The sequence below is a fragment of the Pseudoalteromonas sp. SG45-2 genome (assembly GCF_014164115.1).
Taxonomy (GTDB): Bacteria; Pseudomonadota; Gammaproteobacteria; order Enterobacterales; family Alteromonadaceae; genus Pseudoalteromonas; species Pseudoalteromonas distincta.
Window position 1 is genome coordinate 1 of sequence record NZ_JACJEO010000029.1, and the last position, 54,963, is coordinate 54,963.

The 54,963-nt window shown below is 39.6% G+C and carries 48 protein-coding genes and 4 tRNA genes; 26 read left to right on the forward strand and 26 right to left on the reverse strand.

Annotated features, from left to right (window positions below):
* Positions 1 to 2: 2 nt before the first annotated feature.
* Positions 3 to 701: a M48 family metallopeptidase gene (locus H5116_RS17775; RefSeq protein WP_182716748.1), complete on the reverse strand. Its 699-nt coding sequence runs from the start codon at positions 699 to 701 to the stop codon at positions 3 to 5.
* Positions 702 to 1,017: 316 nt separating this feature from the next.
* Here H5116_RS17775 and H5116_RS17780 point away from each other — a divergent pair, with 316 nt between their 5' ends.
* Together H5116_RS17780 and H5116_RS17785 are read left to right on the forward strand one after the other, a co-directional pair.
* Positions 1,018 to 4,350, forward strand: coding sequence for an MHYT domain-containing protein (locus H5116_RS17780; protein WP_182716749.1), 3,333 nt, complete (start codon positions 1,018 to 1,020; stop codon positions 4,348 to 4,350).
* A 3-nt stretch (positions 4,351 to 4,353) separates the two neighbouring features.
* Positions 4,354 to 5,346 (forward strand): two-component system response regulator, encoded by a 993-nt coding sequence (locus H5116_RS17785; RefSeq protein WP_002961438.1) that lies wholly within the window; start codon positions 4,354 to 4,356, stop codon positions 5,344 to 5,346.
* On the opposite strand, the gene H5116_RS17790 is transcribed toward H5116_RS17785, so the two are convergent.
* Both H5116_RS17790 and H5116_RS17795 read right to left on the reverse strand, forming a co-directional pair.
* Positions 5,343 to 5,783, reverse strand: coding sequence for a VOC family protein (locus tag H5116_RS17790; RefSeq protein WP_182716750.1), 441 nt, complete (start codon positions 5,781 to 5,783; stop codon positions 5,343 to 5,345). The two genes, H5116_RS17785 and H5116_RS17790, sit on opposite strands and share 4 nt — an antisense overlap.
* Position 5,784: 1 nt before the next feature.
* Complete coding sequence (locus H5116_RS17795) at positions 5,785 to 6,441, reverse strand: HD domain-containing protein (RefSeq protein WP_039487345.1); 657 nt, start codon at positions 6,439 to 6,441, stop codon at positions 5,785 to 5,787.
* Between the two features lie 140 nt (positions 6,442 to 6,581).
* On the opposite strand from H5116_RS17795, the gene H5116_RS17800 reads away from it, so the two are divergent.
* On the forward strand, positions 6,582 to 7,772 hold the full coding sequence (locus H5116_RS17800) for a class I SAM-dependent methyltransferase (protein WP_002961441.1): 1,191 nt from the start codon (positions 6,582 to 6,584) through the stop codon (positions 7,770 to 7,772).
* Positions 7,773 to 7,802: 30 nt separating this feature from the next.
* Here the strand turns inward: H5116_RS17800 and H5116_RS17805 are convergent, their stop codons facing one another.
* The 11 genes from H5116_RS17805 to H5116_RS17855 all read right to left on the reverse strand — a co-directional run bounded on the left by H5116_RS17805 (position 7,803) and on the right by H5116_RS17855 (position 23,027).
* Positions 7,803 to 8,099: a PilZ domain-containing protein gene (locus H5116_RS17805; protein WP_007581065.1), complete on the reverse strand. Its 297-nt coding sequence runs from the start codon at positions 8,097 to 8,099 to the stop codon at positions 7,803 to 7,805.
* Positions 8,100 to 8,108: 9 nt separating this feature from the next.
* Positions 8,109 to 8,489 carry a PleD family two-component system response regulator gene (locus H5116_RS17810; protein ID WP_024597850.1) on the reverse strand — a complete coding sequence of 127 codons (381 nt, stop codon included), beginning with the start codon at positions 8,487 to 8,489 and terminating at the stop codon, positions 8,109 to 8,111.
* A gap of 75 nt (positions 8,490 to 8,564) precedes the next feature.
* Positions 8,565 to 12,452, reverse strand: coding sequence for an ATP-dependent RNA helicase HrpA (gene hrpA, locus H5116_RS17815; protein WP_182716751.1), 3,888 nt, complete (start codon positions 12,450 to 12,452; stop codon positions 8,565 to 8,567).
* Between the two features lie 194 nt (positions 12,453 to 12,646).
* On the reverse strand, positions 12,647 to 13,678 hold the full coding sequence (locus tag H5116_RS17820; RefSeq protein WP_029752414.1) for an isoaspartyl peptidase/L-asparaginase family protein: 1,032 nt from the start codon (positions 13,676 to 13,678) through the stop codon (positions 12,647 to 12,649).
* A 127-nt stretch (positions 13,679 to 13,805) separates the two neighbouring features.
* Positions 13,806 to 14,510 carry a SapC family protein gene (locus H5116_RS17825; protein ID WP_024597622.1) on the reverse strand — a complete coding sequence of 235 codons (705 nt, stop codon included), beginning with the start codon at positions 14,508 to 14,510 and terminating at the stop codon, positions 13,806 to 13,808.
* A gap of 336 nt (positions 14,511 to 14,846) precedes the next feature.
* Entirely contained in the window at positions 14,847 to 15,557 is a 711-nt protein-coding gene (gene pgl, locus H5116_RS17830; protein WP_182716752.1) for a 6-phosphogluconolactonase, read from the reverse strand.
* Positions 15,558 to 15,559: 2 nt separating this feature from the next.
* Complete coding sequence (zwf, locus tag H5116_RS17835; RefSeq protein WP_024597624.1) at positions 15,560 to 17,032, reverse strand: glucose-6-phosphate dehydrogenase; 1,473 nt, start codon at positions 17,030 to 17,032, stop codon at positions 15,560 to 15,562.
* Positions 17,033 to 17,301: 269 nt separating this feature from the next.
* Complete coding sequence (gene pgi / locus H5116_RS17840) at positions 17,302 to 18,948, reverse strand: glucose-6-phosphate isomerase (RefSeq protein ID WP_182716753.1); 1,647 nt, start codon at positions 18,946 to 18,948, stop codon at positions 17,302 to 17,304.
* A 400-nt stretch (positions 18,949 to 19,348) separates the two neighbouring features.
* Complete coding sequence (locus tag H5116_RS17845; RefSeq protein WP_182716754.1) at positions 19,349 to 21,604, reverse strand: aminotransferase class V-fold PLP-dependent enzyme; 2,256 nt, start codon at positions 21,602 to 21,604, stop codon at positions 19,349 to 19,351.
* Between the two features lie 135 nt (positions 21,605 to 21,739).
* On the reverse strand, positions 21,740 to 22,816 hold the full coding sequence (locus H5116_RS17850; RefSeq protein ID WP_024606584.1) for an AI-2E family transporter: 1,077 nt from the start codon (positions 22,814 to 22,816) through the stop codon (positions 21,740 to 21,742).
* On the reverse strand, positions 22,809 to 23,027 hold the full coding sequence (locus H5116_RS17855) for a sulfurtransferase TusA family protein (protein ID WP_002961455.1): 219 nt from the start codon (positions 23,025 to 23,027) through the stop codon (positions 22,809 to 22,811). Before H5116_RS17855 ends, H5116_RS17850 begins: the two co-directional genes overlap by 8 nt.
* A 145-nt stretch (positions 23,028 to 23,172) precedes the next feature.
* Here H5116_RS17855 and H5116_RS17860 point away from each other — a divergent pair, with 145 nt between their 5' ends.
* The 5 genes from H5116_RS17860 to H5116_RS17880 are packed head-to-tail and all read left to right on the forward strand — an operon-like array spanning position 23,173 to position 26,692.
* Positions 23,173 to 23,838 carry a hypothetical protein gene (locus H5116_RS17860; RefSeq protein ID WP_024597628.1) on the forward strand — a complete coding sequence of 222 codons (666 nt, stop codon included), beginning with the start codon at positions 23,173 to 23,175 and terminating at the stop codon, positions 23,836 to 23,838.
* A gap of 1 nt (position 23,839) precedes the next feature.
* Positions 23,840 to 25,297: a M48 family metalloprotease gene (locus H5116_RS17865; protein WP_039487326.1), complete on the forward strand. Its 1,458-nt coding sequence runs from the start codon at positions 23,840 to 23,842 to the stop codon at positions 25,295 to 25,297.
* 53 nt (positions 25,298 to 25,350) lie between these two features.
* Positions 25,351 to 25,698, forward strand: coding sequence for an arsenate reductase (glutaredoxin) (arsC, locus tag H5116_RS17870; protein ID WP_024595681.1), 348 nt, complete (start codon positions 25,351 to 25,353; stop codon positions 25,696 to 25,698).
* Positions 25,698 to 26,252: an NAD(P)H:quinone oxidoreductase gene (gene wrbA, locus H5116_RS17875; RefSeq protein WP_002961459.1), complete on the forward strand. Its 555-nt coding sequence runs from the start codon at positions 25,698 to 25,700 to the stop codon at positions 26,250 to 26,252. The genes arsC and wrbA overlap by 1 nt, the downstream gene beginning before the upstream one ends.
* Positions 26,249 to 26,692: a DUF2069 domain-containing protein gene (locus H5116_RS17880; protein ID WP_024606586.1), complete on the forward strand. Its 444-nt coding sequence runs from the start codon at positions 26,249 to 26,251 to the stop codon at positions 26,690 to 26,692. Before wrbA ends, H5116_RS17880 begins: the two co-directional genes overlap by 4 nt.
* An 80-nt stretch (positions 26,693 to 26,772) precedes the next feature.
* Here H5116_RS17880 and H5116_RS17885 read toward each other — a convergent pair whose 3' ends face one another.
* Positions 26,773 to 28,110 (reverse strand): ankyrin repeat domain-containing protein, encoded by a 1,338-nt coding sequence (locus H5116_RS17885; RefSeq protein ID WP_182716755.1) that lies wholly within the window; start codon positions 28,108 to 28,110, stop codon positions 26,773 to 26,775.
* Between the two features lie 357 nt (positions 28,111 to 28,467).
* On the reverse strand, positions 28,468 to 29,061 hold the full coding sequence (locus tag H5116_RS17890) for a phospholipid-binding protein MlaC (RefSeq protein WP_024595677.1): 594 nt from the start codon (positions 29,059 to 29,061) through the stop codon (positions 28,468 to 28,470).
* Between the two features lie 245 nt (positions 29,062 to 29,306).
* On the opposite strand from H5116_RS17890, the gene H5116_RS17895 reads away from it, so the two are divergent.
* Entirely contained in the window at positions 29,307 to 29,843 is a 537-nt protein-coding gene (locus tag H5116_RS17895; protein WP_182672816.1) for an acyloxyacyl hydrolase, read from the forward strand.
* Positions 29,844 to 29,932: 89 nt separating this feature from the next.
* On the forward strand, positions 29,933 to 30,079 hold the full coding sequence (locus H5116_RS17900) for a DUF2897 family protein (protein WP_076914920.1): 147 nt from the start codon (positions 29,933 to 29,935) through the stop codon (positions 30,077 to 30,079).
* A 53-nt stretch (positions 30,080 to 30,132) separates the two neighbouring features.
* On the opposite strand, the gene H5116_RS17905 is transcribed toward H5116_RS17900, so the two are convergent.
* Entirely contained in the window at positions 30,133 to 31,503 is a 1,371-nt protein-coding gene (locus tag H5116_RS17905) for a YjiH family protein (RefSeq protein WP_182716756.1), read from the reverse strand.
* Positions 31,504 to 31,569: 66 nt separating this feature from the next.
* Complete coding sequence (bamC, locus tag H5116_RS17910; protein ID WP_039487313.1) at positions 31,570 to 32,631, reverse strand: outer membrane protein assembly factor BamC; 1,062 nt, start codon at positions 32,629 to 32,631, stop codon at positions 31,570 to 31,572.
* Positions 32,632 to 32,989: 358 nt separating this feature from the next.
* Here bamC and H5116_RS17915 point away from each other — a divergent pair, with 358 nt between their 5' ends.
* Together H5116_RS17915 and bcp are read left to right on the forward strand one after the other, a co-directional pair.
* A complete protein-coding gene (locus H5116_RS17915; protein WP_007583906.1) occupies positions 32,990 to 33,523 on the forward strand; it encodes a glycine cleavage system protein R in 534 nt (177 codons plus the stop codon).
* 11 nt (positions 33,524 to 33,534) lie between these two features.
* Positions 33,535 to 34,014, forward strand: a complete 480-nt coding sequence (gene bcp / locus H5116_RS17920; RefSeq protein ID WP_182716757.1) for a thioredoxin-dependent thiol peroxidase — start codon at positions 33,535 to 33,537, stop codon at positions 34,012 to 34,014.
* A 356-nt stretch (positions 34,015 to 34,370) separates the two neighbouring features.
* Here bcp and H5116_RS17925 read toward each other — a convergent pair whose 3' ends face one another.
* Complete coding sequence (locus H5116_RS17925) at positions 34,371 to 35,114, reverse strand: class I SAM-dependent methyltransferase (RefSeq protein ID WP_182716758.1); 744 nt, start codon at positions 35,112 to 35,114, stop codon at positions 34,371 to 34,373.
* 226 nt (positions 35,115 to 35,340) lie between these two features.
* On the reverse strand, positions 35,341 to 36,006 hold the full coding sequence (gene queE, locus H5116_RS17930; protein WP_024591014.1) for a 7-carboxy-7-deazaguanine synthase QueE: 666 nt from the start codon (positions 36,004 to 36,006) through the stop codon (positions 35,341 to 35,343).
* Between the two features lie 145 nt (positions 36,007 to 36,151).
* Here queE and queC point away from each other — a divergent pair, with 145 nt between their 5' ends.
* Positions 36,152 to 36,808 carry a 7-cyano-7-deazaguanine synthase QueC gene (gene queC / locus H5116_RS17935; protein ID WP_002960416.1) on the forward strand — a complete coding sequence of 219 codons (657 nt, stop codon included), beginning with the start codon at positions 36,152 to 36,154 and terminating at the stop codon, positions 36,806 to 36,808.
* 94 nt (positions 36,809 to 36,902) lie between these two features.
* On the opposite strand, the gene H5116_RS17940 is transcribed toward queC, so the two are convergent.
* Complete coding sequence (locus H5116_RS17940) at positions 36,903 to 37,352, reverse strand: isoprenylcysteine carboxylmethyltransferase family protein (RefSeq protein ID WP_007378935.1); 450 nt, start codon at positions 37,350 to 37,352, stop codon at positions 36,903 to 36,905.
* 207 nt (positions 37,353 to 37,559) lie between these two features.
* Here H5116_RS17940 and H5116_RS17945 point away from each other — a divergent pair, with 207 nt between their 5' ends.
* Positions 37,560 to 37,802: a hypothetical protein gene (locus H5116_RS17945; protein WP_010553668.1), complete on the forward strand. Its 243-nt coding sequence runs from the start codon at positions 37,560 to 37,562 to the stop codon at positions 37,800 to 37,802.
* 4 nt (positions 37,803 to 37,806) lie between these two features.
* On the opposite strand, the gene H5116_RS17950 is transcribed toward H5116_RS17945, so the two are convergent.
* The 5 genes from H5116_RS17950 to H5116_RS17970 all read right to left on the reverse strand — a co-directional run bounded on the left by H5116_RS17950 (position 37,807) and on the right by H5116_RS17970 (position 43,923).
* Positions 37,807 to 38,829, reverse strand: a complete 1,023-nt coding sequence (locus H5116_RS17950) for a hypothetical protein (RefSeq protein WP_182716759.1) — start codon at positions 38,827 to 38,829, stop codon at positions 37,807 to 37,809.
* Between the two features lie 101 nt (positions 38,830 to 38,930).
* Entirely contained in the window at positions 38,931 to 39,611 is a 681-nt protein-coding gene (locus H5116_RS17955; RefSeq protein ID WP_182716760.1) for a tRNA (adenine(22)-N(1))-methyltransferase TrmK, read from the reverse strand.
* Complete coding sequence (locus tag H5116_RS17960; protein ID WP_182716761.1) at positions 39,612 to 40,550, reverse strand: class I SAM-dependent methyltransferase; 939 nt, start codon at positions 40,548 to 40,550, stop codon at positions 39,612 to 39,614.
* Positions 40,551 to 40,552: 2 nt separating this feature from the next.
* The gene (gene uvrB, locus H5116_RS17965; RefSeq protein WP_039487290.1) at positions 40,553 to 42,547 is read right to left on the reverse strand and encodes an excinuclease ABC subunit UvrB; all 1,995 of its coding nucleotides are present in this window, start codon (positions 42,545 to 42,547) and stop codon (positions 40,553 to 40,555) included.
* Positions 42,544 to 43,923, reverse strand: coding sequence for an MATE family efflux transporter (locus tag H5116_RS17970; protein ID WP_138489356.1), 1,380 nt, complete (start codon positions 43,921 to 43,923; stop codon positions 42,544 to 42,546). The genes uvrB and H5116_RS17970 overlap by 4 nt, the downstream gene beginning before the upstream one ends.
* A 1,050-nt stretch (positions 43,924 to 44,973) precedes the next feature.
* Here H5116_RS17970 and H5116_RS17975 point away from each other — a divergent pair.
* From H5116_RS17975 to nth, 12 genes are all read left to right on the forward strand, one after another.
* Positions 44,974 to 45,050: transfer RNA gene (locus H5116_RS17975), tRNA-Asn, on the forward strand.
* Positions 45,051 to 45,071: 21 nt separating this feature from the next.
* A tRNA-Asn gene (locus H5116_RS17980) sits at positions 45,072 to 45,148 on the forward strand.
* 21 nt (positions 45,149 to 45,169) lie between these two features.
* A tRNA-Asn gene (locus H5116_RS17985) sits at positions 45,170 to 45,246 on the forward strand.
* A gap of 29 nt (positions 45,247 to 45,275) precedes the next feature.
* Positions 45,276 to 45,352 (forward strand) — tRNA-Asn (locus tag H5116_RS17990).
* Between the two features lie 148 nt (positions 45,353 to 45,500).
* Positions 45,501 to 47,444, forward strand: a complete 1,944-nt coding sequence (locus tag H5116_RS17995; protein WP_182696126.1) for an EAL domain-containing protein — start codon at positions 45,501 to 45,503, stop codon at positions 47,442 to 47,444.
* Positions 47,445 to 47,656: 212 nt separating this feature from the next.
* Positions 47,657 to 48,238: an electron transport complex subunit RsxA gene (gene rsxA / locus H5116_RS18000; protein WP_008172491.1), complete on the forward strand. Its 582-nt coding sequence runs from the start codon at positions 47,657 to 47,659 to the stop codon at positions 48,236 to 48,238.
* A gap of 1 nt (position 48,239) precedes the next feature.
* Positions 48,240 to 48,794 (forward strand): electron transport complex subunit RsxB, encoded by a 555-nt coding sequence (rsxB, locus tag H5116_RS18005; protein ID WP_007585357.1) that lies wholly within the window; start codon positions 48,240 to 48,242, stop codon positions 48,792 to 48,794.
* Between the two features lie 8 nt (positions 48,795 to 48,802).
* The gene (rsxC, locus tag H5116_RS18010) at positions 48,803 to 51,385 is read left to right on the forward strand and encodes an electron transport complex subunit RsxC (RefSeq protein ID WP_182716762.1); all 2,583 of its coding nucleotides are present in this window, start codon (positions 48,803 to 48,805) and stop codon (positions 51,383 to 51,385) included.
* Positions 51,382 to 52,440: an electron transport complex subunit RsxD gene (gene rsxD / locus H5116_RS18015; RefSeq protein WP_182716763.1), complete on the forward strand. Its 1,059-nt coding sequence runs from the start codon at positions 51,382 to 51,384 to the stop codon at positions 52,438 to 52,440. Before rsxC ends, rsxD begins: the two co-directional genes overlap by 4 nt.
* Positions 52,437 to 53,078, forward strand: coding sequence for an electron transport complex subunit RsxG (gene rsxG / locus H5116_RS18020; protein WP_149602385.1), 642 nt, complete (start codon positions 52,437 to 52,439; stop codon positions 53,076 to 53,078). Before rsxD ends, rsxG begins: the two co-directional genes overlap by 4 nt.
* Positions 53,075 to 53,773 carry an electron transport complex subunit E gene (locus H5116_RS18025; RefSeq protein ID WP_024595474.1) on the forward strand — a complete coding sequence of 233 codons (699 nt, stop codon included), beginning with the start codon at positions 53,075 to 53,077 and terminating at the stop codon, positions 53,771 to 53,773. Before rsxG ends, H5116_RS18025 begins: the two co-directional genes overlap by 4 nt.
* A gap of 49 nt (positions 53,774 to 53,822) precedes the next feature.
* Positions 53,823 to 54,485, forward strand: a complete 663-nt coding sequence (gene nth / locus H5116_RS18030; protein WP_039487264.1) for an endonuclease III — start codon at positions 53,823 to 53,825, stop codon at positions 54,483 to 54,485.
* The last annotated feature ends 478 nt before the right edge of the window (positions 54,486 to 54,963 follow it).

Genomic DNA, 54,963 nt, shown 5'->3' on the forward strand with positions numbered 1-54,963 from the left:
CTTCAAAACACCCATTGTAAACTCATACTGTTTTTCTTTAGCCATGTTGATGATGCTTTATAATTAGGAAAAAAATGCTCAACGTGTTGCCAAAAAGCTTTGCTGTGGTTTAAGTGACGTAAATGCGCTAACTCGTGAACAATCACATAATCAATAGCATGATAAGGGGCTCCGATTAAATGCAAATTAAATGTTAGCTCTCGCTTACTATTACAACTTCCCCACTTTCGCTTATAAATAGCTACTTTTAGACTCGTAGGTAATTCTTCACCCATTTGTGCGCAGAAGTACGCTAAACGCATTTCTATATATGCAGTTAGTTGCTCTTTTAAATATTCTTCAAGAAGTTGCTGATATTTTTGCGAAGTATTTTTAACGCGCGAAGAGTGTGTAATAAGCAAGCTGTCGTTACAGTTTAGTACTTCGGACTTAGTACCTTGCTTAAATTCTATGTTTATAATGCTATCAAAGATTAAAATTTGTTTGTCTTTGAGCGGGTTCTGTCTGCTATCAGCAATATTGTGCTGTTTAGTTAATTGAGCATTTACCCACACCTGCTTATCAAAAAGCCATTCTTGGATGTGTTTATTACTAACAAATTGAGGGGCATATACAGTCACCTTCTTGTTATGTACTTTAATGGCAACCGTTTTACGTTTTATACTTTTCTTTAACTGATATTCAAACACTTTCATACTCATTAATGATATTGCTACGAGAAAATTCACCAGCAATTAATAAAACCCAATAAAGTGTAATTTTCGCTTAGTTAAGCCAATTCATTAGTTTTATTAAGGTTACTCGATAGAAACTTAAATATGACCATATAAATCTAACTTAGTCCTGTGACAGGCAATACATTAGAATAAAAAACACCAACTAAAAAACTAATGCCTGATAAATAAAAGAAAACTAAAAGTAATAAATTCGTTATTTTAATCACTTCATTGAATTAACAGTTTATTTATTAATTAATTAGATTAAACTTGATAAATAAAGATTATATTTTGAGCCATTATGTTATCAGCTTTTTTTATCACAGACCAAGATCCTAGCTTAATCATTAATGGCGTTTACGATCCTCTATTAGTTTCAATGTCATTGCTAATTGCTATTTTTGCAGCCTTTTTCACCATTCGGCTTATAGAGCTCGCAAAAGAAACTCAATTTCCTAGCTACCAACGTTTAGCAAATGTGACCGCTGCTACTGTTTTTTCGGCTGGTATTTGGAGTATGCACTTTATTGGTATGCTTGCCTTTTCACTGTGTACTAATATTGATTATGATCCAACAATCACCCTCCTTTCTTTTATACCAGCATTTATAGCATGTCAGTACGCTGTATCAATGCTAGTAAATAGTAAAGGGAATCTAAAAGTATTGTCGATTTGCTCTGTGTTACTAGGAGCCGGCATTGGCACTATGCATTATAGCGGCATGGCTGCAATGGACCTTGCTCCTTTACTTAGATATGATCCATTGATTTTTGCGTTATCAATCATTGTTGCTGTAGCCCTCTCCTTTATAGCCCTTTACAGTCGCTTTAATCTTGAGCGTTTTTTACCCTCTTTATCACCTCTTCAAAATAACTCAATTAGCGCTGTTATTTTAGGGTGTGCTGTTGCTGGTATGCACTACATGGGTATGGCCGCTACACGTTTTGTAGCTACATCGCCACTAATCTATGATGATGCTAATGCAACCGCAGGACTAACTTTTATCGCCATTGCAGTCGCCACAGCAACTATCGCGATTACAAGCGTGGTTGGTGTAATAAATGGTATGGTTCGCTATCGCATGCTACTTGAGGAGAAGTCGGCAAAAGAATCCCGTCTAAATGCTATTTTAGGTACCGCTATAGATGGCATTGTTACCATTGACCATGCTGGTATTATTTTAAGTTTTAATGAAGCCGCTAGTAAAATTTTTGGCTGGCAAGAAAACCAAGTTCAAGGCAAAAACGTAAAAATGCTAATGGACGATAACATTGCCAAGCACCACGACGAATACCTCTTAAATGCTCACAATGTTGATCTAGGTAAAATAATAGGCATAAACCGTGATGTATATGCAAAACACATGAACGGACATGTTTTTCCTATTCGCTTAGGTATAGGCGAAGTAAATCAGCCGGGCCATAACCCTTTATATGTTGGCTTTATTACCGACTTGACCGAACAACGCGCTTTGCAACAAAGTTTAGAAGAGAAAGAACAAAAATACCGCTCTCTTATCGATAACATGCCCGGAGTAGCGTTTAGATGTAAGTTTGATGACAACTGGACTATGTTATTTATTAGTCCAAATATAATTGAGCTTACAGGGTATAACCCAAATGAGTTTACAGAGCATTGTATCGAGTTTAATGACTTGGTCTTGAAATCAGACCAAAAACAAATAGTTGATGAAGTCACTAAAGCTGTTGATGCAAAGTCTCAATATTCTATTGAATACCGAATTAGACATAGAAATGGTAAAATTTTGTGGTTGTTAGATAAAGGGAGTATCGACTTTGATGCTCAAGGCAACCCAAAGTGGATTGATGGTGTTTTAGTCGATATTACTGAACGCAAAGAATATGAAGAAAAACTTGAGCAAGCTAAATTTAAAGCTGAAGAAGCTGCTCATGCAAAGCAATCTTTTATGGCTAATATGAGTCATGAAATACGCACCCCAATGAATTCTATAATAGGTTTTAGCGATCTATTAATGGATACCCCACTTGATCAAGAACAACAAAAGCACTTGGTTACCGTAAATAATGCAGCGCGTTCATTGCTAAGATTGTTAAATGAAATTCTCGATTCTGCAAAACTAGAACGCGGTAAGCTCACCATTGAGCCAGCCCACTTTAGCTTAAAACCAGTGATAGACAGTATTATTTCTACTTTTTGGTTAGAGGCTAAAAAGAAAGATTTAGAACTTAAACTCCATATTAAAGAATCAGTAAGTTCTACGTACTACGGTGACCCAGATCGACTCAGACAAGTACTCACTAATCTAATTGGTAACGCGATTAAGTTCACCGAAGAAGGCTCTGTTACGGTCACCGTTGGCATGACACAAAATCAGCATCTGTTTTTTGAAGTGCAAGATACCGGAATTGGTATTGCAAAAGATCGTATTCAAGCTGTATTTCAACCTTTTGAACAAGCCGATGGCACTACTACCCGCCGCTTTGGTGGTACAGGCCTTGGTACAACTATAAGTAAACAACTTGTAGAGCTTATGGGCGGAACAATAAACTTAGTAAGTGAGCTAGGTAAAGGCACCTGTTTTTACTTTTCATTGCCGCTTACTTTAGGTGACGAATCTAAAATTGATTATTTTGATGGTCTACACACCCAACTGCCTGCACTTAGAGTGCTAGTAGTTGATGATATAGAGCAAAATACAGAACTACTGTCTTTGCTTCTGTCACGCGATCAGCATTCAGTTACCAAAGCGTCAAACGGACTTGAAGCGATTAAAGTATTTGAAGAGCAAGACTTTGATGTCATCTTAATGGATATACATATGCCATTGTGTGATGGCATACAAGCAGCACAAAAAATAAGAGCAATAGAAAACCAAAGGCAGCTTAAGTACACGCCAATTATCGCGCTCACAGCAAGCGTATTACAGCAAGATAAGCTTACGGCTAAAAAAGCAGGCATGAATGGCTTTGCCAATAAACCCGTCGATATAAATCAGCTTAACCAAGAAATAGCGCAAGTGCTGGGGCTTGGTATTGCAAAAGAAATGGTTATATCGCAAAGCGATCCTAAAGCGCAGCATATAGATTTTGAAAAAGGATTTGCACTTTGGGGTTCTAAGTGTAAGCAACTTACAGAGATTACTAAGTTTGTTAGTGATAGTGATAAGCGGTTTGAGAGATTATTTAATGATAAATTATCAAACATAAAAGATGTCGATAGCCTCATTCACACACTCAAAGGTGTTGCTGGTAACTTAGGGCTAACAACGTTAATGAAGTTATTAACCGATTTAGAGCACAAGCAAAGTGATGCTAAAGTTATTAGTCTTTTAGACGATATCAAAAACGAACTACTTATTATAACGCAACTGCTGTCATCAAATACTTGCGATGAGCCAAATAGCAAGCCTGAAGATAATAGCTCAGACACTCTAGCAATAGATGAGATTAAGCAATTGTGTGAAACACTTCATCAAGATGCGCAAAACGCAGAATTAAATGATGAACTACTCGCAAAGTTGCAACGCGGCGCACCTTCTACCTTTCAAAATGAAGTTGATGATATAGCCGAAGCCTTTGATGAATTTGATTTTGATAAAGCACACGTAATACTAGAAACCTTAATTGAAAAACTAACAAACAATGAGTATTAATTAATGGATTTTACGACAGATAGGCCACGGGTATTAATTGTTGACGATGAGCCTGCAAATCTAAAAGTAATGCGCGAAGTGTTAGGTAATCAATATCGTATGTCGTTTGCTAAATCGGGTGATGCCGCACTAGCACTACTTGAAAAAGAGCTACCTAAGCTAATTTTGCTCGACATAATGATGCCAGATATGAATGGCTTTGAAGTGTGCCAAATAGTTAAGAGAAATCCTAAAACATCACACATCCCAATTATTTTTGTAACTGCGCTTGGCGATGAAAGCGATGAATACAAAGGTTTTGAGTTAGGCGCAGTAGATTATATTACTAAACCAATAAGCCCTGCCATTGTAAGAGCAAGGGTTAATACTCACTTGTCGCTAGTACAAGCAGAGCAATTAAAGCAAGCTCATGTAGATTTAGTAGAACGTCTAGGCCGTGCAGCGGAATATAAAGACACCGACACGGGTGAACATATAGTGCGCATGAGCCAATACAGTAAAGTATTAGCGTTAGCACTAGGTATGGATGAACAACGAGCAGAACTTTTACGTCAAGCCGCCCCAATGCACGATGTAGGAAAAATAGGTATCCCTGACGCTATCCTACTCAAACCTGGAAAGTTAACCTCTGAAGAGTTTGATCATATGAAAGAACACGCCACCATTGGCGCGCAAATTTTAGCAAACTCATCATCTCCTTTACTACAACTTGCGCATACACTTGCAATTGAACACCACGAAAAATGGGATGGCTCAGGCTATCCTAACGGGATCAAAGGCGAAGAAATATCAGTTGAAGGTAGAATTGTTGCTATAGCTGACGTATTTGATGCACTTACCTCAAAACGCCCTTACAAAGAGGCTTGGAGCGTAGAGAAAACAGTTTTGCATATGCAAGAGCAAGCAGGAACTCATTTCGATCCCGCTCTAATCGAGCTATTAGTAAAAAACTTAGACGATATTATTGCTATAAAAAATGCAAATCAAGAAAGCTAATTCTTTTTAGCACTGTGAGAGCCAAGCTCAACATTTGGGTAACAAGATTTTATATAACGATAGTCATGTGACGTAATTTCATGGCTATTGCCACTTTCATCTTTAAAGTACATAGAAAACGTTACACCATGATCTGCTAAAACTACTTTTATATTTAAACTCTCAAGATGAATATGCCATTGAATAAATTGATCCCCTGAGGCCAAAAATGCAATCCCTTTACTGCGCCCCTCTCCTTCAAACAATGCTAAACGAGAGGTTGAACAAGCATCCTCAAGCGTTAAAGGGCCTCGCCCATGCTCATTCCAAAAGGTAAGCTCTGGCACTACGCTAAAACCTAAAACCCGTTCATACCACTTAACGGCATTAGCTAAGTTATCAACATTTAAATGGCAATGATCAATGCCAGATAATTTCGGTATGCTTGTATTATTCACATTACTCACCAATTTCTGACTTTAATTGCTCTAAAAACTCATGCATATACCTTGTTCGTCTATTCGCCTCTGCTTTAGCTGATGGGGTATTCATACTATCGGCAATATGTAATAACTTTATGAAAAAATGATCAAGCGTGTATGTTTTATCATCAGCCTCGCGTTCAACACAAAAAGGGTCATTTGGGTTATATAATAATCGAGAAATTGAGCCACCAACTTTCATGCATCGGCTAACGCCAATAGCGCCCAACGCATCCATTCTGTCGGCATCTTGTACTATTTGCGCTTCAACTGTTTTAATTTTTATATTTGCGCTGAAGCTATGCGCTGCAATTGCATGATGAATCTCATCAAAAAGTGACTCGTCATAATTAATCGATTTTAAAAACTCCAATGCCTTATCAGCTGCCATAGTAGAGGCTTTTGCACGATCAGGGTGGTTTTTAGCCACCGCCACACAGTCGTGCATCCACGCTGCAGGTAATACTACTGACATGTTTGCCTGCTCCGCATTACATAACTGTATTGCAACACGCACCACTCGCTCTATATGAGTAATGTCATGAGCAACATCAGCATGCACTAAAGAGGCGATAAACCCTCTACATTGTGAGTTAAGTATTTCTAAATCAGGGCTTAAAGCGACGTCAGACAAAGTTAGGTTCCAAAAAGCTAATTAATCAATGAATTATCCGTACTTTACCGTGCTTTATGCCCCCCTTGCAAAACATTCATTGTATGTTGCTCCTTGCTTGACTAAAATACAGCGCTTATTTATTACTACTGAGAAGCCTTATGTCATCTGCCGTTTACCTACAAGCTGGTCGCGATAAATCATTAAAAAGAAAACACCCTTGGTTATTTTCAAAAGCCATCAAAAAAATTAAAGGTAAACCTGGATTAGGCGACACAGTAACGATTCACGACAGCGAAGGTAAGTTTTTAGCAACTGCTGCGTATAGCCCTCACTCACAAATTCGTGCACGTGTTTGGAGCTTTGACGAAAAAGAAGTCATCGATCAACACTTTTTTGAACGCCGTTTACGTCGCTCATTAGAAGCCCGTAGCCAAGTTATTGAAGAAGGCGGATTAACAGGGTTTCGCTTATGTGCTGCTGAGTCTGATTACTTACCAGGCGTTACAATAGATAAGTTTGACAACGTATTAGTGTGCCAGCTATTAAGCGCCGGTGCCGAGCGCCATAAAGGCGAGATTGTAGGCGCATTGATGTCTATTTTCCCCGGCTCTAGCATATATGAGCGTTCTGACGTAGATGTACGTACTAAAGAAGGCTTAGAACCAATTAAAGGCGCACTTTGGGGGAATGAACCAAAAGAGCCTGTGCTTATTGAAGAAAACGGCTTAAAAATCGAAGTTGATATAATTGAAGGTCACAAAACAGGATTTTACTTAGATCAGCGTGACAGCCGTGCTGCACTTGAGCGCTTCTCAAAAGGTAAAACTGTCCTTAACTGCTTTAGTTACACAGGTACATTCTCGTTGTATGCCCTGCGTGGTGGATGTGAGCATGTAACTAACGTAGATGTATCGCAACCCGCTTTAGATACAGCAAAACGTAATGTTGAGCATAATAACTTAGATTTAAACAAAGTGAGCTTTGTTAAGCAGGATGTATTTAAATTATTACGCCAATACCGCGACGAAGGTAGACAGTTTGATACCATCGTAATGGACCCACCAAAATTTGCTGATAATAAAGCGCAGCTAACGGGCGCGTGTCGTGGCTATAAAGATATCAACATGATTGCCATGCAAATACTAAAACCAGGCGGAACACTATTAACATTCTCATGCTCTGGTTTAATGGAACAAAACTTGTTTCAAAAAGTAGTAGCCGATGCAGCACTTGATGCAGGTAAAGACCTACTGATAATGGAGCGATTAAACCAGGCAGCCGATCATCCAATTGCTGGCAGCTACCCTGAAGGCTTTTACTTAAAAGGCTTAATCTGTAAGGTTTTTTAATATCTACTATTGAGTTTAACTGAATTCGATTTAGTTAAACTGAATGATTTCAAGACCTGCTGTTACCGTGCCATCATCTTCTTTGCTGGCACGTATTACTTTTGCAGTTGCATTTAAAGGCGCAATACTTGGATGAGTCGAATCAATGTTCACCGTCAGTAAGGTATTAGGTTCAAGCAATTCATCTAAATGAATTGATAAACCTGTTGCACTTAAATCCACGCACTCTGCGGCAAAACTTAAACCCGCTATTGGTTCTATCGTTGTTAAATTTGCAGGAGTGTTAATCTGCATGCGTCTAAAATTTCGCTTATCATCAGTAAACATATGTTACCTCTAAACAACCGTGTTAATTTCTTCCAACAAAGCACCCACTGAAAATGGCTTTACAACATACGCGTTACAACCAGCATCAAACCCTGCTTGTTTTTCAGATGGGGACTCTAGGCCCGATACCATAACAACAGGAATATTTTTTGTTTCAGGTGTGTGCTTTAGCATTCGGCATGTATCATAACCATCAAGACCAGGCATACAAACATCAAGCAAAATTATATCTGGCGGACTCGCAATTGCTGACGCAAGGCAGCTTTGCCCTGAATCTGCGTAACTAACATCAAATTTCGACGCTAGTGCGGCTTTGAGCATTTCAAAATTAAAATACTCGTCATCTACCACTAAAAGTCGCTTTGTTTTATGTTCAATCGATGAGGACATAACTATGTCGCTTCCTTTTCAAAACAAAAATAAATCCTTCTATTAAGGTACTAAGCTTAATAGAAAATGCAAGTTTTATTCTATCTCTTTTATCGCATTAAGTACCCGCTTGGCTGAAATTGGGTAAGGCGTTCCTAGTGTTTGAGCAAATAGCGACACTCTAAGCTCCTGTTGCATCCAGAAAGTAGCGGTTACCTCTTGTGGTATAGGTAACCCTTTAGGCGTTTTATTAACTACTTTTTTATACTCTTGCGCTACTTTATCTAGCTCTAGTACGCATAACCTATCACGATTTGGATCCACAGGCAGCTTTTCTAAACGTTTTTGAATCGCTTTTAAATAACGAATTAAATCCGCTATTTTATCTGCGCCATGCGCGCTCACAAAACCTTTAAATATAAGTGACTCAAGCTGTGACTTAATATCGCCGTGCGCAGTTATCATGGTTAAATCAACGCGCCCTTTCATTTTTTTATGCAGGGCATGAGCAATACTTAATACTTGCTCAACTTGCGTTGCAATCGATACAACGGCATCGCCCAGCTCACCGCGTATTTGCTCTTTTACTGTTTCAAATGCTTTTTCGTCGCGTATATCACCGTGTTTTACTAATAAGCTATCAACACCTGCGGCAATACAGTCATCAATTAAATCAGCTATTTTACCAAATGGGTTAAAGTACAAACCCAGCTTTGCCTTATTCGGTAAGTTTTGTTGTAAGTACTTAATTGGCGATGGCACATTTAATAGTACTAAACGGCGCAAACCTTGTTGATGTGCTTGCTGCGCTTTTGCTTCGCTATCAAAAAGCTCCACTGCAGCGGCTGATTTTTTATCCACCAGCGCAGGGTATGCTTTTATCTCATATTGACCTTGCTTTTTAACGTATGAAGCGGGTAACTCACCAAAATCCCATTGTGTTAGGTCTGACTTTTCAATGCCTTTATCGGCTACTTTAGACAGTGTTTCGGTTACTTCACCTTGCAGCTCTGCTTTGAGCTTGGCTAAATCAAGCCCTCGTGCAAGTAACTTATCGTGTTCATCACGTACTTCAAACTGTAATCGTAAATGCGGTGCAAGCGCGGTTAAATCCCATGCCTCTGGATCAACTTTTACACCTGTCATTCTCAATAAACGCGTCGTTAATGCATCAATTAAGCTCCCTTGCATTGGCTCAATAGCTGCCAGCACTGCATCAGCATAGTTTGGTGCTGGCACAAAATTACGACGAAGCGATTTAGGCAATGACTTTATAAGCCCACTTATTAGCTCATGCCTAAATGCTGGTATGTGCCAGTCAAAACCACTTTCTTGCACTTGATTCAACAGCGCGACCGGTATTTGTACCGCAACGCCATCAACTGCTTGGCCTGGATCGAAATGATAAGCAAGCGGCAATATAATATTGTCTTGCTGCCATGTGTCAGGGTAGTCAAACTCAGTGATATTACTTGCACCATGCTGCATTAGCTCTTCACGAGTCATGTGTAGGTAATGCTTATTTTGTTGTTTTTGTGTTTTATACCATTTTAAAAATGCAGCGCGGTTATTAATTTCTTTGGGTATTTTTTTATCGTAAAACTCAAATAACGTTTGCTCATCAACTAAAATATCACGACGACGTGACTTATTTTCCAGAACTTGAATATCTTCTATTAGCTCACGGTTAAACGCTAAAAAACCCTCGTTTAAGCCCAGTTCTTGCTCAACTAATGCAGTGCGTACAAAAAGCTCTCGACTCACTTTAGGGTCTATGTTGCTATAAACACAGCGGCGTTTATTTACAATAAGTAAGCCATATAAAGTTTGCTGTTCAAACGCGATTACCGCACCTGGTTTTTTCTCCCAATGTGGTTCAGTGTAACTACGTTTTACTAAGTGCTGTGCTAATGGCTCTACCCAGTTAATGTCTATTTTTGCATTTGTGCGGGCATATAACTTACTTGTCTCTACCAGCTCCGCTGACATGATCCATTTAGGGCTCTTTTTAAATAAACCTGAACCCGGAAAAATATGAAACTGACTATTACGTGCGCCTTTGTATATTTGTTTTTCATCTTTAAAACCAATATGGCTTAGCATCCCGCTTAACAACGCTTTGTGAACAAGTTCGCCATCAGCCGCTTGGCTGGTGGCTTTCATGCCCATTTCGTTACACACAGTACTTATTTGATAAACAATATCTTGCCATTCACGCAGGCGCATATAGGCTAAGAAGTCTTTTTGACACAGCTTTCTAAATTGGCTATTAGTAAGCTCGCTTTGCTGCTCTTCTAAGTAATTCCATAAGTTTAAAAAAGCGATAAAATCAGAATCTGGATCATCAAAACGACCGTGCTTTTCATTGGCAGCAGCACGTTTTTCTTGTGGGCGTTCACGTGGGTCTTGAATAGACAACGCCGCTACAATGATAATCACTTCACGCAATGCGCCAAGTTTATGGGCTGTTAGCACCATTTTTGCTAAACGTGGGTCAACGGGTAATCGACTAAGCTCCCTGCCCGATTGCGTTAGGCTGGTTTTACTATCGCGTTTAGCTGGTTTTACCGCTTGTAGCTCTTCAAGCAATGTTAGGCCATCATTAATATTGCGGCTATCTGGCGCTTGTACAAACGGAAATTGCGCCATATCACCAAGCCCTAGCGCCAACATTTGTAAAATAACAGACGCAAGGTTAGTACGCAGTATTTCAGGGTCGGTAAACTCTGGACGTGATAAAAAATCATCCTCAGAGTACAACCTAATACAAATACCCGCTTCAACACGTCCACAACGACCCATACGCTGATTAGCACTTGCTTGTGATATAGGCTCTATTGGTAAGCGCTGTACTTTTGTACGGTAGCTGTAGCGACTTATACGCGCAGTACCTGGGTCTATTACATAACGAATACCTGGCACGGTTAATGACGTTTCGGCTACGTTAGTCGATAAAATAATATGACGACGAGAATGCGGCGCAAATATACGGTTTTGCTCTGCGTTGGATAAACGCGAGTAAAGTGGCAATACATCGGTGTGTTTTAAATTACGCTTGCTAAGTGCATCTGCGGTATCGCGTATTTCACGCTCACCATTTAAAAATATGAGAATATCGCCAGGGCCTTCAGCACACAGCTCATCAACGGCATCAAAAATACCTTGTAGCTGATCGCCTTCCGCTTCCATATCATCTTTATTAATATCAGTAATAGGGTTGTAGCGCACATCAACAGGGAAAGTACGACCCGATACTTCTATAATGGGCGCATCATCAAAGTGCTTTGAAAAACGCTCAGGATCGATAGTCGCTGAGGTAATTATTATTTTTAAATCAGGGCGTTTTGGAAGCAGGTTTTTTAAGTAACCTAAAATAAAATCAATATTTAAACTACGCTCATGCGCTTCATCAATAATAATCGTGTCGTATTGATTTAAAAAACGGTCTTGCTGAATTTCAGCCAGCAAAATACCGTCAGTCATTAATTTAATATACGTATTATTAGATACCTGATCGCTAAAACGAATTTTAAAGCCAACTTGCTGGCCAAGTTCACACTTCATTTCTTCAGCAATACGATTAGCCACAGTACGCGCTGCTAATCGACGTGGTTGCGTATGACCAATTAAACCATCAACACCGCGACCAAGCTCTAAACACATTTTAGGTATTTGCGTTGTTTTACCTGAGCCCGTCTCACCGGCAATAATAACCACTTGGTTATTTGCAATGGCGTCTTTAATTAATTCCTTTTTTTGACTTACCGGCAATTGCTCAGGGTAAGTCACTTTAGGGAGGCCAGCTAAGCGTTTATCGCGTAATTCTTGGCTACGGGTTATATCAGCCGCTATTTTTTCAAGCGCGTTGGCATGCTTGTTTTCATCCGTTATTTTTTTTACGCCATGTAAGCGTTTTTTGAAAATGAATTGATCTTTTTTTAAGCACGTTTTTAGCTCGCCAAACAACTGACCTAGGTTTACCACCCGCATACCTTATAAAATTAGTTAAAGAGCCGTAATTGTATCAAATTAAACGGCTGGGGTTAATCCTACAAAATGCATAACGCGGGGTTGTTTGTTATATAAACGCTGCTATTGAACTAAACTGTGAATAATAAATTTATTTTAAACAATTATTTTCAGGGCTAACTACATTGAATAAATTAAATGACGTTGACTTATTCGTCACTAAAAATGCCCACGTAGGTCGCTTGCGTATTCGATTTACTTGCCCGATACATGCCAGAGGTATTAAACGGTAAGCTAATATTACCCTTTGTATCAATAATAATTACGCCGCCAGTGCCGCCAATAGGCTTAAGCACACCGTTTATAACTTCATCCCCTGCCTCAGCAATGGTTTTACCTTGGTACTTAACTCGCGCACATATATCGCTCGCTACATTATAGCGAATAAAGTATTCACCATGCCCTGTTGCCGATACCGCGCACGATTCATTTTCAGCAAATGTTCCGGCCCCAATTACCGGCGCATCCCCCACACGACCATAACGTTTTGCGGTCATACCACCTGTTGATGTACCTGCCGCTAAATTACCATTTTTATCAAGCGCCACTGCGCCAACCGTGCCCATTTTGTAAGAGTTAGGTAATGCTTTGTGCGCGGCTTGGTACTCTTTACTGGTTGCTTTGGCTTTATCTAATTTTTGTTTTGCTTTTAAAAGCGCTTTGTAACGAGGCTCGGTATCAAATAAGTTATTTTCGACAAGCTCAACACCTTGCTCTTTAGCAAACTCTTCAGCGCCTTGCCCACTAAGCATTACGTGTACAGAGTTATCCATTACCAAACGCGCTAAGTTAATTGGGCTCTCAATATGCTTTACACCCGCAACTGCGCCTGCTTCACGGTTTCGACCATCCATTATGGATGCATCAAGCTCATGCCCGCCATCGTAGGTGTATACCGCTCCACGCCCTGCATTAAAATAAGGGGATTGCTCTAATACTGCAATTGCTGCAATTACCGCATCTAAGCTTTCGCCGCCTTGGTGTAATACTTTATAACCTGTCTCTACTGCTTGCGTTAATTTTGCACGATACTCTTTTTCTTGAGCGGGTGTAAATCGTGCTTTTTCAATTGTCCCTGCCCCACCATGAATCGCAATGGCAAAAGGAGTCTCTGCAGCTACTGCGCTATTACTTAAAGCAACAAAGCTGCTCGCAAAAATCGCTAATAATGGTGTTTTCATAATGAGTTCTTTTATGGGGAAGTTATAAACTAATGTGAATGGTTACGGACTTAATTTCAACTAAAGTGAGTTTAATGGCATAAAAAAAGCGCCTTAAGGCGCTTTTTAAAATTTTACGTGTTTGTAATTAAGCTTGTTTAGCTTTTAAACGCGCTAAACGTGCTACTTGGTGAGTAGACGTTAAGAACGAGTAAATTGGTGCTAAGTAACCACGTTTACGAAGCTCTAAGAAATCAGCATCGCTTAACTCGTTTAGTTTTTTCTCATCGATAAGGTAAATACCGTTGATGTCTTTTTTCTCGCCTTTAATGTCTACTGTTAGCGTTTGCGCAATTAGTAGCTCTTTATCAGCAAGGAATTTAGTGAACGCTTCAGTTACTTGAGAAAACTCAATAAATGATACTAGCGCTTCTTTACGACGTTTTAGGTAATCTGTTTCTTCGCCGTTTTCAAATAATGCGTTACCTTCGTCTTCACCAACAAGCGCACTTGCTTCGTCAATTACGATACCGTATTGATCTTGATCTGGGTGTTTAACTAAACCAAGTGGGTAACGAGTAGATGCCATAGGTGCAAATGCTGCAGTCCATTTACCATCTTCTACAAAAAGGTTTTCGCCTGGCTCTAAGCCAAACATAGCAACTGCTTGAAAAGTGCCGGTTTCGTTATTTTTAACGAATGACATTGGAAACTCGTTTGCTACACGTGCAAACTCATGTGCAACTACTGGCACTAAGTGTTGAGTTTTCATGAATTCTACATTGATGCCGTTTTGAATTTTAGTGTTGGCATGTTTTTCGTTGTGTAAAGGCTGTACTTGTTGCTCCGCCATGTTACTGCTCCGTTTATTTTAATTTATATGTTTCATTGTTAATGCCTTTAGGCTAATGCTTTTGAGCTAAAAAAGGAAGGGAAACTTTTATGACAACAACCATGAAAAAATAAAATTTAACTAAATCTGAACGTTGCTAAAAAACATACAGCTCAAACTCATAAATTTTGTTCAAAAACAACACACTTCGTGGTTAATTTTAATACAAACCAAAGTTATTCATTAACATTGGTTAACAGTTCAAAGCTATTTTTTTGCAGTGTTTAGGCTTAAATTTAAGCAAATAAAAAAGGCCGCTTATATAAGCGGCCTTTAAAAGTTAAATTGGCATCTAAATTAAGGCGCCCAATATACTTCAATATTTATACTTGGGTGATTAAGCACAGCGCGAAGTGGCATGTCATTAACATCGCCGCCCGCTTTTGCTTGCTTATAAACAGCGAGTTTTTCTTCACCGCTAATTAAAAGCTTAACCACTTTAGATTGTGCAATGGCATTTAACGTAAGCGTCATTCGCTCAGTAATACTACCCGTCACATCACTTTGTATCGCATTAATTGCACATACTGTTTGCTCAGTTGTTAAACCATGCTCTAAACCGTCTGCATTTGGGAATAACGACGCTGTATGGCCATCTGGGCCCATACCTAAAATAGTTACATCATATGGGCTTTTTAACTCGCTATAAGCCGCTTCACACTCTTGTGCGCCCTGTTGAGCCGTTGCTGCAGCGTTCTTCATAGTAATAAAGTTGGCAGCACTACCATGATTTTGTAATAAAGTACTTTTAATAAATGCTTCATTACTTTTTTCATGGCTTGGGTCTACCCAACGCTCATCAACCATAGCAACATCAACATGTTGCCAATCTAAATCAAGCGTTGATAAATGCTTATAAGCGGGCGCAGGAGACGAGCCGCCCGACACCATTAATACAGCACGGCCATCGTTTTTAATGCCATCACGTAATGATTGCTCAAGCGTTGCAGAAAGCTCAGCTGTTAACGCGTCTTTATGATCAAAAAACTTCTCAACTAGTGTTGCCATGCTTATACCTTATCGCCTGTGTTAAACCATACATGATTGTTTTCTGCCAATAATTCATCAGCATCATCAGGTCCCCAGCTACCAGCACGGTAAAGCGCAGGCTTGCCTTTGTCTTGCCAACGATCGATGATTGGATCAATCCACTTCCACGCTTGACGAACTTCATCACGGTGAATAAATAACGACGGGTTATCAGCAGCGGCATCAAGCATTAAACGCTTGTACGCATCTGAGTGGAAACCATTGCTGTAAGCTTGTGAAAGCTCAATATTCATTGTTACTGGCTCAAGTTGCATTTGAAGATTATCAAGGCGCTTAGACATAAGCGTTAGTTGAATTGTTTCCTCTGGCTGTAAACGAATAACAAGACGATTTGGCTCGATATTACCCACGTTATCTTCGTAGATATTGTGAGATACTTTTTTGTATTCAACCACAATTTCTGCACAGCGCTTAGCCATACGTTTACCCGTACGAAGGTAAAATGGAACACCCGCCCAGCGCCAGTTATCAATATGCGCGCGAATAGCTACAAACGTTTCTGTTTTACTAGAACCTTCATTTAGCTCTTCTAAGTAACCCGGTACAATTTTACCGTTTAAGTCACCTGGTACGTATTGACCACGAACAATATTTTCATCAACATCACCATCTACAAGCGGGCGAAGTGCTTCTAATACTTTTAGTTTTTCGTTACGAATGCTGTTAGCGTTAAGCTTATTAGGCGACTCCATTGCAACTAAGCAAAGTAGTTGTAATAAGTGGTTTTGAACCATGTCACGAAGTGCACCGGCTTTATCATAAAAACCAGCGCGGCTTTCAAGGCCAACCGTTTCTGATAAGCTAATTTGAATATTATCAATAGATTTAGCATCCCACATATTTTCAAACAATGAGTTTGAAAAACGCAGCGCCATTAAGTTTTGTACTGTTTCTTTACCTAAGTAATGGTCAATACGGAAAATTTGTTCTTCATTAAAAAACTCTGCAATTTTTCCATTAATTGCTTCAGCAGAATCACCGCAATAACCAATTGGCTTTTCAACAACAACACGTGATGTAGGGGTAATTAAACCTTTAGTTGATAATATTTCACAACATGTGCCGTAAACAGCAGGCGGAAGCGATAAGTAAAACACGCGAGACTTAGTGCTTTCGTGCTCATCTAAAATGCCTTTTAGCACATCCCAGTTGTCGTCTGCTTCTGTAACATTACTTACCACCGGCACTAAAAAAGTAGAAAACGCTTTCCAATCTTTAGCGTTAAACTCACCTTTGCTTAAAAATTCTTGTAATGCTTTATGCGCTGTTTCTATGTATTCAGCACGTTTCGATTCTTCGCGCACTGTTGGTAGGATACGTGAGCCTTCAGGTAAGTTACCTTCTTGATATGCTCTGTACATTGCAGGTAGCAATTTGCGTAACGCAAGATCACCACCGCCCCCAAAAATTATAATATCAAAAGGATTAAGCATAGTTACTCTCTACGTTGTGATACCCAGTACATTTTGTAAATGCGCGGGTATGCCTATTTATTGCTAGATTAGATGGCTTTTATAGCTGTATTTAAATAAAAGCCTGCTGAATTGTTCTGTATCGATGATTTATTATTATTGTTTATCATTGCGCTTATTAAATGAGCCTTAGGGGCCCTGTATCTCCTCTCACAAAAATACAGACCCTAAGCACTCCAGCGCTACCCGTTCAAAGGTACTCGGTTTACTTACTTGCGTAAGCGAATTTTTTACTGCGTACGGTTTTGTTTGTAGTACGCCATTAAGCCGTTTGTAGAACTATCATGAGCGTGTTTCACGCTATCATCAGTGAGTTCACTCTCAATTTTAGATGCTAAACCTTTACCCAGCTCTACACCCCATTGGTCAAACGAGCATATTTCTAAAATAATGCCTTGGCAAAATATCTTATGCTCATACAGTGCAATTAAACGGCCCACTGTTTTAGCATCTACTGTATCTAATAGCATAGACGTTGTAGGACGATTGCCTTGATGAATTTTATGATTTAATAACTCATCAATCTCTGCTTGCGATTTACCCTTAGCGGTTAAATCAGCTGTAACTTGCGCTGAATCTACACCACTCATCATCGCTTCTGTTTGTGCAAAGAAGTTCGATAATAAAATATCGTGATGCTTATCAACATTCACTTGTGGCTTAACTGATGCAATAAAATCTGCAGGTACAATTACATTACCTTGGTGTAAACACTGATAAAATGCGTGCTGGCCATTAATACCCGTCATGCCCCAAATAATTGGAACAGTAGTATAAGGTACTGTTTCGCCTGCAAAGTTAACGTGTTTACCGTTACTTTCCATTTCGCCTTGCTGTAAATACGCAGGCAACATATGAAGTGCTTGATCGTACGGTAATATAGCTTGCGCTGTATAACCTAAAAAGCTCGTATTCCATACACTAAGCAATGCCATAATTAATGGTATATTTTGCTCAAACGGCGCTGATTTAAAGTGCTCGTCTATTTCAAACGCACCTTCTAAAATTGCTTCAAAGGCGTCGTAGCCTAAATATAATGCAATTGGTAAGCCTATCGCACTCCAAAGTGAAAAGCGACCACCAACCCAATCCCACATAGTGAATACGTTTTCGTCGCTGATACCAAAGGCTGCCGTTTTTTCTAAATTTGTACTTACTGCAACAAAATGCTTTGCAATTGTACTTTCATCTTTTGTTGTTTGTAAAAACCAGTCAACCGCCGTCTTTGCGTTTGTCATGGTTTCTGACGTAGTAAATGTTTTTGACGAAATAACAAATAATGTTGTTTCAGGGTCAATGGCTTTTAATATAGACGAAATTTGTACACCGTCAGCATTAGATACGTAGTGAACATTTAACGTATCATCAGCAAGTGCTTTTAATGCCTCAGTTGCCATTTGTGGACCAAGGTTAGAGCCACCAACACCAATACTTACAACATCTTTTACCGCTTTGCCGGTATAGCCTAACCATTTACCGCTACGAACTTTTTCTACAAACACTTTAATTTTAGCTAATTCGTTGTCTACGGCTTGTGTCACGTTTTCGCCATCAACAATTAATGGAGTGTGAGCACGATTACGAAGTGCCGTATGCAAAACTGAGCGGTCCTCAGTGATATTTATTTTTTCACCGCTAAACATTTTATCGCGCCACGATGCAATATCGCATTCTTTAGCAAGCGACATTAAGTTAGCAAAAACATCGTTATCAATAAGTTGCTTAGAATAGTCGAATAATACGCCTGGTACTTGAGTAGAAAACTGAGAAAAGCGCGTGTCATCTTGTGCAAATAACGTTTTTAGATGTGTTTGTTTCATCTTAGCTGCACTTTGTTCTAGTGCTTGCCAACTTGCTAGTTGCGTTCGGTTAGACATGGAAATATCCTCTATTTTTTTCAATCAATTGATTTAAAAATGTTTTTTATAAAAGCAAAACTCTTAATACTACTTATTCACACTAAATTAAAGCGCAAATAGTATAACTAAAAATGCAAAAAAAGTGCTGTTTTTATAATTTTATGTGCAGATGATAACGCAATTTTTAGCTTTTGACACCGGTATCATAAAAATTTTATAAATTAATTTACCTGTAATTTTAAAGGCAACGGCATAGCTTAATCAATCAAAATGAAATATTAATGAATTTTTATAAGCGCTGCTAATTACTTTTCATAGTTATTCACTAATTACTGTAATTGTTTGCCTTGCAAACAAATAAACCTTAAAAACAAAAAATCGGCTCTAAAGCCGATTTTGTATAAATTAAAATCTTTGCTTAATTACTAAGCGCTAGCCCACCACTTAGGTTATAAACAGTTTTGTATCCTAGCTGCATTAAATTGCTCGCAGCAATCTTTGAGCGGTTACCACTGCGGCATAATAAAATATAGTTTTTATTTTTACTTAACTGCCCTTCAAATACCGCATTTGCCATTCTGCTAAGCGGTATATTTAATGTTTTTTCATCTAGTGTATTAAATAACTGAGCAACATTATTTGCTCCATGTTCATACGGCTCCCGAGTATCTATTAAATACACATCGCTGGTGTTTAACATTGCTTTAGCGTCATCAAAATTTAATTGCTGTGTATCAATCTCAGGCAATGCATTTACATAACCACACAATTGCGTGTTATTTACTTGCTTTGAAGCGTCGTACTGCTGCTTTTGTATTGTAAATTCATCAACTGAAATACTGCCGCTTACTAACGCATTGAGTAATGGCGTTTGGTTTTGTTGTACAGCCCAGTTCATGGCAAAACATTGTTGGTAGTCGTGCCCTGAGCAAATAATGCTGGTGCTATTAAGTTGCTCGCTTATTGCTAAAATAGAGCGTGCCATTGCTTTTGCATCCCCACCTATAAGCGATGTATTGCCAAGCCCTGCAGGCAAAATTAAATCACCACAAAAACAATAACGCGTTTCGCCATTACTATTTTTTAATAAATAACTTACGCTATCTTTGCTGTGCCCAGGTGTCGCTATTTTTTCAAGTACGTCATTTGCTAAGCTAATACTTTCTGCATTTAGTGGCCAACCTAAAGCATCAACCTCACCTTTTACAACTCTTGATGCAAGAACGCTGGTTAATAAATTAGTCGCTGACTCTCGCTCTTGATGCAGATGAGTATTAAGCACCGCTGATATAGTTAAGTTTTGTGTATTGGCTATTTTTTCAAAGCGCGGAATAAGCTCAACAATCGGGTCTATTATAACTGCGCGCTTATCATCGCTTACATAAAGCCAACTACATGCTCCTTGGTGCCTAAACTGAGTAAGGCCAAGTGCGCACACCTCTTGTTGTGGTGTAGTGCTATCAGATACAATTAAACAGTTAGCCTGAAGTATTGCTTTAAGAGCGCGAATACGCACACAAGCATCATCAATATCGTGTTGTGTTGCAGCAGGTCCAAACGATAGCCTAATCGCGTTTTCGCTTTGCCACTTACTTGCACCCATTGCATCTAAAACAAAACTTGTTGATGCGCCCGTACTACAAGCCGAGCCACCACTTACGCGAATGCCCGCAGCATCAAATAAATCAATCACTTCTTTGCTCGTTAAGTCGTTTACCGCAAAGTTAAGTGTGGTAGGCACGCTATAAGCAAAATCATGATTAAATGTAATATCGCCAAAGGTATCTTTTATCGCGCTTTGTAACTTGCTTCGATAAGAGTTAAGTATGCTAATTGGCTTAAATGTATCGTCTGATTTATCAAGCAACATACTAAATAGTTTGTTTAACCCTGCAATACCGGGTAGATTTTCGGTGCCTGAACGCATTCCACTTTCTTGACCGCCACCCGCTATAAAAGGTGTGTACGCACTGCCACTACGAATATATAAAAAGCCAATACCTTTAGGTGCGTAAAGCTTATGCCCCGAAAAAGGAGCGTAATCAATAGTTGTATTACTCAGTGCGAGCGCTTGTTTACCGAGTGCCTGCACGCAATCCACCATCCACGATACATTTTTGTTACGGCTACGAATTACCTGCTCTATAGCGGGTAAATCTTGATATACACCGGTTTCGTTATTAACGGCCATGGTGCAAATCATCAAAGCATTATTAATATGCTCTGCGATAAAATCTAAATCTAAAATACCGTTACTATCAACCGGAATAGCAAGCACCTCAGCATTAACATCAAGTACGCTATTCCAGTGCTTGAGTGTATTTGGCACCGCTTTATGCTCAGTAGCGCCATATAATAATACAGGGTTTTTAATAGACTGCTTTTTAGCATTAATTAATGTAGAAACCACCGCAGTTTGAATACCCTCCGTTGCACCAGAGGTAAATAGGATATCGCCATTAGTTGCGCCAATAACCGTGCGTGCCTTTTGACGTGTTTGTTCTAATAAATGCTTGGCTTGAATACCTGTGATATGCGGGCTTGAAGGATTACCAAAACATATTTGCATGGTATGAGAAACAACATCAGCAATACAAGGCAACACAGGGGTCGTTGCATTTGCATCAAGGTAAACTTGTTTTACTGGCTCATCGTGCAATAAAAACTCAGACATTAAAAAACGCACCTTATTACTAAAAAATATATCTTATTACCAATAGTACATAAATTTACAGGTAATGAGTAATAATCAATTAGCACTAGAGGTGCGTTTACTATGCTTTTTTAAACTAAAAGTCTGTTTGCTTAACTATTCACTGAGCTCTTTGCTGATCTCTTCGTGCGTTGACGACCAAGCTGTTATTAGCGCTTTTACTAATGAGGCCAGTGGGATGGCAAAAAATACGCCCCAAAACCCCCATAAGCCACCAAAAAATAATACCGCGACAATTATAAATACCGGATTTAAATCAACTGCCTCAGAAAACAACAGCGGTACAAGTACATTGCCATCAAGCGCCTGAATAATTCCATAAATAATTAAAATGGTCCAAAACTGCGTTTCTAATCCAAACTGAAACAGTGCAACTGCCGCTACCGGAATAGTGACGAGTGCCGCGCCAATAAATGGAATTAATACCGAAAAGCCAACAAGCACACCAAGTAAAGCTGCATAGCGCAAATCTAAAACAGTAAATGCAATGAAAGACACACCACCAACAATTAAAATTTCGAATACTTTACCGCGAATGTAATTCATAATTTGTTGGTTCATTTCGTTCCACACTTGTAAAATCAAGCGTCGTTGCTGCGGGATCAGTTTAGCTATACTCCCTGTCAGCTCCAGCTTATCTTTAAGCATAAAAAACACCAGTAACGGCACAAGTACCAAATATATAAGCCAAGCAACAACATCTTTTAAAGACGTAAGTGAAAACGATAATACCGCTTGACCAAACTCAATAATTTTAGCTTCTACGGTTGCAACAATAGCTTGTACTTGTTCTATATTAATTAAACTTGGGTATTGTTCAGGTAAAGCCATTAAATAAGACTTCCCCTGCTCTAGCATATGCGGTGTTTCTTGCACTAAGTTACTGGTTTGCTTCCAAAGCACTGGGCCAATAACTAAAATAAGAGTGAGCATAATGCTAATAAATATCAACATTACAATAATTGTTGCAGTAAAACGTTTTAAGCCAACACGCTCTAAATGAACAACCGGCCAATCTAGTAAATAAGCGATAACCAGTGCAACAAGCACAGGAACAATTAACGCGCCAAAAAAGTAAAGTAAGGCAACTGATACCAATAATAAAAATAATAAGGTAGACGAATGAGGATCCGAGAACTTCCTTTCGTACCATGTTTTTACGTATTCAAACATGTAATGGCTCCACTAATAACAACCCACGTTGTTTATCAAAATTGTAACTATAAGCATTTTTTTGCAAAAAACGTTCAATGTCGTTCGCACTTTCACCTTTGTTCAGACTAAAAGTGATGCGTTGTTTTGATGACTGTGCACTTCGAAGCGCAAGCTTAAACTGCACAAACTGCTGAGGACACTTAAACTCTTTTAAATCGCGCTCTACCATAACTACTTTATCCGTATAGTAAATGAATAATAAGTCGCATATTTACGGTCTACGTATTTATATACTCAAACCGTTGTAACTTTTTGTTAAAACAATTCCTGCAATAGTTTATCCTTATAACATAACTAGCAGTAAGGATAAGTTAATGCCTGGCACGCATAATAAAGCGCAACTACCAAGTAATCCAACACTCAAAGAGATTAATTGGTTTAAAAAGCAGATTAATTGGGGCGAACTACCTCCTTTTTATCACCTTGTTGCCTCATCAATAAGCGAATCAGAAGGAATTTTAGATCATGGGTTCGACAATGCAGTTAAACAACTTTTAGATAAACGCAATTGGAACTTAGATTTATTAGAAGGCTATGAAGATAACTTAGGTGAAATACATACCAAACATAAGCCACGTATTGCGCTGCACCAAGTATTTACCGACAGAGGCTTTGAGCTATGGGCACAGCCTTATGCTAAAGATGTTATTGTTGATCAATACATAAAAAACAATCGCTTTATGGAGTTTAGAGTGTGGGACCCACATTCAATGAAAAACTTGATCAGAATAAGTCAGTTACATAAGTTTATTGGCTTTTATTTTGAACGAGGCGACAAAGCAGATAAAGCCATTATTTTACATGCACACAAAGTAGTACATAAAATTATTACTTTTTTGCAGCGAGAATTGAACGTTGTAAAGCTTGATGGAGTCACAATAAAAGAACTATACCAATTGTGCGAAAAAGACAGCCGTGCAAGCAGTGACGAAATAGACATAGCCAAAATTGCAATTGGCGAACAAATTAACAAGGAATAAAATGCAGCTAAAATCAGCATTTATCACTTTATGCAGTGCTGCGCTTACGTTTAGCTTATTAATAAGCGAACCTTTAAAAGCGCAAACCAACTTTACGCTTCCTGACTTAGGAACATCTGCATTACAAGCACTGCCACTCGAAAAAGAACAAGCCATTGGCGAAGTAATGATGATGCAAATACGAGGCTCATCACCAGTAATAAATGACCCCGTGCTTGATGAATACCTCACAACTATTGGCCGTAAACTCGTTGCTAATGCTAATGACGTGCGCTTTCCGTTTTCGTTTTTTTGGATAAACAACTCAGAAATAAATGCCTTCGCCTTTTATGGCGGCCATGTAGGCGTGCATACAGGGTTAATAGCTCAAGCCGATAACGAGAGTCAGTTTGCCTCAGTGCTTGGTCACGAAATTGCTCACGTGACACAGCGCCACTTAGCACGAAGAATACAGCAACAACAAGATAACAGCGCGCTGACTATTGCCGGTATGATAGCCGGAATATTAGCAACCGTTGTTGCACCAGATGCGGGTATTGCGATTATATCTGCGAGCCAAACACAATCTGCTTTTAGTCAGTTAACGCATAGTCGCTCAGCCGAGCAAGAAGCTGACCGCATAGGCATGCAAACGCTTAACAATGCAGGCTTTGATGCTCGTGCATCGAGCGAATTTTTAACTAAACTTGCCGCGCAAATTCGTTATAAATATAAACCACCTGCGTTTTTACTTACTCACCCATTACCAGAGAGTCGAGTATCTGATGTACGTTTGCGTGCAGAGCAATTCCCTGTGCGTCATATGAGTGCCAGTCTTGAGTTTAATTTAGCTAAAAGCCGCGTGCTTGCGCGCTACGACAACAAACCAGAAAATGCCGAAGACCTATTTAGAAAACGACTTCGCGAAAATAGCTACGATAACACCGCTTTAAAGTACGGTTTAGCTATTAGCTTACTTGATCAAAAAAAGCTTGATGAAGCAGCCCCAATACTAGACGAGCTTTTAAAAAATGATCCTAAAAACCTATTTTATATAGATACCCATACCGATTTACTCATCGCGCAAAAAAAGGCAGATGAAGCCGTAAAATTTTTAGCTGATTTAAATCAGTATCGTCCTAATAATCAGGTAATTACGCTCAACTATGCCAACGCAGCACTTGAAGCTGAGCAATATGAACTAGCCGAAAATATTTTGAAGAGTTTTTTACTCGAAAAGCCAGATCATAACCTAGGCAAGCAACTTCTTGCTGATGCGTATAAAAAACAAGATAAATTAGCCTCATATCACGAAGCGAACGCCGATGTATTGGCTCAATACGGTGCTTATTTAAAAGCCGCAGACGAAGTACAAAAAGCACTTAACTTCGTAGAGCCAACCGAACTTGTCAAGCAACAACGTTTAAAAGCTCTACTTACCCAGTATCGACTTTTACAAAAAGAGCTTGCAAGACTTTAAGTCTGCAAGCGCTTACCCTAAAATAGACGCAATTCACACTTTGGAATCATTTTATGTCTGTTACTATTTACCACAACCCACGTTGTTCTAAATCACGCGAAACGCTAGCGCTATTGCAAAGTAAAGCGATAGAGCCAAGTGTTGTAGAGTATTTAAAAACCCCTCTTACTCACGAGCAAATTTCAACGCTTGTAATCCAACTTGGTTTTTCATCCGTACGTGAAATGATGCGCACCAAAGAAGATGACTACAAAGCGCTTAATTTGAAAGATGAAACAAATGAGGATGCACTTATTAACGCTATGGTTAAATACCCAAAATTGATTGAACGCCCTATCGTAGTTAATAACAATAAAGCAGCGATTGGTCGTCCACCAGAAAACGTACTAAGCGTTTTATAATGAGTGCAACCATAGTGGTGCTTTATCACTCAAGCCATGGCTCAGTTGAAGCAATGGCTCACGAGATAGCAGAGTCGATAGAGCAACAAGGTGCTAGTGCACTACTTCGCACCTTTGTGGCTAAAAATGCGCACGATATTGTGATCACCAAAGATGATTTAATAAATTGCGATGGTTTAGCATTTGGTACACCAACTCGATTTGGCATGATGGCCTCTCAAGCAAAAAGCTTTTGGGAAACCACCAGCGACTTGTGGCTAAAAGGCCAATTAATCGATAAGCCAGCGTGTGTATTTTCGTCATCAAGTAGTATGCATGGTGGAAATGAAGCAACCTTACTTAACTTATCTTTGCCACTATTACACCACGGTATGATGCTTATGGGTGTGCCATACGATGTGCCCGAACTACTTGCAACACAAACTGGTGGAACACCATACGGTGCAACACACGTCGCTGGCAGCGCTAATAGTGCACAGCTAAGCAAAGACGAAATTAAAATATGCCAAAGCGTTGGTAAACGCCTTACTCACATTGCGAGAAAACTTAAATGACTACAGCTGACAATCCAGCTAAAAAGCCGATTACGGTAAAATTTCAACGTGCAGCACTATTTGGCTATGTTGGTTTACTTATTCTGATTCCTTTGTGGATGTATTTTGTACCCCCTCTAGACGGTAATACTAGTTGGGTGTCATTGTTTTTTCCTATCATTCCTTTACTGCTGCCGCTAAGAGGCATAATTCAAGACAACACATACACCTATGCGTGGGCTAACTTTATTGTAATGCTTTATTTTATCCACGGGCTTACCATGCTGTGGGCAGCACCAGATGAATTAATTTGGGTGTTGTTAGAGCTTGTGTTTGCCTCTTCAATGTTTATTGGCTGTACTTACTACGCAAGACACCGCGGACAAGAACAAGGTTTAAAAATCCGTAAGCTTAAAGAAGAATTAGCTGAAGAAAAAGCAGCAAATGAGCACGGTAAATAAGGCTTAACCATAAACGCTATATACAAAAAAACGCGCTTAAATTACTTTAAGCGCGTTTTTTATTAATTGTTTAAAACTAGCTAAACTAAATCGCTCAAGGCAGCTAGCACCACAATACTCGCCAACCCTATTTGAGCAATTAAGCTAATAAACGAAAAGCCTCTAAGCACAAATAAACCCCAAGGGTGTTTAATATGTGGATATAGCGCACAACGCTTTAATGTGGTCGCAAAGAAAAAACAAATCACTGCAGTCATAGTTAAACCCAGCGTCAGCTCACTTTTAATTGAGAGGGTTTCATCAAAAAAGAAAAACAACTGTAAAGGCAGCAATATAGTCACAATAGCATGTAGCACATGCACTTTTTTAATGCGATCGAACTGCCCTTCTGGCGAAAGTTCTTTAATACCAAAGTCACGCTCTAAACATTTAACTAAGTTATTAGCTTTAATACTCACCGCCAAACGATAACAGCTTAAACCTTCTTTATTACGTGCCCTAAAATCGTATCCGGCTTTAATAAGCAGCACCATTAACGACTCATTTTTAGCAAACACAGCATAATGAAGTGCAGTATTACCAAAGTTATCTGTCGCTTTTTTGTCTTGCTTTGCAAGTAGCGTTTCAACCACATTTACAAAGCCTTTTTCGGCCGCCCACATAAAGGCTGTTTTATTGTTTTCATCAGCAAGTACACCTGTAGCGCCTTGCTCAATAAAACGCATAGCCATTGTTTGCTTGGCTGTTTTTTTACGTAAATGAGTAAGCAAAGCTTTTTCTAGCAGTACAACAGAGTCAACATCAGGAGAAACCTGCGTAAGCAGCGTAAAATAGTCTTTACCCGCAGCTACTTTTTCGCTGGCAAGTTCAGAAAGAGTATCTAAATCAGCAATAGATTCTGGAATAAACGCACTTAGGCGCTCTCTAAAATCAACTTCCTTCCAAAGCGCTAATGTGTCCTTTGCCGAGAGTTTACTTTTATTATTTAACGCATGCTCAATTAAGGTGAAGTAGCGTTTACTAAAAAATAAATCAACTAAAGACAGTGGCGTATCTATGGTATTTTGTGCAGCCACGCTTGCGTATTTTTCAAGGCGCTGGCACAGCATAAGCACTAAGCTTTCAGGGGTGTATTCATTATCGTAGTAATGGCTTTTAACCGCACTAATATACGCTTGTGCGTCTTCGTCATATTCAGAGATATGTTGAAAGTAACATTCTTCAAATGGCTCCAGCGGGGTTAGCCATGCCAAATAATAAATAGGTGGCAGCACGGTGGTGCATACACCATCGTCTTCATTTGTAGAACGACAAGCAGGCCAAGCTTCCAAAGCATCTAAAATAAAGGCACCGTTTTGTTCTACCAGTCCTTTAATAAGTAATGGGTATTCCTTTGGCCAAATCAGTACATTTTCCATTAAAACAACACAACTCCAGTGTGGCTTGGGGGTGGTAAGTTATATCAGTTTTAAGCTGACACCACGCTTAATCAAAGTGCCGATATTCTAGCACACCTTTGTTTTGCTGCTAGCGCAAAATTACGCAATAACAACAATCCTTTAGGATTATACCAATTCGCTTAATTAAGTGATTTATTTTGAGGTAGAAAACCGTGTGATAGCAAGGCAAAAATTTCGTTATTTAGTTGCTCTAAATGATTAAGTATTACTGTGGATTGGTATTGTCCTTAGCAAAAATATAAAAACGGCCAAGTACATAAGTAATTGGCCGTTTTTGAGGTTGGAGTTGGGCTTAATCAGAGCCAGACAAATAGTCTATTTACTTTTTAACTCGCTAATAACTTGCTCTAAACCCACATCAGAAATGCGTTGAATAATCTCTTTTTGTTTAGCACTTAATAGTGAAATGCCTTCAGCAACAATATCGTATACTTTCCACTCATTGTTTTTACCTAAACGAAGCTTAAAGCTTAAGTCGATAGTAGGCGCATTTGGCTCAATAATTTGCGTATTAACTGTTGCGTATTCAGAGTCACTTTTTGCGTTATTACGCTCAAATACTACTTTTTGACCCGTGTACTTCATTAGTGCACCGGCGTAAGTGCCTGTTAAGTAATGCTCTACTGCATCTATAAATTGAACAGCTTGCTCGCGCTCAATACCTTTAATGTGTTTACCTAATAATTTAAACGACACAAACTTAACGTCAATATGTGGCATTAAACGTTTTTCAACAATGGCAGCCATCGCGTCTTTGCTGGCTGTACCTTTTGAGTTTACTTGACCAATATCTGCAAAAAGCTTGTCGGCTACCGATTCAAGTAACTGATCTGGTGATTGCTGAGCTTGTGCAAATAACGAACTGCTAAAAAAAGCAGTGGCTAAAACGAATAGTTTAAAGAGTTTCATAATTGTATATGTCTGTGTGATTAAGATGGCTGTAATTTACGCGAACTATACGCAATAAAAAAGGCACAAATAAGCAACTTATTAATGCCCAATTAGCACCAATCAAATAAATAAAATAAATTCAAGCAGTTAGAAAACTCCATTAACAGCTCATATACAACCGGCATTTTGTCCTCATTGTAATTGTTAACAGGCCGCCCTTATCATTTAGTTATCAACTTAAATCAAACGAACATTTGGCACCTATGAAAACGTCACTTAAAACACTTATTATCTCTTTTGTATTAGTAGTTTCACTTTTTGGCAAGCTTGCTTTTGCTCAATCGGACCACGGTTATGCCGTTGACTTTCTCAAAGGCGAAGGTAACGTAAACGGCGTTAAGCTTGCGTATCAGTATCATGCACCTGGTATGCAAAACCTTATTGGTGATGCACGCTTTTACTTTGAAACCAGCGTAAACATGTGGGAATACCGCCACGGCGATGAAACACAATCAAACCTAGTACTTGCTATGTCACCTGTACTGCAATTTCCTGCTTTTAGTTTTAACAACACCCCATTTTATGTAGAAGCAGGCATTGGTGTATCACTGATTGATGAAACGCAGTTTGCCGGTAAAAACATAAGTACTCACTACCAGTTTGAAGACCGCATAGGCCTTGTAGCCGATTTTGGCCACACCAATGTTGCCCTTCGCGTTATTCACTATTCAAACGCAGGCTTTAAAGAGCCAAACCCTGGCCTTAACTTTTTAACGCTTTCGGTAGCGAGACGTTTTTAAGGTTATTGGTTGTATTTTTGAGTAAATTAATTGCTGTTATAGCGCAAAGCGGTCACACTTAAACGTACTAAATATTAAGTGATACTGCGATGCAAACTTGGCATATTGTAATTATTGTCGCTGTTGTTTTTGCCATTATCATTGGTAATATTGCGCTGATTAGACTCTCTGCAAAACAGGAGTTTATAAAGCCCAACGCCAATATAAAAAATACAACAGACACAAAAAAGCCCTGATCAATCAGGGCTTTTTCAATAATACCAATTCGCTAAATCATATTTTTGCTAATTTAGCCTACTAGCCAATGCGCCATTAGCGCAATAACAGGTAAAGTAATTAGCGTTCGCAAAATAAATATAATAAATAGCTCTAAAATATTTACCGGTATTTTACTGCCGAGTAAAAGTGCACCTACCTCAGACATATAAATAAGCTGAGTTACACTCATTGCGGCAATAATAAAGCGCGTTACATCACTTTCGATAGTCCCTGCTGCTAATATTGACGGAATAAACATATCAGCAAAGCCAACCATGATAGTTTGCGACGCTGCGGCTGCTTCGGGTACTTGCAATAGCTCTAAAAATGGCACAAACGGCATACCTAAATACTGAAATATAGGCGTATGCTCAGCAATGATCAGTGCAAATGTGCCTACCGCCATAACTACAGGTAACACACCAAACACCATATCAAGCGCATTATGTACGCCCTCTTCTATAGTGCCTTTAACACCCGTTGAATTATCTGCTTTAGCTAGTGCAACATCTAACGAATGGCCAAATAAGGTTTTATGACCCGGAATTGTTTCAGCGTCTCTATCTGGCTCAGTGCCATCAATGAGTAAGTCTTTTTTAAAGCGCAGTGGCGGTAATCGCGGCACAATAATAGCGGCAACAATACCGGCTAAACATACCGTTGCGTAAAACGGTGCAAATAGGTATTCAAGTTTAACTTGCCCAAGCACCACTAAACTAAATGTAATTGAAACCGCTGAAAACGTAGTACCAATAATAGCCGCTTCGCGTTGTGTATAGTGCTTTTGATCGTACTGCCTTGCAGTCATCAAAATACCCACACTGCCATCACCTAACCACGATGCAGTACAGTCAACCGCGCTTCTACCTGGTACACCAAATACAGGGCGCATTACTTTGGTCATTAACGTACCAGCAAGCTCTAATAGACCAAAGTTAATTAATAGCGGCAGTAATAAGCCCGCTAAAATAAATACCGAAAACAACACAGGCAATAAGTCATTTAATACCAGCGCGCCAGTATTGGCCGAGGTAATCATCTCGCTGCCTAGGCTTAAGTACGTCATCAAACCAAACGCCATACCAAATAAGCGTACCACCAGCCATGTCCAGCTCACATCAAATAAATGCTTTAACAAAGGTGAGTTACATATAGCGGCGGGTTTAAACACTTTAGTAATTACAGAAATAACCCCTGTAATACAAATAATGAGGGTAATAATTGCTTGAGCAGAGCCAAGCATCATTGCTTGAACCGCTTTTGCCATAACGGCAATAGGAATGGTCATCCCTTGCGAAGTACTAATGGGTGTCATAAATAAAAACACACCAATTAACGAAGGAACCAAAAAAGTAAACCAAGTGCGCCACGTATAGTGTGAACGTTCAGGTAGCTGAGACATATTGTTTAACCTATAAAAACCACAAAAAGAGCATAGCGCTCTTTTTGTGGTAAAACTTATTATTATTTAAATTTTAATGCCGCGCTGAATGAGTGCTGCTTCTAATGCTTGTTGTAAACCATTCATAGTACCTGGCTCAAGCGTTTCGCCTTTATCATCCATCCACGTTAAGCTAGTACCGCCTTCTTTAGTTTTACTTACTAAAATTTGGTATTGGCCTTCATCAATAGGTAGTTGAGCTACGTCATCACCCCAAATTGAATCCCAAACGCTTGTTTCTGGTTTAGTATAATCTGCAGTAATTAAGCCCGTATCTGGGTTAATTTCAACAATAGAGAACGACAAGCGCTCTAAAAACCCAGAGAAACGGTCAAACACAGCGTCGTAAGATTGCTCAGTTACAAGTGCTGCATTACCTTTATTATCAAAGCCCATTTCAAGAGAAATAATACCTTGGCGTTTACGCATATCAACTTCAAGTTGACGGTAACGGTAATCAAACTCGCTCACTACTTGGTTAAGCGCACGTACTTCTAGCTGCTGCTTGAGTAAGTCTGTTAGCGTTTTATCACCTTTAAAATCAATCAGCTCTACACGTAAAGACGCAGTGCGTTGATGTGACTTTTCTTCAATAGTGAATCTAAACTTCTCTAAATCATCGTTAACTTCATCGCCCCACCACCAAAAACCTTCTTCGGTTTTAATGATTGAGTACCAATCAGTTTCAATAATACCAAGTAGCTTATCTTCTTTAGTAGTTCCTGCATTATTATCAGCTAGGACAGATTTAATCGTATCCCAAAGAAACTCATCTAAATCAGCAATGCCATCATTTTTATCAAAATAAATACGCGCCTGTTTATCTGTCTCTTCTACCCAACTGCCTTTCGCAATTGTTAATACTTGTGCCGGTGGGCGGTAATTTGTAGCTTCAGGATTATTGTCGTATTGACCTACATCCATTTTATAAACTGGGTCTTGAGCTGGTTGAGATAACGACGCTGGTGCTTTTACAGGCTCATGCGTACGATAATTACGCTCGTCATGTGCCTTATTAATAAATACACTACACCCTGATAAACTTACCAATACACTTACTGCAAGTGCTTTTGGGATCCAATACTGCACAGATATTTCTCCTTAGCATACCCTTTAATTGTTTTAACAAATATATGAGTGGGTAATACCGATTTGGTTCAGTGTAAAATCAATATTAACTTTACATTTATTATTTGGCTGCCTAAATGCAATAAAGTTCAGCACTTCAACTTAGTAAGCAACTAAGCGCAAATAAGCAAATTTTAGCTATGGTACTTTCCCGTGCCAGTAAAAACAAGAAACACCGCACTTTAAAAGCGCTTAATTAGCGTGTGCTGTAGTTTAGAGCCCTTTTTGTGTTAAACTTCGCCGCCGTGCAACTTCTCGTGTGTATTTTTGGTGTTGCCAACTCGGTTGATATAATCCAAGTAACAAGGTATTTGAACTCATGACTGCATTTTCAAATCATCAAATTGTTTTAACAGCGATTGGCGAAGACAGACCCGGTATAGTAAGTGAACTAACTCAACTGGTTAGCGATTGCCACTGCAACATTATTGACAGCCGTATTGCTATTTTAGGCTGCGAATTTACCTTCATAATGCTACTTAGCGGCGACATGTCGGCAATAAGCCGCATAGAGCACGTACTGCCCACTAAAGCCATGGAACTTGGCCTGCTAACCATGATGAAGCGTACAGCAAGTCATACTCCTAGCGAGTTTTGTGCAGGTTACACACTAGAATACACAGGCATAGACACCCCTGGCACATTGAGCAAAGTAACGCGCTTTTTTGCCGACAATAATATTAGTATTTGCTCACTTAAGTCAGACACTTATTCCCAAGAAGACAACATAAAAATGCGTTGTGAACTTGAATTCAACATACCTGTTGATGTAGATATAGATCAATTTAAAATTAGTTTTGAGAGCCTTTCTCACACACTAAACGTAGATTATATTTTTAAACGAATTCGTTAAGGATGCTAAACATGAACACAATTAGTCCATTACAAGCTGGCGATACTGCACCCGCTTTTAGCCTACAAAACCAAAACGACGAAACAGTAACATTAAGCGAGCTGTTAAAAGAGCAAAAAGTGCTTGTGTACTTTTACCCTAAAGCGTCAACGCCGGGTTGTACTGTACAAGCCGAAAACCTCCGCGATGAGCAAGCACAGCTTGCTAAATTTAACACCCGCGTTGTAGGTATTAGCCCAGATCCAATTAAGCGCCTTAAAAACTTTGAAACTAAAAAAGAGCTTAATTTTGACCTATTAGCCGATGAAGACCACGCCATTGCTGAAGCATTTGGTGTATGGGGCTACAAAAAATTTATGGGAAAAGAGTACGATGGTATTCATCGCCTAACGTTTTTAGTAGGCCAAGACGGTAAAATTAAACACCTATTTGATAAGTTTAAAACCAAAGATCACCATCAAGTAGTTTTGGACTATTTAGCTGCAGAATAAGTAGCGGCACAGTAAGTTAGCTACCAGCTATTAGATAAATACAGAAAAGCGTTGTTCAAGGGCAACGCTTTTTTTATGCTAGTTATTAAGAATTTTTGTTAAGTGAAAGCATGATCGAGGGAGGGATAAATAGGCAGTCAATAACAGCCATAGGGGTCAAATCTTGACTTCATACATCATAATTAATTAGCTGTTTATATTCGCCGAAACTTAAACAAGCTACTGTGTCGGATGGCGCTTCGCTTATCCGACCTACGTTTTCAAATATATAATGCGGGGTTATTGGGTGTGGGTATTGGCCGTGGGTATGGAGCTCGTTGGGTTTCGCTACGCTCTACCCAACGTACGTGTTTAACTTAAATTTTTACGCAGACAAAAATGGCGTTGCCTGAGCGCTGTGCCCATGGGGTTATTTTGTCGTAGTCATGTTCAAATATGTGAATTTCGAAGTACGGTTTTAAGGCTTCTTTAAGCTCGGTGTAACTAAAAGCGACCATTGGGTGCTCGTCGTGCCATACGAGTGTTTTGTCTGCGGTGGTTTTTTCTATGCTGAGTTTTAATAACTGTTTACTGCCGCTGCCACTATAGTGCCAGCCAGAACGAAATGTGAAGAAGCTATTTTCGCTTGTTGCTGTGTGCTCTACAAATGAATCGCTGTCGATTTTGTTTTTATCAACCGTGTTAAAACAAAATATTCCACCTACGTTTAATGCGCTGTGTACGCTGGCAAGGCATTCTTTTAACTTATTAATGCCGTCGCAGTAATGGATTGAATACAAAAAGCAGGTAATTAAATCCAAGTGCTCGGTTACCTTAAATTCACTCATGTTTTGCAACGAAAATTGCGCTTCTGGGCAGCGAGTTTTTGCTTTATCTAGCATTGGCTGGTTTAAATCAAGCCCACTACTTTTATAACCGTTATCAATAAAGTGGCGTACATGCGGGCCGGTGCCACATGCTAAATCGAGATGGGTGTTTGCGCCATTACCAAAAATTTGGTGCAGCCTGTGAATAGAATTGCTTTGGGCTTGATAATTAATATCTGCACACATTAAGTCGTAGTAATCAGAAAGGTCGGTGTAAAGCGCGTTTGCGGACATATAAGCCTAGTGGTAAGTAGTAGAATATTTTTAAGTCGCGCATAGTAAACTAGTTATGGCTATTAGCGAAGAAGATATGAGTTTTAGGGTTGTCGGATGGTACTTCGCTTATCCGACCTACGTATTTAAATATTATAAAACGTTATTAGAAAATGGTGCGGAAGTGGAGATTTGTTGGGTTTAGCTTCGCTCTACCCAACATACGTAATATAACTTTAAGCTGGCTTTAACTAATTCCTAAATACTTATGTACTTGTATTGATAGGCGCCAGTTTTTGGCAATACAGGTGTCGATTGCTAATTTTGTTGCTGATACTTTTTGGCTAATTGGCTGCAAATAAACAAGCTTAGGGTTAACGCCTGTTTTAGCAAATAATTCTTCTAACTCTTCTACATGCTTTTGCATGGCAACGGGGTGTTTAATTTCATTGGCACGCTTCATAGCGCTGGTGAGTACTTCATAACCGCCGCGCATATTGATTTTTGGCGATACCGTTACCCATGTTTGCTCTGGGGCGAGTATTTCAAACGTGCCGCTGGTTTCTATTTGTGTGCTAAAACCGTGTTCATGTAATAAGTTACATACTGGATTTAAATCAAACATGCATGGCTCGCCGCCAGTAATTACAACATGCTTTGCGGTGTAACCACGTGATTGAAACAAAGCTAAAATTTGCTCTGCACTGGCGTTAGCCCAATGATCTGAGTCGGCTTTTTTTTCTACGGTTTCATCCAGCGATACTTTATATACATTATCAACATCCCACGTTTGCTTGGTGTCGCACCAAGAGCAGCCTACAGGGCAACCTTGCAGACGTAAAAATATTGAGGGTGTGCCAGTAAAGCTAGCTTCACCTTGAATGGTTTCAAACACTTCATTAATTTTGTACAAAAGAGATCTCACTTACTACCTAGCAGCCAAATTGCTACTATTAAAAAACCAAAAAGCGCTGTGCAAAAATTGTTATTTAAGCTGCGGCCGTGTAGTATATCGCGCCCTGATATAAACCTCTATTAAAACTAAGAGCAAAACAGATATGACGCAAAAAGTAGTTGTTATTTATTCCGGCGGTATGGACTCATTTACCGTATTAAATAAAGCCCTGCAACAAGGCCATGATGTATATGCCCTTTCATTTGACTATGGTCAGCGTCATGTAAAAGAGCTTAAAGTAGCGGCAAGTGTGTGTGAAAAATTAAACGTTCCACATAAAATTGTTGATATTTCGGCGATTAACCAACTTATTGGTGGCTCATCACTTACTGATGATATTGACGTACCTGAAGGCCATTACGAAGAAGAAAGCATGAAAAGTACGATTGTACCTAATCGTAATATGATTTTGCTCTCGCTTGCTGTTGGTTACGCGGTATCACTTAAAGCTAGCCAAGTTTATTACGGCGCTCATTCTGGGGATCATGCTATTTACCCTGACTGCCGTCCTGAATTTGTGCAAAAAATGGATGATGTGTGTCGTATTGCTAACTACGACGCGGTAGAAATTTTTAGCCCGTATTTAAATAATACTAAAATTGGTATTTTAACCGACGGTATTGAAATGGGTTTAGATTACAGCCAAACGTGGACCTGTTATAACGGCCGTGAAAAGGCCTGTGGTAAATGTGGCGCGTGCCAAGAACGCCTTGAAGCATTTGCACTAAATAACATTACAGACCCGTTAGAATACGAATAAGCCGCAATTAATTAGTAATACAATTGCTGCAAACAAAAAAAGGCTATCATCGATAGCCTTTTTTGTTTGTCAGGTTTTAAGTCAATGGTATTGATTACAGCCAGCGTTTTACGCGCGCTTTATAGGCGGTAAACTCTTCACCAAATAATTTAGTGAGCGCACGCTCCTCGGGTATTATTTGAAAAAACGTTAAATACGCAATAAACCCGATAATACATAAAAGCGCCCACAAGGAACTTAACCAAACACCCCACCCTGCTAAAATAAATGCAAAACCCACATACATTGGGTTACGCGAAATTTTATAAATGCCGCTCGTAATAAGTTTTGACGCTTGCTCAGGTTTATTTGGGTTTACTGTGGTGTTTGCTATTTTAAAGCTCGCTACCCCTGCAATACAAAAAACACACCCAATAATGACCAAACTTGCTGCTAAGTAGGTAATAAAGGCGGTAAAATCAATAACACTGTAATGCGCAATAAGCGCCATTATGCCTGCAAAAAACAGTACCACTATAACCGGTGGAATTTTATTATTTAACATAGCAACTCACTGTATTATTTAAAATATGTTTATTATATGGAGATTAGACGACTATTAAACAATATCTAAAGTGTATAAATGATGAACACGCTTAAAGCTGAATTAAATAAAGTATACAAATTAAGTTACAATTGTCAGCTTTATCAAAAGCGCTTAAAGGTTATACTTTAACCATAAACGAATAATAAAATGATAAGGAATGAGGTTATGTCTGGAACTACGATGATTGTACTTATTGTGCTAATTTCGGTTGGCTCAGGAGTAGTTTACGATATGTATAAAAAGCACCTTGAGTTTAAGCATAAAATGCAAAACAACAACAGCGATGCCCATAAACAACTAGCTGAAACAAACGCACAAGTGCTTGCATTAAAAGAGCGTGTACAAACACTTGAGGCTATTGTTACTGATTCAAGCTTTAACGTTAAAGATGAAATTAACAAACTTTAAGTTGTTATAAGTAATTTGGATATAAATGCGCATTTTCTGGCTGCTCAATGCCGTGAGCAGCTAAAAACCCACCAATAGCTTGCCCGCAGCCCTGTGGTGCTCGCCCACTGTCTATCTCAAAGTTTAACTGATTAGCATGTTGCTTACCCATAGAGCAAAGCCCTACGGTACTTGGCGAGCGCATAGCGATACTTAGGTTACCTATTTGTTCAACTGCAACGTGCTTACTAAAACGGGCAAAACCTTTGTATTTGAACTGCTCGTTTACGTAGTCATTACTTGTGGCCACCAATGCCGCAATTAAGCCGTGTAAAAAACTATTAGCGGATGAGTCTGCTGTTAAAAACGAAATTGTTTTTTTATTAAACTCGCTAAGCTGGCAATCCTCACACAACAGCTCAACAGTATATAAATGTTGCTCGGCTACTTGCTGCTGACTTTTAAGCTCAATACTTTTTCCTGCAAATACAATACGTTTAAGCACTTCATCAAAGTTACTTGTAACCGTTTCGCTTTTAACAAGTTCAGGGTTTTGCGCCATTACAGGTAAGTCATGGTGATTGTTAAATGGCGTGCTTGTTGCGCCGCTTTGCATTAACTGAAAAAGCTCTCTTACTTCATGTTCTCGCGCTACTTTTAACGCTAAAAATGCAGTTTGGATAAGTTCTGAAGTAGGTAGGTTTTCCTCTACAATCCAGCGTCTGCCAAATAATAGTTTTTTAGCTTTGGCTTCATTAGTAGATGCGCTTTTTTGGTAGTTATCAGGGCTCAGCACTGCTACTTGCAGGTAAATTTCTTCACCTTTTTGTGCAGCAAGCACTCTAAAGTGAGCCGAAAATTCAATACTCTCAAGTACTTCGTTAACGCTTTCAAGCGTGTGCTTGTAACGTAAAAAATGCTGTGGCACCACCCAATTACTATTAGCCAATTGCACAAGGGGTGCATAAGAAATAGGTTGCTCGTAACTGTGTTGCCATTTTTGCTCATTGCTAAGCAAATGATTAATGTGACTCTTGTTATCTGACATAAATAAACCAAATAAACTCGCGTTGTGCGATATAAACTATGAACACATTACGTCGTCAATGTCGTAATTAGATCACATGTACGCCCTACTTTTGGGCTTTTTTAACTATCGGTGAGTTCTTGATAGTCTGTTATAACTTTTTGATAGTATGGCTTATCTTTATTGAGCATTTTATTATAATGATTTATGAGTTGCCGTTGGTACATAGTGTGCTCTGTACTAGCAAAGTCCCACATTTTGTTGCCGGTACGGCTAATCTCATTATTGGTATTAAAGCTCACTTCAATCACTTCATAAAAGCGTTTGTTGTCGTAAACTATTTGCTCACTTATAAGCCCTAAACCAAGTTGTTTTAAACCCACTCGCAACTTATAAGTGTGATGCACGGGGCATAAAATAAACCGAACATTATTTAAATGATCCACTGCGTTATTAGCAATAATTTGTTGTACTAAACTTAATAACAGCTCACCGCCAACACCTGCTATTACAACTACTTGGCTTTTACTTTGAGCAATTTCAATTTTGCCTACATCCTGACATAAGACCTGCCACTGCGGATTTTTATCACAGGTTTTTTGTAATTTATTAATAGATGATAATTGCGCTTCTAAATCGTCCATTAAAGTGGCGACTATATCTACAAAAATAACGTGGTTTGCAGCTGCGCGTTTTAATAGCGCCATGCCTAAATAACCATGGTCGCAGCAACAATCCCAAATAATATCGTGATGCTGCGAAATTAATGTATCAATGGCAGTTAGGCGTTTACTGAGCTTCATTTAAGCAGGTGTTTGTGACGTTTTATAGACAAGCGCTTTTAAACTTTTGTCGCTGTCTACTTCAATAAAACGCTCGGTGGGGGCTAGGCGCTCAACAAATTCAACTGCACCTTGGGTGTGCTCGTTTATTAATGCTTTAAACGCATCTTCGCTAAGCTCTGGGCTATTCGCACACAATAGTAATTGTGTAGTATCGCAAAGTAGCTCTGGTAACCTGCGCAGCACTTTTTGATAGTCTTTAGTTAATATAAAGCTGCCTTTTTGAAAGCTTGGCGGATCAACTATTATTAAATCAAACGGGGCTGCTTTTTTTAGTTTTCCAAACGATTTTAAAATATCGTGAGGTAAAAAACTTACGCCGCGCTCAAAACCATTTAGCTGATGGTTTTGCTTGCCGACTTTAAGCACGCCTTTGCTCATATCCATGTTCATCACATGATCTGCCCCGCCTTGCATGGCGGCAAGCGAAAACCCACACGTATATGAAAACAAATTAAGCACTTTGCCATGCTTGCTGTTAGCCATTACAAATTCACGGCCGCTGCGCATATCGGGAAATATTCCGGTATTTTGGCGGCTCTGTAAATCAACCAAAAAGCGAATGCCATTTTCGGTTACAACATGTGGGTTAGGTAATTGCCCATAAACCACGGTGTTTTGGCTTTGTACGCCAGCACGTTGCTGGTACACAAGTGACGTAATAAGCTCTGGCTGGTTTTCTTGTGCCCACTGCCACACAACATTGGTGAGCTCGCTTAGTGTTTGCTCGTCAATTTCATCGTACGAAACCAAAAATAAACTGGGCGGGTAAAAGTCTAAATTAACATGGCTTAATGCTTCGACACTGTGGCCTCGGCCATGAAAAACACGACACAGTTCATTTTTTAAAATTGGTGCGTCTTCAAGCGCAGTAATAAGAGGTGTAAAGTTTGCTGTCATTTTTAATTAATCAACTGTTGTTGTAGTTCATGTATTTCATCGCGAACAGAGCCCGCTTTTTCAAATTCTAGGTCGCTTGCGTATGCATGCATTTTGGTTTCAAGCTGCTTAATTTGCACGGCAATTTCTTTCGCACTAAGAACCTTTTTAGACTCTTTACGTATAAGTTTAAGGTTGTCTTTAGGAGCCGCTTCCTCGCCTACATCCATTACATCAAGTATTTTTTTAGCCAGAGCATGAGGCTCTATACCGTGCTCAACGTTGTATGCATGCTGAATTTCGCGCCTGCGTGCTGTTTCGTCCATGGCTTTTGCCATTGATTTTGTAATTCTGTCACCATATAAAATAGCGCGGCCATCTAAGTGACGCGCAGCACGGCCAATGGTTTGTATCAGCGAGCGAGCCGAGCGTAAAAAACCCTCTTTGTCAGCATCAAGTATGGCAACAAGTGCCACTTCTGGCATATCAAGGCCTTCTCGCAGTAAGTTAATACCCACTAACACATCAAACACGCCTGCTCGTAAGTCACGAATTATTTCTACGCGCTCAACGGTATCAATGTCTGAATGTAAGTAACGTACTTTTACATTATGCTCGCTTAGGTAGTCTGTTAAATCCTCAGACATACGTTTAGTAAGTGTAGTTACCAGTACGCGTTCGCCCTTCTCCACACTTTTGTATATTTCTGAGAGTAAATCATCAACCTGATCGCCCACAGGACGTACTTCTATAAGTGGGTCGAGCAGCCCTGTTGGGCGAATTACTTGCTCTGCTATTTCGCCCGCGCAGCGCTCTAACTCAAAGTCGCCAGGCGTTGCCGATACATAAATAGTTTGTGGTGCTATGGCTTCAAATTCTTCAAAACGCAGTGGCCTATTATCCATTGCTGAGGGCATTCTAAAACCATACTCAACAAGGTTTTCTTTACGGCTTCTGTCGCCTTTATACATTGCACCAATTTGCGATACGGTTACATGCGATTCATCAATAATCATTAGTGCGTCATCAGGTAGGTAATCAAGCAATGTTGGCGGCGGATCGCCTGGTGTACGACCCGATAAATAACGGCTGTAGTTTTCTATACCCGAGCAATAACCAAGCTCGGTCATCATTTCTATATCGTATTGCGTTCGCTGAGCTACACGTTGCTCTTCTACTAATTTGTTTGCACTGAGTAACTGGGCGCGTCGCTCTTTTAGTTCTTCTTTTATTTTTTCGATAGCGCCAAGTATTTTTTCACGCGGGGTAACATAGTGCGTTTTAGGATAAATAGTAGCGCGCACTATGTGCTTTTCAATTGCACCGGTAAGCGGGTCAAAAATACTTAAGCGCTCTATTTCATCATCAAACATTTCTACACGTACAGCAAAAGTGTCTGATTCTGCTGGGAATATATCAACTACTTCGCCACGTACGCGGTATGTACCTCGGCTAAAATCTATATCATTGCGGGTATATTGTATTTCAGCAAGGCGGCGTAGCATGTCGCGTTGATCTACTTTTTCGCCCACTTTTAAAAGCAGCATCATTTTCATGTACGATTTAGGGTCACCCAAACCATAAATAGCCGATACCGATGCCACAATAATGGTGTCGCGACGCTCAAGCAATGCTTTGGTCGCACTTAAACGCATTTGCTCTATGTGCTCATTTATCGAAGCATCTTTTTCAATAAATGTGTCGCTAGATACAACATAGGCTTCTGGCTGGTAGTAATCGTAATACGATACAAAGTATTCAACCGCGTTTTTAGGAAAAAACTCTTTCATCTCGCCGTATAGCTGCGCAGCCAATGTTTTATTGTGCGCCATTATTATTGTTGGACGGTTTAAATCGCTAATAATATTGGCCATGGTAAAGGTTTTACCTGTACCGGTGGCACCTAATAACGTTTGGTGTGCAAGCCCCGCTTCTAACCCTTCGCATAGCTGTTTAATGGCGGTAGGCTGATCGCCTGCTGGTTTGAAATGTGATTTTAACTGAAAATGGTCGCTCAATTATTGCACTCCTGTAACGATTCGCCGCTCAGCGCTTCTAGTTTTTTCATAAACCATTTATATGCCACTATTGCTGTAAATAAATTACCTATGGCAGCGCCTATAAATAACCCTAATAATCCGGCTATTTCGTTGCCGATATAAGCAAATGGTACATAAAATATGAATAAACGAATAACGCTTAGTACCAATGCGTTCATTGGTTTGTGTAAAGCATTAAACGATGAGTTTGATAATATGATCACCCCTTGTAAGCCATAGCTTAGTGGGATGGTATAAATAAAGAGCTTAATTACATCTATTACGGCTTGTTCTTTACCAAATAATTGGCTTATAACACCTGAAAATGCAATTAGTAATACGTAAATGGCAAATTGCCATACCATCACAAATTTTAGTGTGCCGGTATACGCTTCTTTGACACGGCATAATTTGCCAGCCCCAAAGTTTTGACTCACAAATGGCGGTAATGTCATCGATAGCGCAAGCACTAATATACTTGCAATAGATTCTATCCGGCTTCCTACTCCAAATGCGGCCACGGCTTCTGGCCCATGATGCGCTACTAAGGCGGTCATTACAGCCATTGCAACGGGTGTAAGCATGTTTGCACCTGCAGCAGGTAAACCAATTTTTAATATTTTACGAATAGCGCCAGTTACAGTTTGCTTGCCCGCTTTGAGACTCAACAAACGTTTTTTAACCGCTAATATATATAAAATAATAACCACAGCGACCGACCATGCGACAACACTTGCTATGGCAGCGCCTTGAATTCCTAACGCGGGTACCGGCCCAAAGCCAAATATCAGTATTGGGTCAAGTACGGCGTTTATCAGCCCGGCTCCGCCCATTACTATACTTGGCGTTTTGGTATCACCGCTGGCACGCAGTACCGAATTACCAATCATTGGGGTTATTAAAAATACGCTACCGATAAACCATACATTCATGTATTCATGTATTAACGGCAATACTTGCGCGCCCGCTCCTAGTAAAGTAAATATGGGGTCAATCAGTAAATATCCAACAGATGACAACACAATAACCAAAACCACACCAACCATTAAAGAAATACTGGCATCAAAACGTGCTTCATCAATTTTATTACTGCCGAGCGCTTTCGCTATTACTGCTGATGTACCGATCCCCAGCCCTATTGCTAAGCTGATAACGGTAAAAGTAACTGGAAATGTAAAGCTCACGGCAGCTAATGGTTCGGTGCCAAGTAAACTTATAAAAAAGGTGTCTACAATATTGAACATCATTAGTGTGATCATGCCGAATATCATCGGTATGGTCATCGTCTTTAATGTAGGCAAGATAGGATCGTTTAGTAAATCTGGGCGAGTCTGAGATTTTGAAATTGCGCGCATGAAATAAATAGGCCTCTTTTACTGAACGAATCATTTTAAAGCATCAAGGCAGTTCAAGCCACGGATTTATCACTACAATTGATGTAATTACGGAAGTAAATATTCTAAAAAATAGTAAAACTTGGTTTTTACATCTTTTTGTTAAAATAGAGCCTAAACACGCCAAAAAACAATTAAAACACATTTTTATAACTTTTATTACAAACACCCTGTGTTATCTGATGCTTTTTTACACAAAGCAACTACTTGGTTTATCGTTACGAAAAAATTCATTCATGGAGTTACATCTATTAGCCACCAAAACATAACCCACTGTTTTACAATGAATAAAAAATAGTGATTTAAAAGCTTGAAATCGTTGTAGCACCCTAAAACATTGGTGCCGATGATGTTCTTAAAGTTTCATAAACAGAGTTATCCACAGAAACCGTGGATAACTCATTCAAAGCCGCATTTATAAAGGCCTTGAGAGACTCGCAATTTTCGCTGAGGTCCAACCAATTGTTGATTTGCTAATTGTGGCATTTTTATAAACTCACACTGAAAACGCAAGCTTGCCGATTTTTCTTCTTAACATAGTTATACGTTAGTAAATAAAAAACGTTTAATACAAAGTTAAGTTATTGATTGTTCTATTTTTGAGCGAAGATAATAATTGCTCAATTTATAGATCAAAATTGGATCACTATTAAGAGGGAAAATACTTTTATGACTATTCATGCGGTATATTTTTAGAAAATTAAAATAAAAAAGTAAATAAATACGAAGAATACCCGAAAGTAAAAAATGAAATTTTATGTTTTTGAGTTGTTTTTTAATTACAAGTGGCTTTAATGGCGTGTTTAATTTAACCAATTTAAAGACTCAACAATAATAAAACTCGCATTAGTATTCTTAAATTCTTAAAAAAACAGCTTTAATAGAGCTATAAATCACGCAGATCGAACACAAAAACAACGAATAAACCTCTTTTTTCAATTTATGACTTTTATATGTTGACACTTTGCGGCTCGGTCATTAATATTTCGCCCCGTTGAAAGGCAAGACGCTTCCCCCTTAGCTCAGTTGGTTAGAGCGACGGACTGTTAATCCGCAGGTCCCCCGTTCGAGTCGGGGAGGGGGAGCCAAGTTTTTCAACCATAAACGATTCCCCCTTAGCTCAGTTGGTTAGAGCGACGGACTGTTAATCCGCAGGTCCCCCGTTCGAGTCGGGGAGGGGGAGCCAAGTTTATGTTTATGATGTAGTTCCCCCTTAGCTCAGTTGGTTAGAGCGACGGACTGTTAATCCGCAGGTCCCCCGTTCGAGTCGGGGAGGGGGAGCCAAATCATCATAATAATATCAGTACTTTAGTTCCCCCTTAGCTCAGTTGGTTAGAGCGACGGACTGTTAATCCGCAGGTCCCCCGTTCGAGTCGGGGAGGGGGAGCCAATTCTAAGAATTTCATAGACATTCCAAGCTATTTCCACTACTCTTCCTTATATAACTAAAGCATTAGTTTAATTCTTTAATGCGCTGTACTTAGTTTATTAATCAAGGACTTGATTCCTTCCCTTTTGATTATTAAAAGACTGAAAACATGGCTGGATTTAAAAAACTTATTTTTATACAAATTATCTCTTGGTTATTGTGTGTTGCAGCAGGAAGCTACTTCATATCTATAAGCTTTGATACTGCGGTAAGTGATGCACAAAAAAATGCACAAACAACTGTTACTAAGTATATTAATGACCTTTCTTTAGACGATATTTCTGCTCAAAATTTAAAACAATCAATTGCAGATGGTAATACGTTTTCAAGCTTTACCCTAAGAGATTACCAAGGTGCTGAAGTATTTAGCATTAACCCCCCTACTCAATTACCAATGTTTGCTGATTTTGTACTCTCTAACTTTAACTCTGTACGCCCACAGTTTGCTGTAAACGATGCCGCAGATATAAAAGTTGAATTTGTACTTAACATTGAGCATTTAGCATCGCAGCTACAAACTTCCCTTTTTATTGTTATTTTGATTTCTGCCATTTTAGTTATTATTCCAATAATTCTAATGAAATCTATTTTTTATCATTTAAATAAAAATATAAGTACAACAGTTGCTGACATTATCGATATTTATATCAATCAAAACCAAGTTGATAATGATTTAGAAACAGCATTAGATGGCACTCGATTGAAAAAAATGGGAAAAGATTTAGTACCTAGCTTTAATCGGTTATCACATTTTTTAAAAAACAAGAACGAAGACATACAAAGCGCTGCTATGACTATCAAGCATGAAGCGTACAAAGATGTAATTACCTCGCTTGGTAATCGTAATATGTTTGTTGAGTACTACGAAAAAAATATTGAAAACACTGAGCAAAGTACATTTGGCTCTTTAGCTATGGTTCGTTGTAGCGAACTACAAGCTATAAACCAAAGCCGTGGTTATCAAAAAGGTGACGAGTACGTTAAAGGCGTTGCCGATATTATTAAGCACATAAGCGGCACTTACACGGGTAGCCAAGTATTCAGATTAAACAGCTCTGATTTTGCGGTAGTACTCCCCCACATTCCTTTAAAAGAAGCTGAGCGCTTTGGTGAAAACCTGCAATCGCGCTTCACGCAGTACCAACAAAACCAAGAGTTAAGCTCGGTAGCTAATACGGGTATTGTAGGTTACGAAAAAGGTAAACCGTTAGGCGAACTGCTTTCTGTTGTTGATAACGCGATGAGCATGGCGCAGTCAAAGCAAGTTAATGCATGGCACGTACAACGCGAAACCGATTTAGTTAATAACGTAAGTGCGGGGTTTGGTAATCAAAACTGGCGTAAGGTTATTAAGGAAGTTATAGAATCTAAGCGTGTGCATTTAGTGATGCAAAACATTATGCCGCTTGGTAAAAGCATAAAAGCCTACGCTGAAGTACAAGTTCGATTTAAAACAGAAGACAATCAAGTACTGCCTACCGCTTCTTTTTTAGCAATGGCCGAAAAACTTGATATGGCAATAGAAATTGATCGCCTGATCATCGACTCTTCTCTTGAAAAAGTTAAAAGCCGTAATTTATCTGAAAAGTTTTTTGGTTTAAACGTAACAGCCTCAAGTGCACACAACGATCAGTTTGTAATTTGGCTAGAGCGCCGATTATTGAAAGATACGCATATTGCATCTAAACTAGTATTTGAGGTAAGCGAGTTTGGTTTACAGCAAAACATCAAAGCTAGTAAGCGCTTTATCGACATGGTTCACCGTGTTGGCGCACGCGTAACTGTTGAACGTTTTGGTGTTGGCTTAACTTCATTTAAGTTTTTCCGCGATTTAAAACCTGATTTTATTAAAATGGATGCAAGTTATACTCGCGGCCTAGAAGATGATAAAAATAATCAGTACTTTATGCGCTTAATGGTCGATTTAGCCCACCGCATTGGTGTTAGCGTATTTGCTGAAGGCGTTGAGAGCCAAGAAGAGAAACACATTATAGAAACGTTGTGTTTAGATGGCGTTCAAGGTTATTACATAGAAAAACCTAAAGACATTTAATTAGTTTTCAATTAATACAAAAAAGAGCATTCGTTGCTCTTTTTTTGTTTCTGCTATTTGACTAATTCCTTACATCAAAATCACATTAATTTTACAGCCTTGTGATCAATATGTTTGTCCTTGCGTTTATTTAACTGATAACGACTCGCAAATGTTGTTTATCGGGGCAGAAAAAAGGATAATAAGCAGGACTTTAATAGCGTGAGGCACACATGACAGAATATGTCTTGTTATTGATTGGAACCGTTCTGGTTAATAACTTTGTATTAGTACAATTTTTAGGCTTATGTCCGTTTATGGGCGTATCAGGTAAGCTTGATACGGCGATTGGTATGTCTTTGGCAACCACGTTTGTGCTTACCCTTGCCTCTGTAACTAGCTATTTAGTTAATCAATATATTTTAATCCCTCTGGATATCGCCTTTTTACGCACCATGAGCTTTATTTTAGTGATTGCCGTTGTAGTGCAATTTACCGAAATGGTTGTGCGTAAAACCAGCCCTACTCTATATCGTTTATTAGGCATATTTTTACCGCTGATCACCACTAACTGTGCGGTATTAGGTGTGGCTTTATTAAATATCAAAGAAGATCATTCGTTTTTACAATCTGCGGTATATGGTTTTGGTGCTGCGGTTGGTTTTTCTTTAGTGCTTGTATTGTTTGCAGCACTACGAGAGCGTTTAGCAGCTGCTGACGTTCCTACGCCTTTTAAAGGCGCCTCTATTGCAATGATCACTGCAGGCTTAATGTCGATGGCGTTTATGGGTTTTACTGGATTAGTGAAGTTTTAATATGACCTTGTTTTATGCCTTGATAGCGATTGGTTCGCTAGCACTCATTTTTGGACTTATTTTAGGGTTTGCAGCAATTCGCTTTCGCGTTGAAGGTAACCCTATTGTTGAGCAAATAGATACGATTTTACCGCAAACTCAATGCGGACAATGTGGCTACCCGGGTTGTCGCCCTTACGCCGAAGCCATAGCTAATGGCGATGAAATAAATAAATGCCCACCAGGCGGCGAATCTACCATGAAAAAGCTTGCCGGCTTAATGGGGGTTGATGAAAAACCACTTGCCGGTGGCGAGCAAGCAGAACCTATAAAAACAGTGGCTTATATTCGCGAAGATGAATGTATTGGCTGTACCAAATGTATTCAAGCCTGCCCAGTTGACGCTATTTTGGGCGCAACTCGTCAAATGCATACCGTGTTAATTGATGAATGTACTGGCTGTGATTTATGTGTTGAGCCTTGCCCTGTAGATTGCATTGATATGCTACCTGTAGCCGAAACTAAACAAAACTGGAAATGGCAGCTAGACGCTATTCCTGTTACACAAATAGATTAGAGGTTTGAGTGGACAAGTTACTTGAACAAATAAAAAAAGGCACCGTGTGGGCATTTCCTGGCGGCATACACCCACCACAACAAAAATCACTCTCTAATAGTGCGAGTATCACTCGCCTACCCTTGCCCGACAAACTCATTGTTGCGCTTAAGCAGCACATAGGCGCAAATGGTAAGTTACTTGTAGAAAAAGGCCAACACGTATTAAAAGGCCAACCACTAACAGAACCCGCTGCTAACTGGTCGGTACCTGTACATGCGCCAAGCTCTGGTGTAGTTACTGATATTGCACCTATGCCATCAGCACATCCATCGGCCCTGCCTGAACTAAGTGTTATTATTGAACCAGACGGCAAAGACGAATGGGTAGCTCTAAATAAAAATAAAAATCCTGCTGAGCTTAGCCATGATGAGCTTATAAATATTATTCACCAAGCCGGTATTAGCGGTATGGGTGGTGCTGGTTTTCCTACTTATGTAAAAGCAGATACCAAGCAACCTATCGAATTTTTGATTGTAAATGCTGTTGAGTGCGAACCTTATATTACTGCCGATGACGTTTTAATGCGCGAACACGCTAAAGAAGTTATCCAAGGCATTGAAATAATGCAGCAACTTTTAAACCCAACACTGTGCATTGTGGGTATAGAAGATAACAAGCCTGAAGCTATTGCAGCAATGAAGCAAGCAGCTGAGCATAACTCAAAAATTATTATTCAAACGGTGCCAACTATTTATCCATCTGGCGGTGAAAAGCAATTAATTAAATTACTTACTAACCGTGAAGTTCCTAGCATTGGTATTCCAGCCGATATTGGTATTTTAGTGCATAACACGGGTACTTTGTTTGCCGTACAACAAGCCGTTTATGAAGGCAAACCGCTAATTGAGCGTATAGTTACGGTAACAGGTAACACTATTCATAAACCTGGAAATGTATGGGCACTGCTTGGTACTGAAATAAAGCATTTACTAGATTGCCAAGGTTTCTCTCCTGTACCGCAGCAAAGTGTTGTGATGGGCGGCCCAATGATGGGCTTTACGCTACCCACAGTACGTATTGGCATAGTTAAAACCACTAACTGTATTTTAGCGCCTGATCATAAAGAGCTAGCGGAACCCGGCCCTGAAAAAGCCTGTATACGTTGTAGCGCCTGTGCCGATGCCTGCCCTGCTTCTTTATTGCCACAACAATTGCAGTGGTTTGCTAAATCAAAAGAGTACGACAAACTACAAGAGCACAATTTATTTGATTGTATTGAATGTGGTGCTTGTGCATACGTGTGCCCAAGCGAAATCCCTCTTGTACAGTACTACCGTATAGCCAAAGTTGAAATTAAAGAACAACAAGCTGACAAAATTAAAGCTGACAGAGCAAAAGATCGTTTTGATGCCCGAAAAGAACGTTTAGAGCGTGAGCAAGAAGAACGCCAAAACCGCCATAAACGTAAACCTGCTGCTAAGTCTGCTGACGAAAAGCAAAAAGTAGCTGAGGCACTAGCCCGTGTTAAAAATAAATCAGATAACGGCGATGAAAAATCAGCTGTTGCAGCCGCTATTGCACGCGCTAAAGCTAAAAAGCTAGGCGATCAATCTGCTGAATTAGAACCTGACAACAGCGAAGTAGCAAAAGAGCGCGCACTACGTAAAGAACAAGCGCGTAAATATAAAGAGCAAAAATCTCAAACAGATGAATCGGCCGAGACTACACCCGTTGATGATAAAAAATCAGCAGTAGCTGCAGCCATTGCTCGAGCTAAAGCTAAAAAAGCAGCACAAGCATTAGATAACGCTGAACAAGCAGCAAGTGAAGAGCCACAAAACGATGCCCCCGTTGATGACAAAAAATCAGCAGTAGCTGCAGCCATTGCTCGCGCTAAAGCTAAAAAAGCGGCTAAAGCATTAGAAGAAGCTGAGCAACCCGTAAGTGAAGAGTCACCAAGTGATGCCCCTGATGATGACAAAAAAGCAGCGGTAGCGGCAGCTATTGCACGTGCAAAAGCTAAAAAAGCGGCTAAAGCACTTGAAGAAGCTGAGCAAACAGCAATTGAAGAGCCAAAAACTGATGCCCCTGTTGATGACAAAAAGGCAGCAGTAGCGGCGGCCATAGCTCGTGCAAAAGCTAAAAAAGCGGCTAAAGCACTTGAAGAAGCTGAGCAAACAGCAAGTGAAGAGCCACAAAGTGATGCCCCTGTTGATGATAAAAAAGCAGCGGTAGCGGCGGCCATTGCTCGTGCTAAAGCTAAAAAAGCGGCTAAAGCATTAGAAGAAGCCGAGCAAACCACAAGTGAAGAACCACAAACTGATACCCCTGTTGATGACAAAAAAGCAGCGGTAGCGGCGGCTATTGCCCGCGCTAAAGCTAAAAAAGCGGCTAAAGCACTAGAAGATACCGAACAAACTCAGCCCCAAGAGCTACAAGTTGAGAGCGCAGCACCTAAGAGTGCAGAAAGTAACACCGATGACTCATCCAATTCTACTGAAGCAGATAAACCTAAATCAGCCGACGATAAGAAAAAAGCCGCCGTGGCTGCTGCAATTGCGAGAGCAAAAGCTAAAAAGTTACAAAAAGAAGGAAATAATCAGTCATGAAATTAACCATGGCCAGTTCGCCGCATAATCACAGCCATAAATCGTTAACGCGATTAATGCTTAGCGTTATTGCTGCGTGTATTCCTGGGCTAATTGCTCAAGTTTTCTTTTTTGGTACCGGGGTGCTTATTCAGCTAGTACTAGCCCTTGTTGCTGTAAGTGTATTTGAAGCTGCAATAATGCTAATGCGCAAACGCCCTGTTTGGCCTGCATTAAGTGATGGCAGTGCGTGGCTTACTGCCGTGTTATTGGCATTGAGTATTCCACCACTTGCGCCTTGGTGGATAATCGTTATTGGCTGTTTATTTTCTATTGTTATAGTTAAACAGCTTTATGGCGGCCTTGGGTTTAACTTATTCAATCCAGCAATGGCGGCTTATGTACTGCTTTTAGTTTCGTTTCCAGTACAAATGACCGCATGGTTGCCTGTTACTGATTTAATAAATACGCCAATAGGCTTTGCTGACCAGCTAAGGCTAATATTTACCGATTTTACGGCCTCTGGGTTTAGCCTAGATCAAGTACGTGCAGGGGTTGATGGCCTAACAATGGCAACACCGCTGGATACTGTTAAGACAGACATAGCCCACGGTTTAACCGTTACCGAAAGCATGCAAAAGCCAATATTTAACGAATGGGCTGGCCTTGGTTGGGCCTGGGTTAACTTAGGCTTTTTAGCCGGTGGTTTATACTTATTAAAAGCAAAAATTATTAACTGGCATATTCCTGTTAGTTTTATCGTAACTTTAGCTGTATGTAGTGCTATTGGTTATATCGCATCACCAGGCACAGAGCCGGGCACCCTATTTCACTTATTAAGTGGTGCCACTATGATGGGAGCCTTTTTCATAGCAACCGATCCGGTCTCTGCAGCAACAACTAACAAAGGGCGCTTAATTTATGGCGCGCTAATTGGCTTACTAATTTATTTAATTCGTACCTTTGGTGGTTTTCCTGATGCTATCGCATTTAGCGTATTACTGATTAATATTGCAGTGCCGCTAATAGACTACTACACACAGCCGCGTACTTATGGCCACGGAGCAGTAAAATGATCATTTCGTCAATGGCTAAAAATGGTGCTATTTTAACTGCGTTTGCATTAGCAACAACAGGCTTAGTTGCCTCGATCAATGCACTTACTGCCGATAAAATTGCAGAGCAAGAACAGCTACAACTTACTGCGCAGCTACAAGAAGTGCTCGACCCAAAATCGTACGACAATCAATTATCACAAGATTGCGTAGTTATTACTGACGAAAAACTAGGCCCGTACGCAAATCAAGTAATTTACCGTGCTCGTAAAAACAATAAACCAGTCGCTGTTGTTATTAGGCATGTTACGCCAAATGGCTACAGTGGCGATATTAACTTATTAACAGCGGTATTGAGCGATGGCACTATTGCTGGCGTGCGTACGACTAAACACGAAGAAACCCCTGGTTTAGGCGACAAAGTAGAAGTTAAAAAATCACTTTGGATCACAACATTTAAAAGCTTAACGGTTGAAGGCGAAGAAGACGCTCGCTGGGCTGTAAAAAAAGATGGCGGCCAGTTTGATCAATTTACAGGCGCGACCATAACGCCACGTGCTGTTGTGGGCTCTGTTAAAAATGCCGTATTGTTCGCACAAACTAATTTTGATGATATTTTTGCAGCACCTAATGCCGAATGTATGGAGGTAGCTAAATGAGTGAGTTAAAAACATTATACAAAGAAGGTGTATGGGTAAATAACCCTGCCCTTGTGCAGCTTTTAGGTTTATGTCCACTGCTTGCCGTTACCTCAACTGTAACAAATGCCTTAGGTTTAGGTTTAGCAACTTTACTCGTACTAATAGGCTCAAATGTTACCGTATCAATTGTGCGTAACTGGGTGCCAAAAGATATTCGTATACCTGTATTTGTCATGATCATCGCGGGCTTTGTAACAATAGTTCAATTACTTATGAACGCTTATACCTTTGGTTTATATCAATCATTGGGAATTTTTATCCCGTTGATTGTAACTAACTGCGCCATTATTGGCCGCGCCGAAGCATACGCCTCTAAAAATCCTGTTCATTTATCAGCATTTGACGGCTTAATGATGGGCTTAGGCTTTATGGCTGTATTGTTAGTGTTAGGAGCTATGCGCGAATTAATCGGCCAAGGTACGCTGTTTGACGGAGCCGATTTATTACTTGGCCCATGGGCACAGAGCATGCGCATAGAAGTATTTAATTTTGATAATCAATTTTTACTGGCAATTTTACCACCGGGTGCCTTTTTAGGGCTTGGGCTACTTATTGCTGCAAAAAACGTAATTGACGCACAAATAAAATCAAAACAAGTTGCACCGCCAGAGGCTGAAAAAGGCCCTCGAGCACGTGTTACTAGCTTAACTTAAGGGGAAAACGTATTAGAGCAACAATTAGCACTAATACGTTTTAAGTTGCATGAATAAAGAAAAACGTCACCAAATACTGTCGCGCCTACGCGACGATAACCCACATCCAGTTACAGAGCTTGAATATTCAAGCCCATTTGAGTTACTAGTAGCAGTAACTCTTTCAGCACAAGCAACTGATGTAGGCGTTAATAAAGCCACTCGAAAGTTGTTCCCTGTTGCTAATACACCACAAGCCATTTTAGATATAGGCCACGATACACTGCGTGATTATATAAAAACCATCGGCTTATTTAACTCTAAAGCTGCCAACGTGTACAAAATGTGCCAAATTTTGGTGGATGAACATAACAGCATCGTGCCAGAAAATCGTGAAGCCCTAGAAGCCCTACCAGGCGTTGGCCGTAAAACCGCTAATGTTGTACTCAACACAGCCTTTGGCTGGCTAAAAGATAATGAAGGTAGATACTTTTTAGCAGTAGATACTCACATCCAACGTCTTGCAAACCGTACTGGTTACGCTAAGGGTAAGACTGTTGAGCAGACTGAACAGGCTATAATTAAAAATACGCCAAATAAGAAAGAATTTATGTTTAACCTCCATCATTGGTTTATTTTACATGGGCGCTATACGTGTACAGCGAGAAAACCAAAATGTGGAAGTTGTATAATTGAGGATTTGTGTGACTATAAAGAGAAAACTGAGTCATAGTTAAGAGTAGTTATTTTTTAATTAGCATAAACCTTTTAACGGTCACATCTTTAGTTTCTATTTAAGAAGCTGGCGATTTGATTCTCATATGAGCCTTTATTCGGCCAGCACCAATTAAATTGAAAATTTGCGTTAACTTCAGAATAGTTTGAATTTAAGCGAGGTGTTGCAAATAGATTATGATTTATTAATTAGAGCCCAGCTAAAACCTAAAATTTAAATACGGAGTTAATTGGAAGCTATTTCCGGTTTGTGCCAATTGCAGCCATTCCGGTATAACTCGTTTCTGCCCCTTTCTGCGTTAGTTTGATTACTCGGTGGCAGATCGAGCCACTGACATCGAAGTACTTTTTCTCATGGGTGGCGATTGAGGGGCTGTGCTCGGAATCTCCCATAGATACGCAAATTGCACTTCAGATATTGCGATCCCAAAAAACGCATAACGATGCGTTTTTTGGTGTGTAGGTGTTGGGTTATA

Bases quoted from the DNA above. Each gene is read 5' to 3' on its own strand.
- H5116_RS17805 (WP_007581065.1), bottom strand. From the start codon at position 8,099: ATGTTTACTGATGATAAGCGAAATTTTAGACGCATGCAGATTAACACT.
- H5116_RS17945 (WP_010553668.1), top strand. From the start codon at position 37,560: ATGTCTGGAACTACGATGATTGTACTTATTGTGCTAATTTCGGTTGGC.
- queC (WP_002960416.1), top strand. From the start codon at position 36,152: ATGACGCAAAAAGTAGTTGTTATTTATTCCGGCGGTATGGACTCATTT.
- H5116_RS17950 (WP_182716759.1), bottom strand. From the start codon at position 38,829: ATGTCAGATAACAAGAGTCACATTAATCATTTGCTTAGCAATGAGCAA.
- H5116_RS17995 (WP_182696126.1), top strand. From the start codon at position 45,501: ATGGCTGGATTTAAAAAACTTATTTTTATACAAATTATCTCTTGGTTA.
- H5116_RS17845 (WP_182716754.1), bottom strand. From the start codon at position 21,604: ATGTCTGAGTTTTTATTGCACGATGAGCCAGTAAAACAAGTTTACCTT.
- pgl (WP_182716752.1), bottom strand. From the start codon at position 15,557: ATGGCAACACTAGTTGAGAAGTTTTTTGATCATAAAGACGCGTTAACA.
- H5116_RS17890 (WP_024595677.1), bottom strand. From the start codon at position 29,061: ATGAAACTCTTTAAACTATTCGTTTTAGCCACTGCTTTTTTTAGCAGT.
- H5116_RS18025 (WP_024595474.1), top strand. From the start codon at position 53,075: ATGAGTGAGTTAAAAACATTATACAAAGAAGGTGTATGGGTAAATAAC.
- rsxA (WP_008172491.1), top strand. From the start codon at position 47,657: ATGACAGAATATGTCTTGTTATTGATTGGAACCGTTCTGGTTAATAAC.
- H5116_RS17855 (WP_002961455.1), bottom strand. From the start codon at position 23,027: ATGGTAGAGCGCGATTTAAAAGAGTTTAAGTGTCCTCAGCAGTTTGTG.
- H5116_RS17905 (WP_182716756.1), bottom strand. From the start codon at position 31,503: ATGTCTCAGCTACCTGAACGTTCACACTATACGTGGCGCACTTGGTTT.
- H5116_RS17825 (WP_024597622.1), bottom strand. From the start codon at position 14,510: ATGGCGGAGCAACAAGTACAGCCTTTACACAACGAAAAACATGCCAAC.
- wrbA (WP_002961459.1), top strand. From the start codon at position 25,698: ATGAGTGCAACCATAGTGGTGCTTTATCACTCAAGCCATGGCTCAGTT.
- H5116_RS17865 (WP_039487326.1), top strand. From the start codon at position 23,840: ATGCAGCTAAAATCAGCATTTATCACTTTATGCAGTGCTGCGCTTACG.
- H5116_RS17960 (WP_182716761.1), bottom strand. From the start codon at position 40,550: ATGACAGCAAACTTTACACCTCTTATTACTGCGCTTGAAGACGCACCA.
- rsxD (WP_182716763.1), top strand. From the start codon at position 51,382: ATGAAATTAACCATGGCCAGTTCGCCGCATAATCACAGCCATAAATCG.
- H5116_RS17880 (WP_024606586.1), top strand. From the start codon at position 26,249: ATGACTACAGCTGACAATCCAGCTAAAAAGCCGATTACGGTAAAATTT.
- H5116_RS17820 (WP_029752414.1), bottom strand. From the start codon at position 13,678: ATGAAAACACCATTATTAGCGATTTTTGCGAGCAGCTTTGTTGCTTTA.
- H5116_RS17900 (WP_076914920.1), top strand. From the start codon at position 29,933: ATGCAAACTTGGCATATTGTAATTATTGTCGCTGTTGTTTTTGCCATT.
- H5116_RS17895 (WP_182672816.1), top strand. From the start codon at position 29,307: ATGAAAACGTCACTTAAAACACTTATTATCTCTTTTGTATTAGTAGTT.
- arsC (WP_024595681.1), top strand. From the start codon at position 25,351: ATGTCTGTTACTATTTACCACAACCCACGTTGTTCTAAATCACGCGAA.
- H5116_RS17925 (WP_182716758.1), bottom strand. From the start codon at position 35,114: ATGTCCGCAAACGCGCTTTACACCGACCTTTCTGATTACTACGACTTA.
- H5116_RS17970 (WP_138489356.1), bottom strand. From the start codon at position 43,923: ATGCGCGCAATTTCAAAATCTCAGACTCGCCCAGATTTACTAAACGAT.
- rsxB (WP_007585357.1), top strand. From the start codon at position 48,240: ATGACCTTGTTTTATGCCTTGATAGCGATTGGTTCGCTAGCACTCATT.
- bcp (WP_182716757.1), top strand. From the start codon at position 33,535: ATGAACACAATTAGTCCATTACAAGCTGGCGATACTGCACCCGCTTTT.
- zwf (WP_024597624.1), bottom strand. From the start codon at position 17,032: ATGCTTAATCCTTTTGATATTATAATTTTTGGGGGCGGTGGTGATCTT.
- H5116_RS17800 (WP_002961441.1), top strand. From the start codon at position 6,582: ATGTCATCTGCCGTTTACCTACAAGCTGGTCGCGATAAATCATTAAAA.
- H5116_RS17780 (WP_182716749.1), top strand. From the start codon at position 1,018: ATGTTATCAGCTTTTTTTATCACAGACCAAGATCCTAGCTTAATCATT.
- H5116_RS17955 (WP_182716760.1), bottom strand. From the start codon at position 39,611: ATGAAGCTCAGTAAACGCCTAACTGCCATTGATACATTAATTTCGCAG.
- rsxG (WP_149602385.1), top strand. From the start codon at position 52,437: ATGATCATTTCGTCAATGGCTAAAAATGGTGCTATTTTAACTGCGTTT.
- H5116_RS17885 (WP_182716755.1), bottom strand. From the start codon at position 28,110: ATGGAAAATGTACTGATTTGGCCAAAGGAATACCCATTACTTATTAAA.
- H5116_RS17785 (WP_002961438.1), top strand. From the start codon at position 4,354: ATGGATTTTACGACAGATAGGCCACGGGTATTAATTGTTGACGATGAG.
- H5116_RS17775 (WP_182716748.1), bottom strand. From the start codon at position 701: ATGAGTATGAAAGTGTTTGAATATCAGTTAAAGAAAAGTATAAAACGT.
- H5116_RS17940 (WP_007378935.1), bottom strand. From the start codon at position 37,352: ATGTTAAATAATAAAATTCCACCGGTTATAGTGGTACTGTTTTTTGCA.
- H5116_RS17915 (WP_007583906.1), top strand. From the start codon at position 32,990: ATGACTGCATTTTCAAATCATCAAATTGTTTTAACAGCGATTGGCGAA.
- pgi (WP_182716753.1), bottom strand. From the start codon at position 18,948: ATGTCTAACCGAACGCAACTAGCAAGTTGGCAAGCACTAGAACAAAGT.
- H5116_RS17850 (WP_024606584.1), bottom strand. From the start codon at position 22,816: ATGTTTGAATACGTAAAAACATGGTACGAAAGGAAGTTCTCGGATCCT.
- nth (WP_039487264.1), top strand. From the start codon at position 53,823: ATGAATAAAGAAAAACGTCACCAAATACTGTCGCGCCTACGCGACGAT.
- H5116_RS17860 (WP_024597628.1), top strand. From the start codon at position 23,173: ATGCCTGGCACGCATAATAAAGCGCAACTACCAAGTAATCCAACACTC.
- H5116_RS17810 (WP_024597850.1), bottom strand. From the start codon at position 8,489: ATGTCCTCATCGATTGAACATAAAACAAAGCGACTTTTAGTGGTAGAT.